The following is a 57671-nucleotide window of genomic DNA, read 5'->3' on the forward strand; positions in this document are numbered from 1 at the left end:
CAGTAGCGCGCTCGACCTTCAGGTCATCGCCGAAGGCGTGGAGACCGAGTACCAGGCGGCGGTGCTCACCGAACTCGGTTTCGCGCTCGCGCAGGGCTACCACTACAGCGATTCGCATCCGGTATCGGAGCTGATCAACGACCTGAACGACGGCCAGGGCCGGATCGGTGCCGGGTTGTCCGACCGGGAGCTCGGCGACGACTCCATGCCCGCGGCCAACGGCTGGCTGCCGCTCGGTTGAGTCGTCCGCGGGTGCGGAAAATCGCTTGACGAGGCACCAGCCGTGCGTCGAAGCTGAAGGACATGCGCTTGATCATCAACGGCTATTGAGCTTCCCGCGTACCCTCCACGCGATGGGGTCGTGATCACGGCGTCCGCGGTCTCACCGTGCGCGCGGTGCTGTTTCGGGGCTCGCGCGATCTCATCCCGCTCTACGCGCTGTACGCGCTGCTGTTCGCCGAACACGGCCTGAACACCGCGCAGATCTCCTCGCTGCTCGCCCTGTGGTCGGTGACCGCGTTCGTGCTCGAGGTGCCGTCGGGCGCCTGGGCCGACACGGTGTCACGGCGCGGCCTGCTGGTCCTCAGCGGCTCGCTGGTGCTCGCGGCCTTCACGCTGTGGACCGTCGCGCCGTCCTATCTCGGATTCGCGATCGGCTTCGTGCTGTGGGGCGTGTCGAGCGCCTTGGAATCGGGCACCTTCGAGGCGCTGGTCTACGACGATCTGGTCGCCAAGGGCGAACCTGTCGCCTACCCGCGGATCATGGGCTACGCCCGCGCGGCCGCGGAGGGCGCCGTCGTCGTGGCGATTCTCGCCGCGACACCGCTGTACGGCTGGGGCGGGTACGACTTGGTCGGCTGGTCCAGCGTGGCGATCGCGGCGGTACATGTGTTCATCGCGGTGTCGTTACCGAGCGCGCCGAAGGCGGCGTCGGTCGACGACCTGACCGACGACGCGCCCGACGCCGTCGCGACGGTGCCGGGCCATCCGGTCGTGCCCGGCGACGCACGCGCTCCGGCCGCCGATCGGTCCGGCGTGCTCACCCGCTATCTGACGATGTTGCGCACCGGCGTCGGCGAGGCGATCCGGGTGCGCCGGGTCCGTAACGGCGTGTTGCTCGGCGCGCTGCTGTTCGGCATCACCGCGTACGACGAGTACTTCGCGCTGCTCGCACAGTCCGCGGGCGCGCCGACCGTGGTGGTGCCGCTGCTCGTCGGTCTCACCGTCGTCGGCTCGCTCACCGGTTCGCTGCTCGCGGGGCGCACGGCGCGGCTGTCCGCCCGTGTCATCGCGGCAGCCGTCGCCGTGGGCGGCGTGCTGTTCATCGGCGGCGCGCTGATCTCGGGTCTGGCCACCGATCGCCCGGACGCGGTGTATCTGCTCACCGGCGTCGGCTTCACGGCGATCGGCATCGGCTACGGCGTCGTGCTCAATGCCGAGGTGGTCGCCGAATCCCGGTTGCAGGACGCGATCGAGGGCCCGGCCCGCGCGACGGTCACGTCGGTGTCCGGTCTGCTGTCGGAGGTGGTGTCGCTGGTGATCTTCGGATTCGTCGCGCTGGCCACGGTCTGGCTCTCGATGGCCGCGACCTTGGCGCTGCTCGGTCTGGTCATGCTCGCCATCGCCGCGCTCACCCCGGCTTGGCTGCCGCGGCGCGTGGTGCGGGCGGAGGTCGCCGGACAGGCGTGAGCGGCGGTGCCGGCCGACCCGCGGGTACGGTGCGGAAATGGCCGGGCGGACGAGGCTGGGGTTGCTGTGCGGGTTCTGCATCGGCGTGGGTGTGGCGGTGCAGGCCTGGGTGAACGGTGCGCTCGGTGTCCGGTTGCAGGATGGCATCGCCGCCGCCACGGTGAGTTTCGGGACCGGACTGCTCCTGCTCGTGATCGCCTTCGCGCTCAGCGGGCGACTGCGTGCGGGACTCGGCGCGGTGCGCCGGGCGCTGGGTGATCGGACGCTGCACCGGTGGCAACTGCTCGGTGGGTTGTTCGGCGCGTTCTTCGTCGCGTGTCAAGGTCTGACCGTCGCGGCGATCGGCGTCACCGCGTTCACCGTCGCCGTCGTCGCGGGCCAGCTGTCCAGCAGTCTGGTCGTCGATCGGCTGGGTTTGGCGCCGAGCGGCTCGACTCCGATCACCGCGCCGCGGGTGGGCGGCGCGGTGCTCGCCGTGGGCGCGGTGTTCCTCGCCGTCGCAAGCCGCTCCGGCGCCGCACCGGGCGCGCTCGCCCTTCCCGAATCGCTGCGCGCGGTCCCGTCCGCGCTGCTCATCGTGCTGCCCGCGCTGGCGGGCATCGGCCTGGCCTGGCAGCAGGCGGTGAACGGACGCGTCGGCGCGGTCGGCGGATCGTTCTCGGCCGCCCTGGTGAACTTCGCCGTCGGGCTCGTCGCCCTGGTGTCGATCGAAGCCGCCCTGCTGACTGGTACGGGCGGCCTCGGCGAATTCCCCACCGAACCCTGGCTCTACCTTGGCGGCGCGATCGGCGTCGCGTTCATCGCCCTCGCCGCGCTCACTGTCCGCTGGATCGGAGTCCTGCTGCTCGGCCTCACCTCCGTCGCGGGCCAGCTCGCCACCGCGATCGCGCTCGACCTGATCATCCCGACCGGCCCTGCGCTGTCACCGTGGTCCGTGCTGGGCTGCCTGCTGACATTGGCCGCCGTTGGTATGGCCGCGCGCCGGAGCGCGAGTCCAGCCGACCGGCTCGCACCGAACCGTTCGCAACACATCCAAGACTGTTCCGGCGATTCCGAATTCGAATAACCGCTGATGTGGCATGGTGCGCCCATGCTGATCGAATACGGGGTGTGGGTGACGCGGTTGGCGCTCGCCGTGGTGTTCGGATTGTCGGCCTGGGGGAAACTGTCCGATCGCGGGGGGACGCGGCAGGCGGTGGGGGACTTCGAGGTGCCGCTGCAGTGGGTGCCCGCGGTCGCGTGGGGGCTGCCGGTGATCGAGGCGGTGCTCGCGGTGGGTGTGCTGCTGCCGTGGATCGCGGCGGTCGCGGCGATCGGCGCGTTGCTGCTGCTGACGGTCTTCACCGCGGTGATGGTCCGGCTGATGCGGCGCGGGAAGCGTCCGGCGTGCTCGTGTTTCGGGGCGGCGAGCGCGACGCCGATCGGTGCGCGCAGCATCGTGCGCAACGGTGTGCTGATGCTGCTCGCGGCCGTGGTCCTGTGGGGCGCGTTCGCCCGTCCCTCGGTTCCCGCTGGATTGCCCGCCGACGCTGCCACCGGTCTCGCGCTCTTCGCTGTGCTGTGCGGCGCGCTGGTGTGGTTGACCGGTCAGGTCGGCGCGCTGCGTCGCAGGCTCGACGAGCAGGCACTGTCGACGCTGGGCGCCGAGGGTCTTCCGGTGGGCGCGGTCGCGCCGGAGTTCGAGCTACTCGACGTCGCCGACACACGCACGAGCCTGGCCGACCTGCTCGCGGCGGGCCGGGCCGTGCTGCTGGTGTTCGTGCATCCGGGTTGCGAGATGTGCGCGGCGCTGGCCAGGGAGCTGCCGCGATGGCGGGCGCGCACCGAGCTGACCATGGTGGTCGTCGGGAACGGAGACGCTGTGGAACAGGCCGCGTGGGGCGTGGAACAGGGGCTCGGCGAGGACATCCCTTCGCTGGTGCAGCAGGGCAACGAGGCGGCGCTGCGCTACCGTGTCCGCGGTACACCGTCGGCCGTGCTGATCGACGGCGACGGACGGGTCGCCGCGCCCGTCGCGCGGGGCGCTATCGCGATCCGCGAGCTGATTCTCGCCAGAAAATCCGTCCGGACTCAGCTTTCCTCTCGAAGCAACGGTCATCACGCCGCCGCGCATGGCGCGCGCTGACCGGTCGGCCCTGTTTACCCCGCGAGAAACCGACCTTTGGTTCAAATCGATTGGTGCGCAGAGTATTTCGCGAACACAGTAGCTATGAGATAGCTAGGATCGAAAAGCATCGATGCAGAAACCGCGCTCGACCCACCACCACTTCAGTAGGGGAGATGTCATGGCGGACTTCGCATTCACCGATTACTCCGGCAAGGAATTCATCATCCGGCTGACCAACGAGCAGCGCATCGAGGAGGCCCGCCGGATCCTGTCCGGTGCGGAGACGATGTCGGTCCACGTGATGGGCCGGATCAGGAAGCAGCCGGCCGACTACAACCCGGGCTGGAGTTTCCACCTCGATCCCGACACGATCACCTTCTTCACCGTGGCGATCGAGGTCTGCGACTCCAGCATCGTCTACCTCGAAGACCACCTCGACGAGGCGTGCGGCCCCTTCCTGCCCGGTTGTTTCTGGTGTCCCTGGTCGTCCAGGCTCACCAGGGAAATCCGCTGATCGGCGGGCACACCGCGTGAGACCCCGGCCGGGTGCGCCGGCCGGGGTCGATCGAACTCAGAGCTGGCGCGACCGCAGCTCGTGCCCCTTCGAGGTCTTGCACCGGCCCGACTCCAGATCCCACTGCCAGCCGTGCAGGTTGCAGGTGAGGGTGTTGCCTTCCACCACGCCGAACTTGGAGAGATCGGCCTTCAGGTGCGGGCACCTGCGCTGCACCTCCCAGCCGGCGATCTCGGTCGAGGCCGAATCGTCGTGCGCCTCGGAGAACCAGCCGTCGGCGTAGGCGATGCGCTCGTCGGTGAGGCACTTGAAGAACGTGTAGAGGAATTCGTTGTAGCCGCCGATGCGCCACGCCTCGAACCGGGTGGACAGGAAGATGGTGTTCACCCAGTCGGGCTCGTTGTCCCGCAGCACCGTCTGCACCAGCTCCGGCGCGATGCGGAACCCGTAGCGGTACTTGCCCTCGCCCTCGATGGGCGCGCGCACCGTCCGCTTCGGGAAGTCGAGCACCACCGTCTCCTCGCCGATCACCAGGCCGACGGGGTAGCCGATGCCGTCGCAGATCAGATCGCTCTGCGCCATGATCGGCTCGAACAGCTTGCGCAGCGGCTCGAGCAGCGGGCCGTCGCCCTTCGCCCATGAGGCTTTCTCGGCCTCGATCACCGGAGCGAGCCGCTCGGCCATTCGCTCGATGTACCCGGCTTTGTCGGCGTAGATCTCGGCCGGATCGAACGGGTGCGTCAGCGCCAATTCCTTGCCGTGCACGTCGGCGACCGAGCCGGGGATCATCAGGATCCCGCCTTCGTTGCCGTGGATTCGCATCTGCTCCAGGAACACCATCTGGTCCGGGAAGATGTTGCCCTCGTCGCCGCGGTCGTCGTTGAGGTAGCGCAGCTCGGGGTCGAGGAACACCGGCGGGCCCGCCGACGGCACCACCCAGGTCGCGCCGACCTGCTCGATGTAGCTGCGCGCCCGGTCCATCCCGCGCTGACGCTTCTGCTTGCCGAAGTTGGACTTGGTGCGGGCCGGGATGTCGTAGACCATCGGGTACCAGATGGCGCCGGAGTACTGGAGCAGGTGGATGTCCACGTGGCCGAACGCTTCGTGCAGCACGTCCATGTCCACCGGGCGGGCGTCGTTCATGTTGAAACAGACGGTCTCACCGTCGGAGACCACCAGGCCCGAGTCGCCGATAGGCCCGTCGGCGGGCGCGCGCAGGGCGATGATCATGATGTCCAGCTCGCCGCCGGGACCGGTCACGGTGTGCTTGACCGAGTCCTCGGTCTCGATGAACTTGTGGAAGCCGAGCTTCTCCAGCTCGCGGCGCAGATCCGGCACCGGGTAGTCCGGCAGCAGCACCGTCGCGTCCTTATCGACGTGCTTCGCCAAGTGCTCCGCGTCGAAGTGGTCGCGGTGCAGGTGTGAGACGTAGAGGAAATCGCAATTACCCAGCTCGTCCCAGTCCAGCTGGGTGTTGTCGGGGAACGGGACCCACGAAGCGAAGTACGCGGGGTTGACCCACGGATCGCAAAGGATCGATCCGGCCGCGGTTCGGATGTGGAAACCGGCGTGTCCGACGCTGGTGATCTGCACGAGCTGTTCCTCCTACGCGTACCTCCGCCTGCGCTCCGGCGGTGCGCTGAGCGATGGACGGACTTCGTCCGGCGGCACCATCGGGCGTACCTGCTGCTGCGCCGCGCCGGATGGGCGTTATCAGGCAACCAGGTTAGTAGCTGCGTTCACATGACGATGCTCACGGTGCCCGCTACGGCGAGACGTCGCCGATGCAGTACCCCTCGTCGCTCTCGGTCAGCGTGAACGTGCGGACCTGAGTGACGCCGGAGGAGTTGGTGACCGGCACCTCCACGGTGAGGTAGCCGTCGCCGATGAATTCGGAGCTGATCTCCTGACCTGCGAAGTCGGTCGCGCCGGTCAGCTTGCCGGGATTGTTCGCCAGCGGCGGCGGCGTCGGGCTTCCGGTGCCCGTCGGGTCCCACTCGGCCGGGCTGGCCTTGCAGATCAGCGGGTAGTTGCCTTCCTTGTCGGCGGGGTCGAGCGGTTCGCCGACGAAGCGGGCCAGGTAGCGGCGCACGGTGTGGCGGGCGTCGGCGTCGTTGTAGCCGACCTCCGTGCCCGCGGGGAACACGCGCGGACAGGCGTAACCGGTCGCGATCGCGTCGCGCTCCACGGTGACGGTCGCGCTGCGGCTCTTCCAGGTGACGGTGCTCGCGGTCGCGGCGCCGGGCTGGGCGATGGCGGCGAGGATGGTCTGCTTGTCCTCGTACATGTCGGCGACGTTGCCGGGAGCCATGGTCCAGCACTTGTCCTGTAGTTCGGCAATGGTGTCCGACTCCAGGTCGGCGGCCCAGCGTCGCAGCGCGGTCGCGGCCTCCGGTACGCCGGGCACCGCGCCGACCTCGGGCGCATCGGCGGGCGCCGCGGCGAGTGTGCTGGTGGTGGCGGTGGTCGGCGGCGCCGAGGGAATGGCGGCGGACGGCGTCGTCGCCTTGGCGGGCGCGGGATCGTCGCCGGGGATGCCCGAGACGGAATCGCAGCCTGCCAGCAGCAGCGCGCCGCCGAGCGCCATGCCGATCACCGCCCCGCGGTACCCCCGCCGCGCGGCGCGGCCGGGTGGCGCCGAGGAACCTTTGCTCGATGCTGCCGGGTCGCCTGCGTTGCTGATGGTCCGGTCGCTAGACGCCAGCGGTCGGGCGCGTTCCACTTCGACGATCCTCTTTCTGAGCCGATCGGGGCGGATCCCGATCCGGTGGGCGTTTCGCCACTGCCGGATGGGAAAGTCTGCGACTACGCTAGCGGAATTGTGGAACCCGTCTACCGGACGATCATCGGGCTGGCCCGGACCGTCTTCTTCGTGCAAGGTCTGAAGTTCACCGTCAAGGGCGCTGAACACATCCCCGCGACCGGTGGTGCCGTCATCGCGGTCAATCACACCGGCTACATGGACTTCACCTACGCCGGACTGCCAGTGCGTACGCCCAAGCGCTACATACGGTTCATGGCGAAGAAGGAAGTCTTCGACAACAACATCTCCGGCCCGATCATGCGGGCGCTCAAGCACATTCCGGTGGACCGTGCGGCGGGCGCCGACTCCTACAAGGCCGCGGTGGACTACCTGCGGCGCGGCGAACTGGTCGGCGTGTACCCGGAGGCCACCATCAGCCGCAGCTTCGAGATCAAGGAGTTCAAGTCCGGAGCCGCGCGGATGGCCATCGAGTCAGGCGTGCCGATCATCCCGATCGTCATCTGGGGCGCGCAGCGGGTGTGGACCAAGGGTTTCCCGAAGCGGTTGGGTCGCACCAACACTCCGATCTCCATTCTGGTCGGTGAGCCGATAAAGCCCTACGAACCCGCCGCCGACCTCACCGCCGAACTCCACGCCACCATGCAGCGGATGCTGCTCGAGGTGCAGGCCGGCTACCCGCACGAGCCCGGCGCCTACTGGGTCCCCGCCCGCCTCGGCGGCAGCGCCCCGACCCTCGAACAGGCCGACGCCATGGACGCCGCCGAAGCGGCCGAGAAGGCGGCACGCCGCGCGAGTCGCGCCGACTGATCCTCGACAAGTCATCGGGTTCCGCTGTGTCCGAGGGCTTTCGCGGTGCCCGAGGGCTTTCGCCGAGTCCGATGACTTTCGTGTGACCGGCTGAGGGCCCATGTGCAATTGTCAGGCCGTCACCTGGCACGGGGTGGCGGCCGGGAGGTGGCCGCGGAAGAACTTGCCCGGCGGCACGCCCATGAGGGTGCGGAAATCGGCGGTCAGGTGGGACTGGTCGTAGTAACCGTTGTCGGCCGCGACCCGCGACCACGGGGTGCCGCCCGCGTGGGCGAGGACCTGACGGACCCGGTCGATGCGGGCGAAATGCTTGGGCGACAGCCCGATTCCAGCGCTGAACAGGTTGCGCAACTGGCGCTCGCTGACCGCGAGGTCGGCGGCGAGCGCCGGGATCGGTCGTGCGGCCGGTTCGGCGAGTGCCACGGTGGCCTTGGTCAGCAGGCCGCGGTGTGCACGTTGCGTGGCGTCCTCGGAAAGGCGCTGCGGTAGTTCGTCTTCCAGGAAGGCGAGGACGTCGTCGTGGGGCAGGTCGGCGAGCGCGTCCGCGAGTTCGGCCGCGGGGCCGGGCAGGTCGGCGAGCCGCACCGCTCGATCGGTGAGTTCGCTCGCGGCGACGCCGAGCATCGGGTGGGTCGCGCCGGGAGCCAGGCGCAGCCGGACGCAGCTCGCAGGCTCTTTCGCCGCCGAATAGGTCGCTTTGGTGCGTGGGCCGAGCACCAGCGCCGCACGCCGACCCGCTTCCTCGGTGCGCAGCACGATGGTGGTCGCCGTGTGCGGAATGTGCGCGAACGGTTCGGACAGGTCCCGCACCAACGGAATCCGGCCGAGTTCGGTCAGCCACGGGCGCAGCGATTCTGGAACGTGCTCGGTGGACTCGAGGCGCTCTGCGGTTCGGACGGACGTTTGCACCGTATCGACTCTAGGCATTTTCGCGCCCGGCGGTTGTGCCGAAACTTCCTATGAAGCGATGGCCCTGGCACGGCACCGTCGTAGCCATGATTCTGATCACCGGTGCCACGGGCACCATCGGCAGTGAGATCGTCCGACAACTGGCCGCACGCGACATACCGGTCCGCGCGGTCACGCGCGACCCGGCACGGGTGCAGGCGCGCGGCGGCGTCGAGGTGGTGCGCGGCGACTACGGCGACGCCGAGTCGATGGCGGCGGCGATGAAGGACGCCGACTCCGTGTTCCTGGTCGGCGTACTCGGACCCGAGGACGCCGACACCGACCGCGCCCTCGTCGCCACGGCGCGCGCGGCCGGAGTGCGGCGAATCGTGAAGCTCTCGGCCATCGGCACCGGGGAACCGGCACTCGGCCGCGTCGGCACCTGGCACCTGCCCGGTGAGCAGGCCGTCAAGGAGAGCGGACTCGAATGGACCGTGCTGCGCCCGAGCAGTTTCGCCTCCAACACCCTGAGCTGGGCCGACCCGATCCGCGCCGGTCAGCCCGTGCCCAACCTCACCGGAGAAGGGACACAGGGCGTCATCGACCCGCGCGATGTCGCCGCCGTCGCGGTCGAGGCCCTGCTCTCCGCCGCCCACGCAGGCCGCACCTACACCCTCACCGGCCCGGAACTGCTCACCGCCGCCGACCAAGCCGCCGCGCTCGCAACGGTCCTCGGCCACCCGATCGATATCGCCGACATCCCCGAGGAACTGGCGCGGCAGCACATGCTGTCCGCGGGCATGTCCGCCGAGTACATCGACGGCGCTCTCGCGGGCCAGGCTTACGTGCGCGCGGGCCGCAACGCCGTCCGCACCGACGACGTGCACACCGTCCTCAACCGCCCGCCCCGCACCTACGCGGCCTGGGCCGGGGACCACGCCGACGCGTTCCGTCCGGTACCGGCCCGGTCCTAGCAGCCGGTCTCGACGCCTCGCACGGCTTTACAACCTTGCGACGCGTGGGGAGCCTGTGCGAAGTCTTCAGGCGAGCGTTCGCCGATAGGCGACCGACTCGCGGACCTCGAACCCGGCCCGGCCGTACAGCCCAACCTATGTGAGTCGCGGCCGATTTTGAATCATCCGCACCCGCCGACTAAAGTTGCCCATCGCACGGCAACGCGCCCTCGGGACGCCACGCGGTGCATGCGGATGTAGCGCAGCTGGTAGCGCATCACCTTGCCAAGGTGAGGGTCGCGGGTTCGAATCCCGTCATCCGCTCTTCGATTCCCTCGCGCCGTGTCGCGAAATCCTCCACCGATCCATCACACCCGAGCAGGCCGCGCTCCGCGCCCGAGTTCGGATACGATCACTGCTGCCTCGGTCCAGCAACCGGCCGCTGAGTATGTCGGCGTGCCTGGGCGGGTGACGCGAGTTCGTTGTGAACGGAGGCCGTGGTGTCTTTGCACACCCACGATGCTGATTCCGCCGTCGATTCGGGTCCGCTGGGCCGGGAATCGATGATGCTGCTGGTCGAGGACGATCCCGGCGACGCCTTGCTGGTCGAAGAACTCGTCGCCGACGTCGCACAGGGGCTGCGCCTGGAGTGGGTGCGGACGCTTGCCGAGGCGGGCGAGCGGCAGTTGCGTCTGCTGGAGCAGGTGCTGTTCGCCGAGCGCACCGATCGGCAGACCTTCGCGACCGCGACCAGCCTGACGCTCGACCCTCGGACGCGTCGCGTGCAGGTGTGGCGGGCCGGGTATCCCGGGATGCTGCGGCAGCGCGGCGACGAGTCGCGATCTCTTTCGTCAACTTACCCGATGGGGACGGTCGTAATCGCGGCGTCGAAACCACGAGGCGGACAACACAATCGATGGTCCGGTCGCGCCGAATTCCGCTTGCCCGGTGATCGAATGGGTATTGCCATGGGGAGTAGGCAATCGACATCGGCGTCGCTCCGACATCGTCTGCCGGGGAGACCACGCAGGGAGGCAATCGAGGTGACACCGTCGCGCTCGCTTCGGATCCGAACGCCACCGAGACCACTGGAGCTGGGCTTTCCGGCCACCGCCGATCGCTTGGCCGAGGTGAGGCACGCCGTTCGACAGTGGCTGGAACAGTGCGGTATCGGCTCCGACCGTGCCCATGACGTGTTGCTCGCGATCGGGGAGGCGTGCGCCAACGCGGTCGAGCACGGACATCGCGGCGATGGCGGCATCGTGCGCGTGCGCGCGTCGTACTGCGGCGGCGAACTGAGCATCACGGTCGCCGATCGCGGCAGCTGGAAGCCGCCCGATCCCGGAACGGCGTCCGTGCGGGGGCGGGGTCTTGCGATCATTCGCGCGGTGATTCCCGAGGTGAGCATCACCACCGGGGACAGCGGCACCACCGTGGCGATGCGAATTCCGCAGGCCACCTGAGGTCAGGCGAAGCCGCGGGCCTGGTGCAGGGTGAGCGGCGGGAGGTAGTCGTCGACGAGTTCGCGGCGCCAACAGGTGCGGTCGCGGCGGAGTTCGCGCGGGGAGGTGTAGTGGTACTCGTAGAGGCGGGCGCGGATGTAGCGGGGCGGGGTGTCGGGGAACGGGCAGCGGCGCAGCAGGCGGATGGTGGCCGGGTCGTTCTGGAGCAGCCGGACGACGAAGGGGAGCAGCCAGGACGCCGCGTAGCGCGGTGAGATGGCGGCGAACCACATCAGCCAGTCCAGTCGCAGGTGGTAGGGCGCGAACTGGCGGGGCCAGCGGTGCGGGTCACCGGGTTTGCCCTTGAATTCGTATTCACGCCAGACGGTTTCGTCGGAGATCCTTGCGTCGGCGGTGCCTTCGATCACCACCTCGTTGCGCACCCGGTCGATGCTTCCGAAGGCGCCGTAGGTGTTGACGAGGTGGTAGGGGTTGAACGAGGTGTTCATTCGCTGGTTTCTGGAGCACATGTTGCGCACCGGCCAATAGCTCATGGCGACGGTCGCCACGGTCAGGACGAGCACCGCGCCCACGAACCACAGCGGCGGCTCGGGCAGCGTCCGCGCCTCGGGAATGGGCAGCGGGCCGAAGACCCAAGCGTCCAGCGCCGTGACCGCGAGCAGGATCGTCACCCAGTTCAGCCAGGCGAAGTTCCCGGAGAGCACCAGCCACAGCTGGGTCACGATGATCAGAATCGCGGCGATGCTCGCCACCGGTTGCGGCGCGAACAACCCGAACGGCACCACGAGCTGCGCGACGTGATTGGCCGCCACCTCCACCCGGTGCAGTGGCCGCGGCAGGTGATGGAAGAACCAGCTGAGCGGTCCCGGCATCGGCTGGGTCTCGTGGTGGTAGTACAGGCAGGTCAGATCGCGCCAGCACGGGTCGCCGCGCATCTTGATCAGCCCGGCGCCGAACTCCACCCGGAACGCCAGCCACCGGGCGAGCAGCAGCACGAGCAGCGGCGGCGCCACGGTGTCGTTGCCCAGGAAGATCGCGAGGAAACCGGTCTCCAGCAGCAGCGATTCCCAGCCGAACGAGTACCACACCTGGCCGATGTTGACGATCGACAGATACAGCGCCCACAGCACCGTCCACGTCGCCATGGCCGCCCACAGCGGCACCAGATCCCCGAGCCCCGCGACCATCGCGGCCGAGAGTGCCACCCCCGCCCACGCGACACCCGCGAAGAACCGATCCGAATAGTGCAGGTGGAACAGGCTCGGCGAGCGCCGCGGCGAAACCCGTCGCAGGAACCGCGGCGCCGGCAGCATGCCGTGCTCACCGATCAGCGCGCGGAATTGCAGAGCCGCCCCGAGAAAGGCGAGCAGGTACACGACGGCCAACCCACGCTGAAACACCAGCCTGGCCTGCCAATATTCGGGCGCCGTGAACCACTCCATGCCCGCATCTCCTCGGACGGTGGAAGTCCATGGGTTGCTTCCGTACTACCCAACCGCCCAGCACGAAAACGCCCCGCGCCGGCGATGAGTTTCCCGGACCTGTCCCGTCTGCATGTGTGAGATGCTCCGGAAGCTCCGGACACAGCCACACAAGCGAGGTCACAAATGGGCAAGGTCGTCGTCTCCGAATTCGTTTCCGCCGATGGGATCATCGAGAACCCCGCCTGGACGTTCCCGTTCTGGAACGACAGCATCGCGAACTTCAAGAGCCGCGAGGTGTTCGACGCCGACGCGCTGCTGCTCGGCCGCACGACCTACGAGGGCTTCGCCGCGGCCTGGCCCGACCACCCGGAGGAGGGCGAGTACAAGGTCCGGATGAACAGCATGCCCAAGCATGTCGCCACCACCTCGCTCACCGAGCTGGAATGGAACGCCGACCGCATCGAGGGCGATGTCGCCGAGGGCGTGGCCAAGCTGCGCGCCGAGCAGAACCTTCTGGTCTTCGGCAGCGGCGCGCTGATCAACACGCTGCGCGCCAACCAGCTCGTCGACGAGTACCGGCTGGTGATCTACCCGGTGCTGCTCGGCAAGGGCCAGCGGCTGTTCGACGTTGTCGACGCCGAGGACACGCTGGAACTGACCAGCTCGGAGGTACTGGACAACGGCGTGATCCTGGCGACCTACAAGGTCACCGCCCACAGTGTGGTGCGTCCTTCTTTCGACTGACCCGGCGCGCACGACGAGGGCGGGACGGCCCCGTGGGGTGCCGTCCCGCCCGATCGGTTTCGCGCTACCAGCGCGATTGAGTTTCGCGCTACAGCGCGGTGGAGCGGAAGCCGCGCAGTCGCAGGCTGTTGCTGACGACGAACACCGAGGAGAACGCCATCGCCGCACCGGCGAGCATCGGGTTCAGCAGGCCCGCCATGGCCAGCGGGATCGCGGCCACGTTGTAGGCGAAGGCCCAGAACAGGTTGCCCTTGATGGTTCCGAGCGTCTTGCGGGACAACCGGATCGCGTCCGCGGCGGCGCGCAGGTCGCCGCGCACCAGGGTCAGGTCGCTGGCCTCGATGGCGACGTCGGTGCCGGTGCCCATGGCCAGACCGAGATCGGCCGTGGCCAGCGCCGCGGCGTCGTTGACGCCGTCGCCGACCATCGCGACCACCTTGCCCTCGGCCTGCAACCGCTCGACGGTCGCGACCTTGTCCTGCGGCAGCACCTCGGCGATCACTTCGTCGATGCCGACCTGATCGGCGATGGCCCGTGCCGCCGCCTTGTTGTCGCCGGTCAGCATGATCGGGGTCAGGCCGAGCACCTTCAGCTGTGAGATCGCCTCGGCGGAAGTCGATTTCACTGCGTCGGCCACCACGAGCACGCCGCGCGCCTTGCCGTCCCAGCCGACCGCGACCGCGGTCTTGCCCTCGGACTCGGCCGCGTGCATGGCCCGCTCCAGCTCGTCGTCCAGGCGCTGGGACCAGTCCGCCAGCAACCGGGCCCGGCCGACGATCACCGCGTGCCCGTCCACCACGCCCTGCACACCGAGGCCTTCGATATTGGCGAACCCCTCGACGGGTGCGAGCTCGCCGACCTTCTCGCGGGCGCCCTTGGCGATCGCCTGCGCGATCGGGTGCTCCGACGAATCCTCCAGCGCCCCGGCCAAAGCCAGCACCTCGCCCACGTCCTCGCCGTCGGTGGCGATCACGTCGAGCAGGGTCATCTTGCCGGTGGTGACGGTGCCGGTCTTGTCCAGCACGACGGTGTCCACCCGGCGGGTCGACTCCAGCACTTCGGGGCCCTTGATAAGGATGCCGAGCTGTGCGCCGCGTCCGGTGCCGACCATCAGCGCGGTCGGGGTCGCCAGGCCGAGGGCGCAGGGGCAGGCGATGATCAGCACCGCGACCGCCGCGGTGAACGCCGCCGCAACGGAACCACCTGTGCCGAGCCAGAATCCGAGGGTCGCGACCGCGAGCGCGATCACCACCGGCACGAAGATCCCGGAGATCCTGTCGGCAAGCCGTTGCGCCTGAGCCTTGCCGGTCTGCGCGTCCTCGACGAGCTTCGCCATCTGCGCCAGCTGGGTGTCGGCCCCGATCCTGGTGGCGCGCACCACGAGCCGGCCGCCGACGTTGACCGTCGCGCCGACCACGGCGTCGTCCTTGCCCACCTCGACCGGCACCGATTCGCCGGTCAGCATCGAGGCGTCGACCGCGGAGGAACCCTCCACGATCACGCCGTCGGTGGCGATCTTCTCGCCGGGGCGGACCACGAATTCGTCACCGACACCGAGCTGTTCGATCGGAATCCGCCGCTCGACGAGGTCTCCATTGCGGCGCTCCCGGGGCTCTCCGTGGTTACGCTCGCTGCCTCCTCCGAGCCCGTCGCTCGCGCCGCGGCGAAGCACCGATACTTCTTTGGCGCCGAGCTCCAGCAGGGCGCGCAGCGCAGCGCCCGCCCGCCGCTTGGACCTGGCCTCGAAGAAGCGCCCGGCCAGGATGAACGTGGTGACACCCGCCGCGGCCTCCAGGTAGATGTTGCCGGTGCCGTCCATCCGCGAAATCGTGAACTCGAACGGGTGGGTCATGCCCGGCGTGCCCGCGGTGCCCCAGAACAGCGCGTACAGCGACCAGCCGAGCGCGGCGAGGGTGCCCATCGACACCAGGGTGTCCATGGTGGCGGTGCCGTGCCGCAGATTGGTCCACGCCGCGCGGTGGAACGGCAGCGCGCCCCAGACCACGACCGGGGCGGCCAGTGTCAGCGAGAGCCACTGCCAGTTGGTGAACTGCAAGGCGGGGATCATCGCCATGGCGATCACCGGAACGGTCAGCACCAGCGAGACGAGCAGCCGGGTCCGCAGGGCGGCGGTCGGATCCGCTTCGGCGGCAGCGTCTTCCGTCGTGTCCGCGGCCGGAGTCTGCGGCGCGGGCAGCGCGGCGGTGTAGCCGGCCTGCTCGACGGTGGCGATCAGGTCCTCCGGGGAGATGTCACCGGTGAAGTCCACCCGCGCCTTCTCGGTCGCGTAGTTGACGGTGGCGGTGACGCCGTCCAGCTTGTTGAGCTTCTTCTCGATGCGGTTGGCGCAGGACGCGCAGGTCATGCCGCCGATCACCAATTCGACCTGGCCGGTGGCCGGTGATTGCGTCGCGGTCGTCATCGGAATTCCTTTCTGTGCGGCACAGGGGTGATCAGTGGCCGTGGGGGGTGTCCGCGCCGTGCCCGGTCGGCTCGGCGGTCTGCGCGTTGCCCGACGGTACCGAGACCGTGAACTCGGCGGTGCGCACCACCCCTTCGTGCTGGAAATCGAGGAACAGGCGGTAGTCGCCCGCGCTCGGAGCCGTCACGGAGAAGGTGATGCCGGGACCCGCGGGTGTGACGCCGTCGCCGGGGTGGCCCTCCGGGTGAACGTGCAGGTAGGCGAGGTCGGCGGCGCGCAGCGCGACCAGGTGACCGTAGGCGCCGAGGTAGGGCTGCAAATCGGTGACGGGCTTGCCATCCTTGCTCACCGACAGCGTCACCTGCGTGGACCGGCCCGGCGTGATCGCGCCGTCCAGGGTGACGGTGTAGCCGTTCACCGCGGCGGTGCTCGCCGCGACCGGCAGCGGCCGCGGGTCGTAGGCGCCCGCGACGCGCAGGTCGGCGCCGAGGGTCAGGTTCTCGCCGCCGTCGGGGGTGAAGTCGGCGAACACGCGGTAGTCGCCCGCGCGGGTGAGGTCGAGGGGGACGCTCCAGGTGCCGTTGCCGTCGAGCACCGGGTGCACGTGCTGGAAGGCGGACATGTCGCGGCGGACCACGATCAGGTGCAGGTCCTTGTCGTGGCTGCGGACGTAGCGGGTGACAGGTGCGCCCTGCTGATCGAGGATGCGGAACCGCAGCGGTGTGTTGGGGGCCGCGGTGGTCTGCGGGGTGTCCAGGCTCAGGGTGTAGCCGCCGGAGGTGACCAGCAGCCCGCCGGGCAGTTCCCCCGCGCCGGACCCGGTGGCGGGTCCGGTCGCGGGGCTGTCGTGCGCGGGGGTGTCGGTGGGCTCCGGGCCGAGCGCCGCTCCGGTCGCGAGCGCGATCCCGAAGACCGCCGCGAGTCCGAGGGTGAAGCCGGCGAACTTGGTTGTCGCGTTCATCGGGGGCTCCGTTTCCGGGTTGTCGTTGTCAGTCGGTGAGCTGGAAGCCCGCGCGGTCGATCGCGTCGGCGATGGCGGCGCGATCCGCCTGGGCCGGTCCGGAGACCGTCACTGTCGCGCCGTCCAGATCGACGCCGACCTCGGTGACGCCGGGAATCGCGCCGACCTTGTCGCGGACCTTGTTGACGCAGCAGCCGCAGGTCATACCGGTGACCGAGTAGGTGGTTGTGGCGGTTGCCGTGCTGCTCATGTCTGTCTCCTTGTCTGCCGCGACGGCTCCCCGCCGCCGCTGTCGTGTCTACCATACCCCCCTAGGGTATTTTGTCAAACGGTTTCGGATACGGGTTCCGCGACGGGGTTTCGCATGGTCACCGCCGCGATGCCCGCTCCCGCGAGCGCGATCACCGCGGCGCCCGCGAAGGCGGCCGAGAATCCGCTGGTCAGCTCGTTGATGTTGGTTACATGGTCGGCGCCGAACGCCGCGGCGACGGCCGTCATCGCGGCCAGGCCGACGGCCGAGCCCACCTGATAGCTGACGTTGACGATGCCCGAGGCGAGGCCGCCCTCCTCCGGGCGAGCCGCCGAGATGGCGGTACCCAACGAGGGTATGAAGGCCAGTGACATGCCGCCCGCGGCCACCAGCGAGGCGGGCAGCACGTCGACCCAGAAGTTTCCGGTGGGCCGCACCAGCGACATGAGGCCGAGGCCGAGGCCGAGCACGAGCAGGCCGGTGACGATCATCGGCTTGGCTCCGAAGCGCTGCATGGCGCGCGGGGCGAACACGATCATGCCGAGCATGATCAGAGTGGTCATCGGGAGCAGCGCCGCGCCCGACGGGAACGCGCTGTAGCCGAGCACCTGCTGCAGGTAGAGGTTCAGGAAGAACCACATCGGCACCCACGCCGCGCCGAGCAGCAGCTGAGCGATATTGGCGGCGGCCAGATTCGGCACGCGGAAGATGCCGAGGCGCATCAGCGGCTCGCGGCGGCGGGACTGGATGACGACGAAGCCGGCGAGGAGCGCGGCCGCGATCGCGAGCACACCCCAGGTCTGGCCCGAGGCCCACCCGGCTTCGGGCGCCCGGACGATGCCGTAGACGGCGGCGGCGAGACCCGCGGTCACCGTGGCGGCGCCGAGCAGGTCGACCGAACCCGACCGAGCTGGGGCGCTCGGCATCAGCGCGGGCACGGCGACGAGTGCGAGCAGCGCGATCGGGATGTTGATGTAGAAAACCCAAGGCCAGCTGACATATTCGGTGATGACGCCGCCGAGGAAGACGCCCGCCGTACCGCCCGCGGGCGCCGCGGCTCCGTAGACGGCCAGCGCCTTGGTCAGCTCCTGCGGCGAGGAGCCGAAGAGCATCATCAGCAGGGTCAGCGCCGAGGGTGCGATGAGCGCGGCGCCGCCGCCTTGGACGGCCCGACCGATCAGCTCGGTGGCGACATTGCCCGCCGCCCCGGCGATCACGGAGCCGACGAGCAGCGTCAGCCAGCCCGCCGCGAACACCCGGCGCGCGCCGAGCAGGTCCGACAGCCGCCCGCCGAGCAGCAGAAGGCCGCCGAACGCGACCACGTACGCGTTGAACACCCAGGTCAGATTCTCTTGGGAGAAGCCGAGTTCGGCCTGCATCTTCGGCAGCGCGATGCCGATGATCGAGGTGTCCATGATGACCATGAATTGCGCGGCGGCGATCACCGCCAGCGCCCACCACCTGCGGGTGGTGGGCGCGGTCTGCGTAGTCATGACATTTCCATCCTTTCCGGAGCGAGGTTGTCGCTGCGGTCAGTACCATACCCCCCTAAGGTATAAGAATGTCAAGGTGGAAGTGTCGCGAAATCACGGCTGGTGGAGGAGGTCTCGGCGATCGGATGGCGGGCGCGGTGTGCGGAGATGGGTTGATTTGTGGCGCCGCGTGCGGCGCCCGCCATTGGTCCCTGGGTGTGATCGCGCTCGACTCGCCGCCGTCGCGCGCGGTCCCCGTCGTTCGGACCGGGGTGGGATCAGCTCACTCTCGATCGCGGTACGAGACCCGGGCGACCGCGGGGGCGGAGACCACCTGCACGTCGGCTTCGGGTGCCGTGCGAACGTGCAGGAAGCCGCCCTCGATGCGGATCTGTACGTCCTCGATCTGCCGCACCGGTTGGCCGGTTCGGTCCAGAAGCGCGTAGCCCTCGACGAGTTCGACGCTGGTCGCGGTCCGCCAGGTGGTGGTCATGCTGGTTCCTCCCGATGCGGTGGGGGCGGCGGCCGGGAAGTCCAGCTCCGGCTTCGCCACGTGGTTGAAGTAGTTGGACAGCACGTTCAGCGCGATGTGGCCGACGGTCTCGGCCAGTTCGGCGTCGGTCACGCCGTGCGCGCGGACCTCGGCAAGCAGGGTGTCGTCGACGCGGCCGCGCGAACGCAGGACGGCGCGCGCGAAACGCAGCACCGCGTCCGCGTGCGAGTCTGTCGCGCGGCCCGCGCGGGTCGCCGCGATCTCCTGCGCGCTCAGACCCATTCGCCCGGCGCGCATGGTGTGCGCGGCGACGCAGTAGTCGCAGCCGTTCTCGGCGGCGACCAGCAGCGCCAGCTGTTCGCGGGTGCGAACGCCCAGCTTGCCGCCGGTCAGTGCGTCGCGCAAGGAGAGGTAGCCGCGCAGCGTCGCGGGGCTGTTCGCAAGGGCGGCATAGAGATTCGGCACCCGGCCGAGCTGGCGCTGCACCTCGCCGAGAAGTTCGGCCTGCACGGCATCGGCGCTGTCGGGGGTGAGGGTCGGGAGTCGGGACATCGGATCTCCAGTGCTCGAACCGTAACGGCACCAATCGGTACCGAATTGAGACGGTACTGATTAGTGCCGTTTTGGTCAAGCAGTTCGGTACTGATTGGTTCCGTTCTGCTACGGTGGACGTATGGCAACCCAGGCCAGGCAGCGCCTCCTCACTACCGCCGAGGACCTCTTCTACGCCGAGGGCGTCCGCGCCGTCGGCGTCGACCGCCTGCTCCAGGAATCCGGCGTCGGCCGCGCCTCCTTCTACCGCCACTTCGCCAGCAAGGACGACCTGGTCGTCGCCGTGCTGGAAGACCGCGACCGCCGGTGGCTGGACTGGCTGCGTGAGTCCGTCGAAGCACGCGCCACCGCACCAGGAGAAGCCCCGCTCGCCGTCTTCGACGCCCTCGCGGAACGCTTCGCCCGCAAAGACTTCCGCGGCTGTGCGTTCATCAACACGATGATCGAGGTGGCCGACCGTGACTCCGCCGCGCACCGGGTGGCGGATCGGCACAAGCGACGGGTCATCGAGTACCTCGGCGAATTGCTGACAGCGGCAGGGCGTGCCGATGCGGAGGAGTTGGCCGGCGAGTTCGCACTGCTGGTGGATGGTGCGATCGTCACCGCTGTTCGGGAGGGGACGCCCGATGCGGCTCGACGTGCGGGGACGATCGCGGGTCGGTTGTTGAACTGAACCGGTGGGTACCGCGCCAACTTGGTGATGGTGCTCGGTCGTGCAACCACCATTTGTCTCCCGTCGATAGAGAAATGGTGGTTGAGCTGGATCGACGGTAGTCAAATGGTGGCTAGTTGATCTTCGTTTGCCACCATATGACTACCGTCGATTGCTAGCCCCCTCGACACGGCACCGACAGCTCCCCACCTGGCCCGAACAAACGCAACCACAGCCGGTCGACCACGCTGGAAGTCGAACCCAGCGCACTCAACTGCGGGAGGTAGGCCGGGTACGGCACCCCACGCGCCCAGCACTGTTCGGCGAAAACGATGAATAGGTGCGTATGGCTAGCGGGCTCGCCTACGGAACAACGTCTGCCAACGCAACAACCACCGACGGGCCGAGACGCACCCCGTCAACCCACTGGGAACGCAACCACAACCGGTCGACCACGCCGGAACGAGACACCGAGCACCCGACAGCGGGAGGTAAGCCGGGTACGGCACCCGGCGTGCCCAGCACCGTTCGGGGAGAACCTGAGTAGGTGCGCGTGGTCAGTAGGTTCACCTGCGAAACAACGTCTCCCAACGCGCACACCTGATCGGCTGGCCGACATCACACTTGCCGACCAAAGGAAACCCGGGGCCAGCCGACCATAAAAGGCCGCCTCGCCCCGGAGCCCTGATCACCCGACCTGCGCCCCATGCAAATTCCGAGCCGTAGGCGAAGTGGCCACCTCAGCCGGATCCGGATACGTACCAAAAATCCGATCCGCGGTCCCCGAACTGGTCACGGTGAACCAGAAGTGTTCGTTCTTGTAATGGTGATGCCGGTGGTTACGCCAAACCGCCTTGTACAACGCCCTTTTCGGCTTGTAGTCGGTATGGATCAGGTAGTGCGTCCACTCGTAGCCCAAGCCCAGCACCGTGATGGTGACCAGGAACGTCAGGCCCAGGCCGAGTCGCGGAAACGCCAGGGCGGTGATCGCGAGCAGGGCGATGATGACCACCACCAGCGAACGGGTCGGGATGAAGATCAGCGGGATGTTGCGCGGATCGACATGGTGCTGGCGGTGTTTGCGGGCCAGTTCGCTGTCCAGGGAGATCGGGCCAAGGCGCTTGGGCCGCCAGTGCAGCACCATGACGTGCACGACCCACTCGAACGCGGGGAACACCGCGAGCATCGCCAGCGGCAGCACCGCGTCGCTGATCTGCCAGTCGCCCACCAGGATTCGCGCGATCAGCGCCAGCGCCAGCGCGGTGCCGATCATCCACGGCGAGGGATGGCGAACGAATTCGCGGAAGGCGTCGCCGAGCGTCAGGCCTCGGCGCAGTTGGGTTTTGGACATCGTTGTCACCTCGGGTGTTGCGTGATCAGTGCCCGCCGAGGGCCTCGATCAGGGTGGTGGTCGCCGGTTCGAGCAGGGCCCGAGCCTTGTCGGCGGCCTTCTTCGACCGTCCCGCCACGATGGCGGCGGCCAGTTCGCGGTAGCCATCGGCATTGCCCACCTCGGCGGACATGACCGGGGCGAGCGCCGCGAGCGCGGGTTCGTAGGCGGCGCGCAGCATGTTGAACATCAGGCGGAACACGATCGAGTCGGCCGCGTCGACCACGTGATCCCAGAACTCCAGCGCGTGCCGTTGCAGCGCGATCGGATCGGTTTCGGCGGTCAGTGCCGCCACGCTGCGCTCCAGATCGGCGCGGACCTGGTCTCGGTCGCCCGCCGTGCCCGCCTTCGTCGCGCCCATCCGCGCGGCCGCCAATTCGGCCACCTTCGGCCCGTTGTGCATGCGGACCTCGAGAATGCTGCGCGCGACGGCGGGTTCGAGCATGCCCTCCTTGACCAGCAATCGGGGCAGTACCTCGAGCCCGGCACCGCGCCGATAGTCGAGCACCGTGGTGGCGTCGCCCTGGCGCACCGCGACCAGTCCCGCCGCGGCGAGGCGTTGCAGCGCCTCGCGCACCGCGGGCCGCGAGACCCCGAGCGCCTCGGCCAGCTGACGTTCGCTCGGCAGCGTCGAGCCGGGCGCGAGTTCACCGCTGAGCACGTCCGCGGCGATCTGCTCGAACACGTCCGCCGACACCGACCTTTTGACAACAGGTTGCAACGCCATGCGTCTACTGTGCGCCCCAATGGTCAGCTGGTCAAGTGGTCAGACCAATTTGAATGGACGACAACTTCTCGGCGCGCGCCTGACCGCGACCACGGCGCTCCCGTGGCAGACTGGAATCCGGGAGGGAGAGACCATGGCCGAACAGCGAAGGCGGGCTTACGCACTACTGATCCGTGCGGGCAGAGTGCTACTGCTGCACCGAGTTTCGAACACCACCGAGCCCGATATCTGGGAAATCCCCGGCGGCGCGGTCGCCCCCGACGAGACCTCGGCGCAGACCGTCCGCCGCGAGGTCTCCGCGGAAACCGGCCTCGACGTCCTCGTCGCCGACGAACTGACCCATTTCGTCGACGACGACGTCCACACCATCACGTTCGGCTGCTTCGAGAACGAGATCCGCCCCGAGCTCGAACTCCAGGCGCGCGGCGATTTCGAATGGATGACCTACGCCGAGGCCACCCGGGTCCCGCTACCCTGGCACGTCCGCCAGACCTTGACGCACGCCGACGCCCTCGGCCTGCTCACCTGAAGTTCGCTGGCACGGACCCCACGCCCTACAGAGGCGGTGACTCCGTCGGGCGTCCGGACCACATGCCCCACACCGGCGGCGACTCCGTACGGCGTCCGAACCATCTGTGGAGTTAACTCGGGTCGGAGCCGCGGATGGCGGCGAGCCAGGTGGTGGTGGCGGCGGCGACGGTGAGCGCGCCGGTGAAGGTGAGGAGGGCGCCGCCGTCGATGTAGATCCAGAGCAGTGCGGCGAAGGGCGCCGCGACAGCGGACTGGGCGTCGAACAGCAGGCGGCGGGTCACGCGGGTGGCGGTCGAGGCCACCAGGGGTGCGTCGGGGTCCGGCCGGGTCGGGTTGTCGACGAGACGGCCGGGCGGCTCGGTGTCGCGCGCGCGGCCCGACGGGTACAGGCGCAGATCCGCGGTGCGGATGACGCGCCCGCTCCGAGCCTCGGTCTCCGTCATGGTCAGCAGCGCGGTGTCGAAATAGACCGGTAACCACCGCGGCGTAGCACCGGGCCCGGTCACCTCCAGCCAGGACCTGCTCACGAGCCGGTGCTGTTGCCGAATCCGAGCGACCCGCACCGCCCGCGAATCCGGTAACCCGTTCGGCAGTCTGCCGAAGCCCATGGCCAGCCGAATCCCGGTGTAGCCCAGGATCGCCAGTGCCACCGTCGCCAGCGCCGCCAACTGATCGACGGTGGCGAACGGCGCCCACGCGGCGCAGACCGCGAGGGCGCCGAGCGTCACGCCGATCGGATAGGCCAGCGGGTGGCCTCCGAAACTCACTTCAGGAAGCCGACTTTGGTGTAGTCCGGCGTCGCGAGGCCGAACGCGCCGTAGTTGGCGAGGTTGTCGCGCACCGCGTAGGTGCCCGAAGCCTGGTTCAGCGGAATCGAATAGCCCTCGGCGAAGATCATCTGATCGCACTGGTTGGCCAGTTCGATCGCCTTGTCGGGGTCCAGCTCCGCGATGGTCTTGTCGATCATGGCGTTCAGCTCGGGCGACCCGATGCGGGCCTTGTTGCCCATCAGGTTGTTCGGGTCGTAGTAGTAGATCTGCTGCAACGCGCCGAGCGGCAGCGCGCTGCCTTGCCAGCTGAACTGGGCGATGTCGAAGTTGCCCGGATCGATCACGTCCTTGAACAGGCCGGTGCCCGGCACGGTCTGGATGGTCAGCTTCACGCCGACGGCGGCCAGGTTCTGCTGCACGATCTGTGCGGTCTGCACCCAGGCGTCCTGCTGGTACATGACGTCGCGGATCTCCAGCCTGCGGCCGTCCTTCTCGCGCACGTCGCCGTTGAGCTTCCAGCCGAGCTGGTCCAGCATCCTGGCCGCCTCGGCCGGGTCATAGGAGATCGGCGCGGCGTTGTCCTGGTAGCCCTTCTGGCCCGCCATGAAGATGTGGTTGTCCAGCGGTTTCGGGTTGTCCACCACGCCGTTCTGCGACGCGGTCACGATGCCCTGCCGGTCGATGGCCTTCGAGATGGCGATTCGCAGCTGCGGGTCCTCCAGCAGCGAGCCGGGCGCGCCGTTGAAAGTCAGGTGCGACCAGGCCGGCTCCGGCGCGCGCCGGATGACCACGTTCGCCGCGTTGCGCGCCGCCGTCACATTCTCGATGCCCGACATGTAGGCGATGTCGAGCTCGTTGTTCTGGATCGCGGGCAGCCAGGCGCTGTGGTCGAGCACGCTGAAGGTGATGGTGTCCAGCTTCGGGGTCTCGCCCCACCACTTCGGGTTGCGGCTCAGGGTGATGCGCTGCTGCGCGCGGTCGATGTTGCTGATCACGAACGGGCCCGCGCTCAGCGTCAGACCGTCCCGGTTGGCGGTGTTGAACGCTTCGGGAGACCCGGTGACCGACTTCGGATAGAGCGGGCTGAACTGGCCGCGCCATTCACCGTATGGCTGGGCGAACGTGACGATCGCCTGCCGGTCGTCGGCGCCGCGCTCGACCTTCTCCACCCGATCGAAGCCGCTGAGCCCCGCGATCAGGTACGCGTCGTCCTTACCGCTGAGCGCGTTGGCCTGGGAGCGCAGATCCTCCCAGGTGATCGAACTGCCGTCGGACCACACGGCTTTCGGGTTGATCGTGTAGGTGACCTGCTGCGGGCTGGTGTTGGTGAGCTGCACGTCGGTGAAGAAGTTGTGGTCCACCGAGAGCTCGCCCGCCGCATTGCTGACGAACGACACGGGCATGGTCGGGCCCGTCACCAGTCCTGTGCTCTCGGTATTGCCGTCCACGTGGAGCATGTTGAAGTTCTCCGGGAACGAGCTCAGCACCAGCCGCAGATTCCCGCCCTCGCGCAACTGGCTCGGGTCCACCGGATTGATGTCGTTGGTGGTGCCGATCGTGCTGGTGCCCGGCGTGATGCTCCCGCTGTCGGAACAACCGGTCAGGATCAGGCCGAGCGCGGCGAGCGGCGCCGCCAATCGGATGGTCAAGGATCGTGTCCGCATACAGCTGGTCCTTCCACATCTGTCGACGCCTGATCGGTGATACCGCGTCATGTCGCGGCGGTATCACGTCACTTCACGAAGCCGACTTTAGTTGCGTCGAAGGAGGCCAGCCCGAACGCGCCGTAATTGGCCAGATTCTCGCGCACCGCAACGGTGCCCGCCGACTGCACGATCGGCACCGAGTGGCCGATGTCGAAGATCATCTTGTCGGCGCGGTTGGCCAGCTCGATGGCCTTGTTCGGGTCGAGCTCGGAGATCGTCTCGTCGATCAGCGCGTTCAGTTCGGGGCTGCCGATACGGCCCTTGTTGCTCAGCCGGTTGTTCGGGTCGTAGGCGTAGATCTGCGGCAGCGCGCCGAGCGGGAAGATGCCGCCGGACCAGGTGAACTGGCAGATCTCGAAGTTGCCCGGATCGATCACGTCGGTGAAAAGGCCGTTGCCAGGGAAGGTTTGGATGATCATCTGCACGCCGACGGCGGCCAGGTTCTGCTGGGCGATCTGCGCGATCTGAAGCCAGGTGTCCTGCTGGTACATCACATTGCGCAGCTCCAGCCTGCGGCCGTCCTTCTCGCGCACGTCGCCGTTGAGCTTCCAGCCCAGTTCGTCGAGCATCCGCGCGGCGCCCTCGGGGTCGTAGGCGATGGAGGCGGCGTTGTCCTGGTAGCCCTTCTGGCCGTTGAGGTAGACGTGGTTGTTCAGCGGCTTGGGGTTGTCGACGATGCCGTTCTGCGTCGCGGTGGCGATGCCCTGCCGGTCGATGGCCTTGGAGATGGCGATCCGCAGCTGCGGGTCCGCCAGCAGCGAGCCAGGGGCGCCGTTGAAGGTGAAGTGCGAGAAGCGCGGCGCGGCGGCGCGGCGCACCTGGATGCCAGGCGAGTTGGTCGCGGTCTTCACCTCGTCGATGCCGGACACGGTCGCGTAGTCGAGCTCGTTGTTCTGCAGGGCCGAGATGCGGGCGGAGTAGTCGAGCACGCTGAAGGTGACTGTGTCGAGCTTCGGGGTGTCGCCCCACCACTTCGGGTTGCGCTTCAGCACGATGCGCTGCTGGGCACGGTCGATCGAGTCGAGGAGGAACGGACCCGCCGAGATCGGCAGGCTGTTGCGCGCCCAGTTCTCGAAGGACTCGGGCGATTCGGTGGACGCCTTCGGGTAGAGCGGGTTGAACAGCCCCTGCCATTCGGCGTAGTGCTGTCCGAAGGTGACGATCGCCTGCCGGTCGTCGACGCCGCGCTCGACCTTCTCGACCCGGCTGTAGCCCTGAGTCGCGCGCACCTGGTACGCCGTGTTCCGCCCGCTCAGCGCGTTCGCCTGGGAGCGCAGGTCTTCCCAGGTGATCGGGCTGCCGTCGGACCAGACGGCCTTCGGGTTGATGGTGTAAGTGATCTGCTGTGGATCGGTGCTGGTCAGCTCGATGTCGGTGAAGTAGTTGGCGTCGGTCGTGAGTTCACCCGCCGCGTCGGAATTCACCGTGCCAGGCAGCGTCCAGCCGACGACCTCCCCGACATCGCCCGAGGCGTCCACGTGCGAGGAGTTGAACGTCTCGGGGAAGCCGGTCAGCGCGAGACGCAGATTGCCGCCGTCGCGCAACTCGCCGGGATCGCGGGGATTGATGTCGTTGCTGGTGCCGATCGAACTCGAGCCGGACTGCACGTCGGCGTCCGCGCCGCAGCCCGCCAGCAGCAGCGCGACGACCAGCGCCGGCGCGGCGACCCCGAGGCCGAGCCGACGACGAGAAGAGAGTGCTGCGGTCATTTCACGAATCCGATCTCGGTGTAGTCGTAGGACGCCAGGCCGGGAGAACCGAAGTTGGCCACCTCGGCGCGTACGCCCCAGCTGCCGTCCGACTGGGTGAGCGGCAGCGAGTGCCCCTCTTCGAACACTTTGCGGTCCACCTCGTTGGCCAGCTCGATGGCCTTCGCGGGATCCAGCTCGCGCAGGGTGCGCTCGATGAGCGCGTTCAGTTCCGGCGAGCCGATGCGGCCGAAGTTGCCCTGCAGGTCGTTGGGATCGTAGTAGTAGATCTGCCGAATGCTGCTGAGCGGGAACGCGTCACCCTGGAAAACGAACTGGGCGGCGTCGAAATCGCCCGGCTGGATCACGTCGGTGAAGTAGCCCGCGCCCGGTTTGGTGTCGATGACGAGGCCGACGCCGATCTGCGCCAGATTCTGCTGGATGATCTGCGCGATCTGCACCCACAGCGCGTCGTTGTACATCACGTCGCGGATGATCAGCTTGCGCCCGTCCTTCTCGCGGACGTCGCCGTTGAGCTTCCAGCCGAGCGCGTCCAGTTCGCGGGCCGCCGCGGCGGGATCGTAGGGCAGGCTGTTGTCCTGATAGCCGCGCTGACCCTGCAGGTAGACGTGGTTGTTCAGCGGCTTCGGGTTCTCCACCAGACCGTTCTGGATGGCGGTGGCGATGCCCTGGCGATCGATCGCCTTCGAAATGGCAACGCGCACCGCGGAATCGGCGAGGATCGAGCCGGGCGCGCCGTTGAAGGTGATGTGCCGCCACCGATTGCCCGGTGCCCTGCGGACCTGGAGGCCGCCGGTGCCGCGCACGTTCTTCACGTCATCGATCGAACTGAGCAGGACCGCGTCGATCTCGTTGTTCTGCAGCGCGGCGACCCAGGCGCTGCGATCGAGCACCGAGTAGGTGATGGTGTCCAGCTTGGGGCGCTCGCCCCACCAGTTCGGATTGCGGCCCAGCACGATCCGGCCCTGACCGCGGTCGGTGGACTGCACCTGGAACGGCCCGGCCGACGGGCCCATCGCGTCGGCCAGGCTGTGGTTGAACGCATCCGGGTCCTGCGTCACCGATTTCGGGAACAGCGCGGAGTTGCCCGCGAACTGGCCGCGCCATTCCGCGTAGGGGTGGTGGAACGTGAGGACGGCCTGGCGGTCGTCGACGCCGCGCTCGACCTTCTCCACGAACTCGAAGCCGCTGGTGATGGCGATCAGGTAGCGCTTGTCCCTGCCGCTCAGCGCGTTCGCCTGGGAACGGAAGTCCTCCCAGGTAATCGGTGTGCCGTCGGACCAGACGGCCTTCGGGTTGATGGTGTAGGTGACCTGCTGCGGATCGGTGCCGGTCAGCGCGACATCGGTGAAATAGTCGTGATTGATCGACAATTCGCCGGCGGCGTCGGTGTCGAACGCGCGCGGCATCATCGGGCGCTCGATGTCGGCGATCTCGGCCTCGTTCCCGTCGTTGGACAGGGTGTTCCAGTTCGCCGGGTACGAGGTGGTCGCCAGCCGGAGGTTGCCGCCTTCGCGGACCTCTTCGCGGGGTTTGGGATTGATGTCGCTGGTGGTGCCCAGCGCGTCGGACAGGCCAGCGGCCGAACCGTCGTCGGCCGTGCCGCACCCGGCGGCGATCAGCCCGACCGCCACCGCGCCCGCGACCCAGCGCATTCCCTTCGAACGGATCCGCATGCTGCCCTCCTGACTATCGGCCGACCACAGGCATGGGCACCGCGTCGATCAGCCTGCGGGTGTACTCGTGCGCGGGGCTGGCGAAAATCTGCTCGGCCGGACCGGATTCGACGATCTTGCCGCGGTACATCACCGCGATGTGATGGGCCAGGTTGCGCACCACCGACAGATCGTGCGAGACGAACAGATACGACAAGCCGCGCTCGGTCTGCAGATCACGCAGCAAGTTCAGCACGCCGGCCTGGATGGAGACGTCCAGCGAGGACACCGGCTCGTCGAGCACGAGCAGCTCGGGGTCGAGCGCGAGGGCGCGCGCGATGCTGATGCGCTGTTTCTGTCCGCCGGAGAAATCGGCGGGGTAGCGGTCGGCGTGCTCGGGACGCAGACCGACCTGCTCGAGCAGTTCCGGCACCCGGCGGGCGATCTCGGCGCGCGAGCGGCCGTCGATGCGCAGCGGTTGGGCCAGCGCGTCGAAGATCGGCAGGCGCGGGTCGAGCGATGCGGTCGGATCCTGGAAGACGATCTGCATCGTGCGCCGGATCTCGCGTCGCTCGGCCTTGGTCATGGTGGACACGTCGCGGCCCATGATCTCGATGGTGCCCGACTGCGGCTGCGCCAGGTCGAGAATCTGGGTGAGCGTGGTGGATTTTCCCGACCCCGACTCGCCGACCAGCGCCAGCGTTCGTCCGGCGAGTACCTCGAAGCTGATGCCGTCGACCGCGCGCACCTCGCCCTTGCGGCGCTGGAACACCACGCCCGAGGTGATCGGGAAGGTCTTGACCAGGTCGGTGACCCGAAGCACCACGCCCTTGTCGGTCTCGGACTCGGTCTCCGGCTCCTCGATCTCGGAGCGGTACGCCTCGAACAGCCCGTCCGTGCCGACCTCCGCGGTGCGGATGCAGGCGGCGGCGTGGCCGGGTTCGGTCAGCTCCAGCGGTGGTTCGGCGGCGCGGCATTCGTCGATCGAGATCGGGCAGCGTGGCGCGAACGAGCAGCCGGGCGGCAGCGCGTGCATGGCGGGCGGTGCGCCGACGATCGGGATGAGCGGCCTGCGCGCCGGCCCGTCCATGCGCGGGATCGAGCCGAGCAACCCGACCGTGTACGGCATCCGCGGCGCGTTGAACAGCTCGCTCGCCGTGGCGGTTTCGACGATGCGACCCGCGTACATCACCGCGACCCGGTCGGCCAGCGTCGCGGCGATGCCCATGTCGTGGGTGATCATGATGACGCCGGCGCCGGTGATGTCGCGCGCCTTGCGCAGCAGATTCAGGATCTGCTTCTGCACGGTGACGTCCAGCGCGGTGGTCGGCTCGTCGCAGATGATCAGCGCCGGATCGTTGGCGATCGCCATCGCGATCACCACGCGCTGGCGCATGCCGCCGGAGAACTCGTGCGGGAAGGCCTTGGCGCGCGTCCTCGCGTCGTCGATGCCGACCAGTTCCAGCAGCTCGACCGCCTTCTCGGCGGCTTCTTTCCTGCTGTGCGCACCGTGCGCGAGCAGCGCCTCGGCGATCTGATCGCCCACCTGGTACACCGGGGTGAGCGCGGAGAGCGGGTCCTGGAACACCATGCTGATCGAGCTTCCGCGCAACCGCGACATCTCCCGATCGGCCAGGCCGAGCAGTTCGCGCCCGCGCAGCCGGATGGACCCGTTGACCCGCGCCTGCTCGGGCAGCAGACCCATCACCGCCAGCGACGACACCGACTTGCCCGAACCCGATTCGCCGACGATGGCGAGCACCTCGCCGTCGGCGACGCTGTAGGTCACCCCGCGCACCGCGTCGATGCGACCCTCCTCGCTGGGGAAGGAGACCCGCAGATCGGAGACCTCCAAGAGGGGCGCGGTGGAATTGGCGGTCATGCCTCAGCCTTCTTTGCCTTCTTGCGCGACCGAGCCCGCTTGGCGCTCGGGTCGAACGCGTCGCGCAAGCCGTCGCCGACCAGGTTCGCGCACAGCACGGTGACGATCAGCAGGCCGCCGGAGAACAGGAACAGCCACGGATAGGTCAGCGCGGATTTGGTGCCCGCCGCGATCAGCGAGCCGAGCGAGACGTCCGGCGGCTGCACGCCGAAACCGAGGAAGCTCAGGCCGGTTTCGGCCATGATCGCCGCGCCGACGGTGAGCGTGGTGTCGATGATCAGGATCGACGCGATGTTGGGCACGATGTGGCTGACGATGACGGTGTGCGTCGGCGCGCCCATGTACCGTGCCGCCCTGACGAATTCGCGATCACGCAGGCTCAGCGTCAAACCGCGCACGATGCGCGCGCTGATCATCCAGCCGAATACCGCGAGCAGCACGATGAGCAGCGCGATCGAACCGCTGCCTTTCGTGCGCGGCGCGAAGAGCGCGATGATGATGAAGCTGGGCACCACGAGCAGCAGGTCGACGAACCACATGATGGCCCGGTCGGTCCAGCCGCCGAGCAGTCCGGCGAGCGCGCCCGTGGTTGCCGCGATGGTGGTCGAGATCAGCGCCACGCACAGGCCGATGACCAGCGATTTCTGCAATCCGCGCAGGGTCTGCGCGAGCACGTCCTGGCCGATCTGGGTGGTGCCGAAGGGATGTTCGGCGCTCGGCGGTTTCAGCAGCGCGGTGTAGTCCATCTCCTGGTAGTCGTAGGGCAGGAAGGGCGGCAGCGCGAAACTCGCGACGAACAGCAGCACCAGCACCACGGCCCCGACGACCGCGGGCTTGTTGCGCAGGAAACGCCGCAGCACCAGTTTGCGCCGCCCGGCCGCGGCGACCTCGGGCGCGCCTTGGACGATGATCTCGGCTTCGGTCATGCCGTTCTCCCCCTGATGAGAACCCCGTGGTCACGCAGGCTCATCCCACACGCACCCTAGGGTCGAGAATCGCGTAGACGATGTCGGAGAGCAGGCCCGACACCAGCACGACCAGACCGGCGAACGCCGTCACCGTCACCACCACGTACAGGTCCTGGGCGTTGATCGAATCGACCAGCCACTCGCCGACGCCGTGCCAGCCGAAGATCTTCTCGGTGAAGGTTGCGCCGGTGATCAGGCCGCCGAGGCTGTAGGCGAACAGCGTGGCCATCGGGATCAGCGCGGTGCGCAGTCCGTGCTTGTAGAGGGCCTTGTTCCTGGTCAGGCCCTTGGCGCGGGCGGTGCGGATGAAATCGCTCTGCAGCACGTCGAGCATCGCGTTGCGCTGGTAGCGGCTGTAGCCCGCCATGCCGCCGAGCGCCAGCGCCGCGGTGGGCAGCACCAGGTGCTGGAGCCGGTCGACCAGCTGCGGCCAGAAGCCCTCGATCGCGCTTGCCGACGTCTCGCCGGTGTAGAGGAATATCTGCGATCCGGTCGCCGAATTGATCTCCAGCGCCCCGTATTTCAGCAGCGTGGCCAGCAGGAATATCGGGGTGCTGAGAATCAACAGCGAGACGACGGTCGTGAAGTAATCGCTGAATTTGTATTGCCGAATCGCGCCTGCCGCGCCGATCAGCACACCGAGCACCGTGCCGACGATCGAACCGACGATCAACAGCCGCAGGCTCACCGCGACCCGGCGCGGCAATTCCTCGCTCACCGGCTGCCCCGCGAGGGTGGTGCCGAAATCGCCGCTGGGGATGCCCTTCAGCCAGGTGATATAGCGCTCCGGAATCGGATCGTCGAGATGTAATTCCTCGGCCTTGGCGTCGATCACCGACTGCGGCGGGCGGGGGTTGCGCTGTTCGAGACTGTCCAGCGGCCGAAATGTCAGCGACGCGAGGCTGAACGTCAGGAACGAAGCCAGCAGCAACAGCACGACATAATTGAGCGCGCGTCGTAGCAGGAAGCCGGTCATCAGTCCTCTGGTTCTCCGGCCGGCCGGGCCGGCGTTCGAGTGTTAGGCCCTGATCATAAGGACGACGCCGCAGACGCGCGTGCCGCAGATCAATTCGGCATGTCCGGCCAACCACTCGGTCGCGACCGCCCCGAGACGGTTTTCCGGCAGGATGGAAGAGGTGACACGCCTGCACCTGCCCAAACCGAAGATGGTGGCCACCGATGTGGACGGCACCCTGATCGATCACGACGAACGAGTGACCGCCCGCACCAAGGCCGCGGTCGCCGCGCTGATCGCCGACGGGGTGCCGTTCGTGCTGGCCACCGGCAGGCCGCCGCGCTGGATCGAACCCGTGGTCGACGGCCTCGGCTTCGCGCCGCTGTGCGTCTGCGGCAACGGGGCGGTGATCTACGACAGCGCCGCGGACAAGGTGCTCGCGAGCCGGACGCTCGACGTGGAGACGCTGAGCTGGATCGCCGATCTGGCCGAACGCGCGCTGCCCGGCTGCGGTCTGGCCGCCGAACGTGTCGGCGCCAGCGCCCACGACGCCGTGACGCCGCAGTTCGTCAGCTCGCCCGAGTACGAGCACGCCTGGCTGAACCCGGACGACACCGCCGTCGCCAGGCACGAGGTGATCGATGCGCCCGCGATCAAGATGCTCATCCGGCTGCCCGGTGTGCTCAGCGGCGACATGCGCGCGGTGCTCGCGCCGCTCATCGGCGATCGCGCCGACATCACCTACTCCACCGACCACGGCCTGATCGAACTGTCGGCGCCCGGTGTCACCAAGGCGTCCGGCCTGGCCACCGTCGCGCAGCGGCTCGGGGTGCAGCACTCGGCGATCATCGCCTTCGGCGACATGCCCAACGACGTCCCGATGCTCGAGATGGCCGGACACGGCGTCGCCATGGCCAACGCGCACCCGGAGGCGTTGGCCGCGGCCGACGAGGTGACCGCGACCAACGTCCAGGACGGTGTCGCTCAGGTGCTCGAACGCTGGTGGGACTGAACGACTTTCAGCTGACCGGCGCGGGATCCGGAGCGACGTCGTCCGCCGGTGTCCCCTCCGGAGCCACCGGCTCGGTGGGAACGGCCGGGGCCGCCGCCGGTACGGGATCCGGAGCGGGCGGTACCGGCGCGGCGACCTGGTTGCGGCGCATCTCCTGCTGGTAGGTCTCGTTGTAGGTCTTCCAGACCGTCGTGACGATCCCGGTGAGCTGGTTGAGGATCAGCGAGCCGTACTGGAAGTCCGACCTGAGGCCGTCCGGCACCGGGTAGGCGTCGGTGAGCGGCAGGCCGAGAATGCCCATGTCGGCGCCGAGCTGGAGGAAGCGCTCCAGGATCACGCCTATCACCTCGATGACACGGCCGTCGGGCGCGGTGTAGACGTAGCCGTTGGCGAACTTGGCGTACTGCTGACCCTGCGCGGCGGGCATCGGCTCGGACATCGCCTGACCCAGCGGGCCGTCCGGACCGCCCTTGGCCGAATAGTGCTTGGCGATGATGTTCTGGTCCACCAGGCTCATCAGCCGTGCCGTCAGCGCGGCGAGCGTCGCCAGATCGGACTCGGTGCGCTCCGGCAGCAGCGGGCGTTGCGGATTCTGCTGCGGCGCAGAGCCGCCCGGCGCGCCGGCGGCGATCTCGCGAATCCGGTCCATCAGCTCGTAGGCGGCGTCGCCGGGGCAGGTGGTGTGGCCGACGTCGCGGTGCGCGAACACGATCGGCAGGTCAACGGCCTCGCCCTGGGCGTACGGGGTGTATTCGGTGCCCTCGGAGTACATCGTGGTGCGGCCCTTGGGATCCAGGCCCGCGAGCCTGGTCCGCCAGCCGACGAACTTGCCGACGGCGTTCACCGCCTGGTCCGATGGCGCCTCGGACTCGTGATTGCCCATGAGGGCCACGCCCGCGGTGTTCTCGTTGAACCCGCCCGCGTGCGCGCCCTGCACCGGGCGGTCCAGCCCGCCGTAGCGCCCCTCGAAGATCTGGCCGTACTTGTCGACGAGGGCGTGGTAGCCGATGTCGCACCAGCCGAGGGTTTGGGCGTGATAGGTGTAGATCGCGCGGACGATGCCCGCCGATTCGGCCTTGCTGTAGTCGTTACGGCCAGCGGTGTGGTGCACGGTGACGCCGCCGAGGCTGTCGTCGTAGGTGGGTTCGTCGCAGCGGATGGATTCGTCCGCGCCCCACTGCGATCGGGTGATCACGTTAGGTCCGCCGCCGGGCAGCGCGCCTGCGACGTCGTTGAGCGCGCCGTCGATCGCGGCGCGGCCGGGATCGATCAGGACCGCGGTGAGCGACGGTGGCGTGAACTGAGCCGGATCGCCGCTGTGCGGTGCGGCGGCGGGCACGGGGTGCAGCGGACCGGATGCGGTACCGGGAGTTTGCGGTTCCGTAGCAGCGGATTTGCGGGTGACCAGAATCTGAACCGAGTTGGTGTTCCCGACGTAGATCGGCTCGGTGCCGGCGGTGCCCTCGGCCGGTGTGTGGTCGTCACGCCGAGTGTCGAGGGGTTCCGACTCGTACCAAGGGCCCCAGGTGCCGTTGGGCTGCCGGGCCCGCACCATGGCGCGCGTGTCCGCGAGATCGCGCGCGGTGAGGGCGACGACGCTGAAAGGCGTCTCCCGCGACAGCTCCTTGACCTGCGCGCCTACCTGGTCGAGCAGCTCGGACGGGAGTGCGCCGGGGGCCAGTGCGGGCGTGTCGGGAGTGGTTCCCTCCGGCAGGGCGGCCGGGTCGGAGATGAAGCGAGCCGCAGGCTTGGGCACCGGGCTCGGTGTGGCGGGGGCGGGTACGGGCTGGCCGGGTTTCGGAGGTGCCTGGACGGTCTGTGCTGGTAGGGGCTGTGCCGGGGGTGCGGCGGCCGGGCCGGGAACGGATTGACCGGGGATGGCCTGCGCGGATTGGCCGGGCATCGCGGGGTTGGTGGTCGCTGCCGCGGAGCCGGGAGTGGTGGGCGCGGATCGGCCGGGCATCTCGCGGTTGGTGGTCGGCGCCGTGAAGCCGGGTGCGGTCTGGCCGGGGGCGAACCGGGGGAGCGGAATCTCCTTCGGCAGCTGTACGCCCGGCGGCAGTGGCAGACCATCGGGTATCGGGATGGAAGACGGGATCGGCAGCATCCGTAAGTCGGATAGTCGCAGGTCGGGAAGGTCGAGACCGGTCAGTTCCCGCAGTGGGAGGGTGATCTCGGGTGCCTGCGTGAGCATCACTTCGGCCAGGCGCGCGGGCACCGCGGCCAGCTCGGACTCGTTGGCCGGGCGGTAGTCGGTCGAATCGCTCTGTGTGAGTGTCGCGAGCGGAGCCGCTACCGCAAGCGTGGTCACCATCGGGAGCACGTAAGAACGTTTCGGTTTGCGGTACGGCACGAGCATCTCCAATCGAATCGAACTGGTGATCAGGTGCGGAGATCAGGGTTGCTTCCTGATACATCAACGATCACACTAGTTCACATCTGTCACAGGTCTAAACCTTTTGTTGAGGATTAGAATCAGTGATTGCTCGAATGTAGCTCTCGGAATGCGACCGGACGGAACGACATGCCGACAGGTATTCGACTGATCCGGTCCTGGAAACCGTGGGAGATACGAATGCGACGCAGGCAGCAGCACGGTCCGAGCCGACGGGATATCGAAAAAGTGCAACACAGAAGGCATTCCAGGGTGCGGAACAGAATTCGGCCCGCCTCGATACCGGTCCGGCAGGCGCTCGTCACCGGATGCGCAGCCGTCCTCGCGGGCACGGCCGTCGCGCTCTGGAGCTGGTCGGGTGACGTGCCCATCAGGCCGCTCGCCGATCCCGGCCACGGCCGGGGGATGAGTCAGGTCGGCGCCTTCGACAGCGCCCAACAGGGCTGGCGCGCCGAACGCATACTCGAGCACTACTACCCGGGCGCGACACTCGCGACCATCCCGCCGACCAACCTGGCCGTCCGGCTCGTGGAACAGGACGGCTCCACCCTCGACGCATACGCGCAGGCCGGATTCCGGGTGGCGGGCCGGGAAGTGGCGCCGGGCCACGTCGCCCACCTCACGCCGCTGCCGGACGGCGGCGCGAACGTCGTCGTCACCGTCGGATGCGACGGCGAAGTCCTTTGGCAGACGGCCACTTCCGATCCGTGGATCTATCCCCTCGACCCCAACCCGAACCGGCCGGTGGCCGAACATCTCACCCTGTGCGGCGGAACCGCCTACCGCGGCTCGCTCGGCCTCGCCACCGAGAACGGTGAGCCGCGCACGATCAACCGGGTGGACGTGGAGGACTACCTGCTCGGCGTCGTCCCGGCCGAAGTCCAGGCGAACTGGGTCGACAAGGGCGCGAGCGAGGCACTGCGCGCGCAGGCGATCGCGGCCCGGTCCTATGCGCTCGCCGATCGCAGGTATCCGTACGCGCAGACCTGCGACACCACCGACTGTCAGATGTATCCCGGTACGGCGAAGGAAGATCCGCACACCGCCGCGGTCATCGCGTCCACCGCGGGCACCGTGCTGCTGCGCGACGGCCGCATTCTGCGCTCGGAGTACTCCGCCGGGCCGGACGGCGGCGAACCCGCCGGCATCTACGCCTTCGAGGTGGGCCCCACGCCTGCCGAACTCGCCGTGGGTCGTCCGCCGACGGACCCGCGGCCGGATCCGCGCACCCGGGCCGCGACGACGCACTCGCCGATCGAGCTCGAATATCAGCGCCTCGGCGGCGAGGCGAGCTCGCTGGGCGCCCCGCTCGGACCCGAGATGCTGCTGCCGCAGCGGGCGGGCAGCTACCGGTTGTTCAGCAACGGCGTCATCATCGTGACACCGACCCTCGGTGCGCAGGTGGTCGACTTCACGACGCTGTTGCAGCTCGTGCCCGAGCCGGTCATCGAGGGGGGTGTGCCGATGGGTTCCGCGGCGAAGCCCGGTGGGGCGGCCACGCCGGACACCGCGTCTACGCCGACGTCAGGGGCTGCGGTGCCCTCGAGTGGGCTGCCCGGTGCCGACCCCTCGGCGGCCGGGAATGTGCCGTCCGGTGCGCAGGCGCTGCCCGGTGGCCGTGCGGCGCCCGGCGCGGAGGCGTCGGCGAGTGACGGCGTGCGGCCCGGTGCCGCGCCGTCGGTGGGCACCGCGCCCGGAAGTGGTGGCGTGGCCGGCGCACCTGCGCAGCCGGGCGTACCGAATGGGCAGGCGCCGACCCCGGAGCTCGCCGTACCGTCGCTCGAGGAGGTGTTCGGGCACCGCTGATCGGCGAAGCGCAGCAAGGTGTTTCGGCCTCCACCGGGCTGCCGGATGAGACATTCTCCCGAGCGTCGAGCGTCGAGCGTCGAGCGTCGAGCGTCGAGCGTCGAGCGTCGAGCGTCGAGCGTCGAGCGTCGAGCGTCGAGCGTCGAGCGTCGAGGATCGAGGATCGAGGGTCGGGCGTCGGACGCCTGGGCAGGTTCCGACGGCAGGCCACGGCGGCGTGCGCGCCCGGCGGCCGGTTTGCGCTGGGTCGGCCCAGTGCGGGCGTACTCCGGTGTGGCGCGGTGGGTTCCGGCTAGGGGGTCAGTCCAGTTCGGTATCGCCCAGCGACTCGGCCAGCCGACGAAGCAAGGCGGTCAGTTCTTCGCGGTCCTGAGCGCCGAGGGCTTCGAGCAGGCGCTGTTCGTTGGCGATGTGCAGCGGCAGTAGCTCGTCGACGAGTTTTCTGCCCTCGGCGGTGAGGCGGACGCGGATGGAGCGTCGGTCCTCGGCGGACGGCACCCGTTCGACCAGGCCTTTGGCGGCCAATCGGTCGATGCGGTTGGTAATGGCGCCGGAGGTGACCATCGCGGCCCGGTTCAGCGCGCCCGCGGTGAGTCCTTCCGCGCCGCCGGAGCGGCGCAGGGTCGCGAGCACGTCGAACTCCCAGAACTCCAGGCCGTGTCCGGCGAAGAAGCGCTTGAGATCCTGCTCGAGTAACCGGGACAAACGGGTGATCCTGCCGATGATGTGCATCGGCGAGACGTCGACGTCGGGGCGCTCGCGGCCCCAGTGCTCCGTGATCAGGTCGACGGCGTCTCCCATCGCAACTCCTCTCTGTTCTAAGAATCTCAACATTCATCTACTTGACGATGAGGCATCGCCCGGAGTAGATATTTCAACGTTGAGATTATCAATGAGGAGCGACCGACATGTCCATCACCACCGCGGCACGGAACCCCTACGCGGGCACCCTCGCGCTCACCGCCCTCACGCCGATCGTCTGGGGGTCCACCTACGCCGTCACCACCGAGTTCCTGCCGCCGGACCGGCCGCTGTTCACCGCGCTGATGCGCGCGCTGCCCGCCGGGCTCGTGCTGCTCGCGCTCACCCGCACGCTGCCGAAGGGTCTGTGGGTCGGCCGCGCCGCGGCGCTCGGTGTGCTCAACATCGGCGCGTTCTTCCCGCTGCTGTTCCTCGCCGCCTACCGGCTGCCCGGCGGCGTCGCGGGCGTGCTCGGCGCGGTCGCGCCGATGTTCGCGCTGCTCTTCGCCGCCGGAGTGCTGAACGAAAGGCCCACCGGCCGTAAGGTTCTCGCCGGAGTGATCGGTGTGTTCGGCGTTTCGCTCGTGGTGCTGCGGGCCACCGCTCAGCTCGACACCGTCGGTGTGTTCGCCGGACTGGCGGGTGCGGGATCGATGGCGCTCGGCACGGTGCTGACCAAGAAATGGGGCCGACCCGACGGCGTCGGCCCGCTGGCCATGACGGGCTGGCAGCTCACCGCGGGCGGCCTGCTCATCCTCCCGCTCGCCGCGCTGATCGAAGGCGCACCGCCCGCGCTGGACGCCCAGGCCGTCGGCGGCTACCTCTACCTCGGCGTGATCGGCACCGCGCTGGCCTACTGGCTGTGGTTCCGCGGCATCGCGAAGGTGCCCGCCACCTCGGTCGCGTTCCTCGGACTGCTCAGCCCGGTCTCGGCGGCGGTCATCGGCTGGGTCGCGTTGGGCCAGGCCCTGACTCCGTTGCAGGTGCTCGGCATGGGGATCGCGCTCGGCGGCACGTTGCTGGGGCAGACCACCGTGCGGCCGAAGGTCGGCGGGGCCGTCGCGGTCGGCGGGGCCGAGCGGGTTGGTGGGGTCGAGAAGGTCGACGCGGCCGAAGCGGGCGAGGAGGCTGTGGTGGTCGGCGGGGCCGAGCGGGTTGGTGGGGCCGAGAAGGTCGGCGAGGTTGCCGCGCTCGAAAATGGCGGGCGTACGGCGGGCGCGGCGCGCATGCTGGTGGAGACGAGGGCGAAGAACTAGCGCAAAAGTGGGTTGACCTTAACGTAACGTCAACTTGCAGACTGGTTTCACCGACGAGAGAAGGAAGGAGCGCCCGGTCGTGACCGCGGGCACCCGGACCGGCGAGTGGTCCATCCAGGATCTGGCGAAGGCGGCCGGTACCACCAGCCGCACGCTGCGCCACTACGGGCAGCTCGGGCTGTTGCCGCCCAGCCGGATCGGCGCCAACGGGTACCGCTACTACGACCAGGACTCCCTCGTGCGGCTGCAACGCATCCTGCTGCTTCGTGAACTCGGCCTCGGCCTCCCGGTCATCGCCGAAGTGCTCGCGGGCGAACAGGACGCCGCCGCCGCACTGCGTACGCACCTGGATCTGCTTCGGCAGGAACAGGATCGGATCCGACGCCAGATCGAATCGGTGCACACCACGCTGCAGAAGACGGAAAGAGGTGAAAAACTCGTGGCAGCAGAGGTTTTCGACGGGTTCGACCACACGCAGTACAAGGACGAGGTCATCGAGCGCTGGGGCAAGGAGGCCTACGAAAGCGGTGATCGCTGGTGGCGGTCGCTCACCGACCAGCAGAAGAAGGATTTCCAGCAGACCCAGCTGGACATCGCCGCCGATTTCGCTCGCGCGCATGCCGCCGGGCTCCCGGCGGACAGCGATGAGGTCCAGGCCATCACAGCCCGGCACCGCGCCTGGTTGGGCGACAGCTGGGGCGGCAAGCCGGTGACGGCCGACGCCTTCATCGGACTCGGCGAGATGTATGTCGCCGACCCGCGATTCACCGCCAACTACGACGCGCATGGCGCGGGTACCGCCGCGTTCGTGCGCGACGCGATGAAGGTCTACGCCGAGGCCAACCTGCGGTAGGCGTACCTTCGGCTCCCCTCCCTGCCGGGCGCGAGCTCACCGACGAGCTCTGTCCGGCGGCGTTCACCGACCAGGTGAAAATCCAGCGCCCGCACGCGGATTCGCGTGCGGGCGCCTTTGCGTGCATGATCATGGGTTCGCTCGAAGCGGGAGGGATGACGCGTGCACGAGCAGGAAGCCGGTCGAAAAGAACCAGTTGCCGACGAATTGGAGTCGGCCCCGGCGGATTTCGGCCCCGCGCCACAGCCGAGCGGAGCGACCGCGAAAACTGCGGCGGTGCTGGCGATGCTGGTGGGCGGCATCGGAGGCTTCGCGGCAATCCCGTGGCTGGTCCCCGGCGAACGCACCGATGCCGTTGGTTCGGCCGGGTATGTGCTCGGCGCGGTGATCGCGTCCATCGGACTGCTCTATTTCACCGGTGGAGTGCTGTTGTTCCGGCGGAAGACGGCCGGGCGGGTCATCGTGATCGGGGTGGCGGCAGTACTCGCGCTTGCCGGTTTCACGGCCGCGGGTTTCGGTCCGGCGGTCGGTCAGCGTGACGCGCTGATTGGCGGGTTCTTCCAGGTCGGGATCCTGACGCTGGCTTCTCTCGGTGCGACGGGGGAGTGGATCGCGGCGGGCCGGGCGCCGCGCTGACCGATCGCCGCGCGCGGGGCAATCCGTGCGCATACTTTATGTGTTCGACCGACCGAATCGGAGGGGCAAGACGCATGCTCTACAGCCAGGAGAGTTCGGGCACTCGGCAGGCCGAGCCCGGGACGCTCGCGACCGCCGTCGCGCTGTTCGCGGCCATCGGCGCGGCGGCGAACCTGGTCGGGCTGCTCGTCCTCGGCTTCGGTTTCTTCGGCGACACGGGACACTACGACAACTCGCTCGCAGTCTCGACCGCGCTCGGCACCCTGCTGCTGGTGTGTGCGCTCGGCTACGGCTCCGCCCTGACCCTCCGCGGCGACGAGGACGGGCGCTTCACGGTGCTCGTCGCCGCTGGCGTATGGACGGCTGTCGGGATCGCCGGACTGCTCGCCGGGCTGTTCGGCTACGACTCCGAGTACGGCATCCACTGGGCCGAGCAAGGCGGTGTCGGGGTGGACATCGCCACGTCGACCGCGGGCCTGGTCGGCACCGTGACGGCGATGGTGCACGGCGACTGGCTGCCGAACCTCACGGGACTGGCACTGCCCGTGGTCATTTCGGGCCTCGCCGCGCTGTCGGCGCGTCGCTCGCAGTGAGCGTGCCGCCCCGCGGTCCTTGCGCGGCGGCCCGCCACCGATAAGGTCCCCGATGGGCTACCTGTACCAGCAGCCGGGGTATCGCCTGTGCAGCCGCCGATGCCGCTATCGCCCGGGCCCGCGACGACGACCCTCCGCAGCGGCAGTCACTTCCGAAGTGCTTGCATCAGTTGGGCTTCGGTGATCGGAGGGACGGGGAGGGGATGGGCGGCGGGGGCGCGGAGGCCGTCGAGGGTGAGGGCGAGGTTGCGGCGCCAGGCATCGGGGGCGATGTGGGCGGTGGCTTCCAGGACGCGGGTGTGCGACCAAGTGATGAACGCGATGTCCTCGAGCACCCAGTCGGTGCGCAGAACGCCTGCTTGCTGTGCGCGGGTGATGATTTCACGCATCACTTCGTGGCCGTACTCCTGGGCGCGTGCGACGGCGGGGCTTGGCGCGGCGCGCAGGGCGAGGTCGCTGAGCAGCCGGTCGGAAGCCTGGAGTTCGCAGACCTTTTCGACCAGGTAGGCGAATGAGTCCCAGGGGTCGTCGATCTCGCGCGCCTGTTCGGCGATGCGGCTCCCCGCTTCGAGGCGGTCTTCTACGGCGGCCGCGATGAGGTCGTCGCGGGTGGGGAAGCGGTTGTAGAGGGTTCCGATGGCGACGCCTGCCCGTGCGGCGACCTCCTTGAGCGGGGCGTCGAGCCCGCGCTCGGTGAACACCTGCCGTGCCGCCGTCACCAACGCGTCCCGGTTGCGGCGGGCGTCGCTGCGTAACGGCTTGTCCTCGGGCACCGGCCGATCCTACAAATCTCCGATCGGGAATATCTCGAGCATAGGTTCAAGTTAATGCTGGCGCCGGTTTAACTTGAACAGGCACTCAACTTAGCTAGGACGGGTGAAATGACCAGAACCATCGCGATATTCGGCTACGGGCCTGGCCTCGGCGTCGGCACCGCGAGGCGCTTCGGCAAGGAGGGCTTCCGCGTCGCGATCGTCGGCCGCGACGCGGAACGCGCGAGCCGCAACGCCGACCATCTCACTGCGGAAGGCATCGAGGCGGCCGCCTTCGCCGCGGACGTCACCGACGCGGGTCAACTCCAGAAAGCCATCGACGACATCACCGCGACACTCGGCCCAATCGATGTCGCGGTGCACGGTGCGGCGGCCGACCCCTCCGCCCGCACCCCGTCCACCCTCGAGGTGGACGTGGCGGCCCTGTCCATCCCGATCACGCTGAAGCTGCACTCGCCGATCCTGCTGACCCGCGCGCTGGCCCCCGCGATGATCGAGCGCGGCGACGGCGCGCTGCTGTTCTCCTCGGGCTCGTCCGAGCGTCACCTGCTGCCCTACCTGGCCAACTTCGGCGTCGCCCTGGCCGCGCAGCGCGCCTACGTTCGTCAGCTGCACGCCGAACTGCGCGGCACCGGCGTCTACGCGGGCCTGCTCAACATCGGCGCGCTGATCGGCAACAGCAAGGCCGAACGCCTGGTCGACGAACACCCCGAACTGGTACCGCCCGGCATCGAACTCCCACGCATCACCAACGCCGAACTGGGCGACCACTATTGGCGCATGTACACCGACCGCACCCACGACGAACTCGACGTCGGCTTCCCCGCCTGACGCGGCCCACCGCACACCGACTTCACAGACCTTTCGTACGCTTCGCACCCCCTGCAACCTCTGCGAAGCGTACGAACCCTCTGTGAAGGCGAACCTCAGGCCGCGCACATGGACTGCATGACGCCTTTGAGGATCGGTGCGCCGTAGGCGGCGGGGGAGAAGGCCAGCGTTTGGACGATCGAGAGCGGTGTCGTCACGCTGGAGGCCACGCCGGTGAAGCCGAGGGCCATGTTGCCCGCGGTGAGCAAGAGGCTGGTGATGTCGAGGGTGAGGGTGGCCAGGTCGAACGCGTGCTCGACGCGCACCTCGGCGAGCGGCACGGTGTTCAGCGCGCGGCCCTCATAGAGGCTGAAGCCGAGGTTGGTGAGGAAGGTCAGCGGTCCGTAGTCGATGGCGTGCACCAGCGGGCCGAGCTCCTCGGTGCGGCGCAGCAGCGCCAGTTCGGCGACCCGGTTCTCGCTCAGGAACGCCTGCACCGAGTCGGCGGCGGCGTGCATCGCGGGACGGTCCAGCGGCAGGTCGGCGGCGTCGAGATAAGTCCTGGTGCGTTCGACGAGGGCGGCGGTGGTGAGCTCGGCCAGCGGGGTGCAGGTGCCGTCGGCGCGCACAAGGGCGTTGGCCAGGTCGATCAGCGGTGCGGGCAGTTCGACACGCTCGATCGGGTATTCGTCCAGCTCGAGCCGCGGGTAGGCGTTCGGCGCGGCGCAGTTGGCCGCGATGAACTCCTGCACCTTGCGCGTCACCGCTTTCACACCGTTGAACATCGCGCCGACGATCGGTTTGAGGAAGAAGCCCGCGGTGGGCACCAGGCTGGCGGCCAGCTGGGCCGGGATCTTCACGATCCTGGTCGCCAGCACGAACACCTCGATGGCGTCGTTCACGGTGAGCTGGGAGACCGACATGGTCTCGTGAATGCGCCCGGTGCGCACCGCGTCCAGGCCGTTGACCAGGTAGGTGACGATCGGATCGTCGAGGAATTCCGGCCGCTCGCCCACCTCGGCCGGCTGTTTGGGCAGACCGTCGCGGTGCACCCGTACGGCGGCGATGGTGGCGCGGAAGTCGGCGACCTGGCGGTCGTATCCCGCGACCTGCTCTGCCGGGACGAGCGTGCGCACGGCGCTCGCGGCCGCGGTGACCACGTCATCGAAGGTGGGCGCGCCGGTGACGCAGAGCGCGGCGCCGTCGGTGACGGGCGTCGCGGCGAGGGAATCGTCGTCGGCGCGGGCGGTGGCGGGGATCAGGACGCTGGTGCCCAGGACTGCGCACAAGGCGAGTGCGCCAGTCAGCGGGGCGAGGAGGCGCGGGATACGCATGGCGAGCCACTCCGGTCGGTCGATCGTTGGTGCGGTGATGGACCAACGCGGGAAAACTGGACGGTTGTTTAGTTCGGCTGCATATGTAATAGCGCCTTCATGGCCGCCACGTAGCCGTTTCGGCGAACAACGCGGGAAATTCCGGTTGCCACGGTCCCCAGCCGCCTTCCCCCCGGACCGCGCACGGACTTCCGATACTCTGGGCTCCCGTGACCGTCGCATCGTCCCCCGGTAACTCCGCCGCCCCCTCCACCCAGTTCGATCTGATCGTCGTCGGCTCCGGATTCTTCGGGCTGACCATTGCCGAACGCGCCGCCAATGTCCTCGGCAAACGCGTGCTGGTGCTAGATCGCCGCTATCACCTCGGCGGCAACGCCTACTCGGAGCCGGAACCGGAAACCGGGATCGAGATCCACAAATACGGTGCGCACCTGTTCCACACCTCGAACAAGAAGGTATGGGACTACGTCACGCAGTTCACCGAGTTCACCGGCTACCAGCACCGGGTGTTCGCGATGCACAAGGGGCAGGCCTACCAGTTCCCGATGGGTCTCGGCCTGATCTCGCAGTTCTTCGGCCGTTACTTCACGCCCGCCGAGGCGCGCGCGCTGATCGCCGAGCAGGCCGCCGAGGTCGAGACCAAGGACGCGCAGAACCTCGAGGAGAAGGCCATCTCGCTGATCGGCCGCCCGCTCTACGAGGCGTTCGTCCGCGACTACACCGCCAAGCAGTGGCAGACCGACCCCAAGGAACTGCCCGCGGGCAACATCACCCGTCTTCCGGTGCGCTACAACTTCGACAACCGCTACTTCAACGACACCTTCGAGGGCCTGCCGGCCCAGGGATACACGAAGTGGCTGGAGAACATGGCCGCCTCCGAACTCATCGAGGTCCGGCTGGACACCGACTGGTTCGAGGTGCGCGACGAGCTGCGCGCCCAGAACCCCGACGCTCCCGTGGTCTACACCGGCGCGCTGGACCGCTACTTCGACTACAGCGAGGGCGAACTCGGTTGGCGCACCATCGACTTCGAGACCGAAGTGCTCGAAACCGGTGACTACCAGGGCACCTCGGTGATGAACTACAACGACGCGGATGTGCCGTACACCCGCATCATCGAGCCGCGCCACTTCCACCCCGAGCGCGAGTACCCCACCGACAAGACGGTGATCATGCGCGAGTACTCCCGTTTCGCGCAGACCGGCGACGAGCCGTACTACCCGATCAACACGCCTGAGGACCGCGCCAAGCTGCTCGCCTACCGCGAGCGCGCCAAGCAGGAAACCGCCTCGGCGAAGGTGCTTTTCGGTGGCCGCCTCGGCACCTACCAGTACCTGGACATGCACATGGCCATCGGCTCCGCGCTGAGCATGTTCGACAATGTGCTCCGGCCGCATCTGGAGTCGGGCGCGCCTCTCGTGGATCAGGAGGCGTAGTCGAGAATGACCTCTTCACCGATGCTGGAAGACATGACGACCGAGACCCGCGCGAAATCGCTGCTGCAGCGCATCATCCTGCCCCGGCCGGGTGAGCCCCTCGACGTGCGCACCCTCTACCTGGAGGAATCGGCGACCAACGCCAAGCGGGCACACGCGACCACCCGCACCTCGCTGTCCATCGGCGCGGAGTCCGAGGTCTCGTTCTGCACCTACTTCAACGCGCTGCCTGCCAGCTACTGGCGCCGCTGGAGCGTGCTGACCTCGGTGGTGCTGCGGCTGGAGCTGGCCGGGCACGGCCGGGTCGACATGTATCGCTCCAAGGCCGACGGCTCGCGAATTCACGTACAGGGCAGCGAGTTCGCCGTCGCATCGGGCGCCGACTCGACCACCGTGGAGTTCGAAACCGACCTGGCACCGTTCGAGGACGGCGGCTGGATCTGGTTCGACATCACCACCGACACGGCGGTCACGCTGCTCTCCGGCGGCTGGTACGCGCCGATCGAGGCGCCGGGCGACGGCAGCATCGCGGTCGGCATGCCCACCTTCAACCGGCCCACCGACGCGGTGAAGACCCTCGGCGCCCTCGGCTCCGACCCGCTGGTGCTGGAGAAGATCAAGGCCGTCATCATCCCGGACCAGGGCACCAAGAAGGTCGTCGACGAGCCCGGTTTCGCGGAGGCGGCCGCGGTGCTCGGCGACCGGCTCGCCATCCACGACCAGCCCAACCTGGGCGGCTCCGGCGGTTACAGCCGGGTCATGTACGAGGCGCTGAAGACCACCGACGCCCAGTACATCGTCTACATGGACGACGACATCGAGATCGAGCCCGACTCGATCCTGCGCGCGCTGGCCTTCTCCCGGTTCAGCAAGTCGCCGGTGCTGGTCGGCGGGCAGATGCTCAACCTCCAGGAGCGCTCGCACCTGCACGTCATGGGCGAGGTGGTCGACCGGAGCATCTTCATGTGGACGGCGGCGCCCAACGTCGAATACGACCACGATTTCTCCAAGTACCCGCTGCGCGACCGCGACAACTCCAAGCTGCTGCACCGGCGCATCGACGTCGACTTCAACGGCTGGTGGACCTGCGTGATCCCACGCCAGGTCGCCGAGGAGCTGGGCCAGCCGCTGCCGCTGTTCCTGAAGTGGGACGACGCCGAATACGGCCTGCGCGCCCGCGACGCCGGCTACCCGACCGTCACGCTGCCCGGCGCCGCGGTCTGGCACATGGCGTGGAGCGACAAGGACGACGCCATCGACTGGCAGGCGTACTTCCACCTGCGCAACCGCCTGGTGGTCGCCTCGCTGCACATGCCGGGCGACGGGCGCGGCATGATCGTCAACACCGTCAAGGCCACGCTCAAGCACCTACTCTGCCTGGAGTACTCGACGGTGGCGGTCCAGAACCTCGCCATCCGCGACTTCCTCGCGGGCCCGGAGCGGCTGTTCCAGCTGCTGCCGAGCGCGCTCGGCGCGGTCCACGCACTGCGCAAGCAGTACCCGGACGCGGTGATCCTGCCCTCCTCCACCGACCTGCCGCTGGCCAGCCATATCGGCGTCGGCGCGGTGGGCGAGCCGCCGAACCCGATCGCGAAGGTCGTCCGGCTGGCCAAGGGCGTGGTGCACAACCTGCGCCCGGCGCACACCGAACACCACGAGACCCCGCAGCTGAACGTGCCGACGCTGGACGCGCGCTGGTTCCTGCTCTCGCAGGTCGACGGCGTCACCGTCACGACGGCCGACGGCCGCGGCGTCGTCTACCGCAAGCGCGACCCGCGCCAAGCCTTGGCCCTGTTCAAGGAGGCCATGCGGCTGCGCAAGGAACTCGCGGCCCGCTTCCCCGAGATGCAGCAGCGCTACCGCGCCGCGCACCCGCGGCTCACCAGCACCGCGGCCTGGGAGAAGGCATTCGGCATCGACCAGAACGGAAACAAGTAGTGAGTGCGGTCAACCCGAGCCTCCAGGATTCGGCCACCCGGCCGCCGGAGGTCGCGATCATCAACGCCGTGCAGTCGAGCATCGGCACCAATCCGACGGTCGTCTCGGCCGCGCGCGGCATGTCGCACTTCGGTGAGCACGCGCTCGGTTGGGTCGGCATCGCGGCGGCCGGATGGTTGCTCGACAAGCCGCGGCGGCGGCAGTGGGCGGGGGTCGCGGTGGGCGCGGTCGGCGCGCACGCGGCCTCCATCGTGATCAAGCGCGTGGTCAGGCGCCCGCGCCCCAACGATCCGTCGGTGCAGGTCAACGTGGGGACGCCGAGCAAGCTGAGCTTCCCCTCCTCGCATGCCACCTCCACGACGGCGGCTGCGGTGTTGCTCGGCAGACTCACCGGGCTACCCTTGCCTGCGGTGCTCGTCCCACCGATGTTGCTCTCCCGAGTCGTACTCGGGGTGCACTATCCCTCCGACGTGCTCGCCGGATCCGCGCTCGGTGCCGCGTCCGCCGCTGCCCTGCTAGCCGCCGAAAAGAGACTCGACCCGCGGCGCGAGCGACGGGCCCGGAGGAGGTAGCTTGCGTAACCATGCAGGGCACCGGGAGCGCCGCAAATCAAACACAGTTCGCACAAGAAAAGGCCTTGGTTGACATGAGTGAAGAGCCGACCGGCGCCGATCTGGCCGAGGCCGTTGTCAAGGGTCCGCCGAAGACGCTGGCGGGCGGTCTGATCAAGGCTGTCCGGCCGCGTCAGTGGGTCAAGAACGTCCTCGTGCTCGCTGCCCCGCTCGCCGCGGGCTCGGTGACCGAGATCGACGTGCTCGCCCACGTCGGCGTCGCCTTCGTGGTGTTCTGCATGGCGGCCTCGGGCATCTACCTGGTCAACGACGCGCTGGACGTGGAGGCCGACCGGGCCCACCCGACCAAGCGGTTCCGCCCCATCGCGGCGGGCATCGTCCCGATAAACCTGGCCTTCGGCCTGTCCGCGGTGCTGCTGATCGGCTCGATCATCGGCTCGTTCCTCGCGGCCTGGCAGCTGGCGGTGGTGATGGCGGTCTACATCGTCATCCAGCTGGCCTACTGCTTCGGGCTCAAGCACCAAGCGGTGCTGGACATCTGCATCGTGTCCAGCGGCTTCCTGCTGCGCGCCGTCGCGGGTGGCGCGGCCGCGGCCATCCCGCTCTCGCAGTGGTTCCTGCTGATCATGGCGTTCGGTTCGCTGTTCATGGCGGCGGGCAAGCGCTACGCCGAACTGCAGATCGCGTTGGGTACCGGCGCCAAGATCCGCAAGTCGCTGGAGTACTACACGCCCACCTACCTGCGCTTCATCTGGACGCTCGCGGCCACCGCCGTCGTGGTGTTCTACGGGCTGTGGGCCTTCGAGCAGGATCGAGCAAACGACACCACCTGGTTCGCCGTCTCGATGATCCCGTTTACCATCGCAATCCTGCGTTACGCGGTCGACGTCGACGGTGGCGAGGCCGGAGAGCCCGAAGAGATCGCGCTGGGGGATCGCGTCCTCCAGTTCCTCGCAATCGCCTGGATCGGAGCGGTAGGTGTCGCTGTCTATCTCACCTGACGAGATGTTGGTAGAGGGAGCGGAGCGAACTGAAGACGAGGCGGAACGTACTGCCAACGCGCAGGCGCGGTCCGCCTCGTCTTTCCAGCGCCTATCCCGAGCCACGTTCGTCGGTGGGATCGCGCTCACCGCGGCGCTCTTCGCGGTCGGCGGCTGGCAGCGGCGCTGGATCGCCGACGACGGCCTGATCGTGCTGCGCACCGTGCGCAACCTGTTGGCAGGCTACGGCCCGGTGTTCAACATGGACGAGCGGGTCGAGACCAACACCAGCACGGCGTGGACCTACATCGTCTGGTTCTTCAGCTGGCTGACCCAGGCGCGCCTGGAGTATGTGGTGCTCGGCATCGCGCTGACGCTCTCGGTGGCCGCGATGGTGTTCGCCATGCTCGGCACGGCCCGGCTGTGGGGCGGTACGAAGTCGGCGCTGCTGCTGCCCGCGGGCGCGCTCGTCTACATCGCGGTGCCGCCCGCCCGCGACTACGCCACCTCCGGTCTGGAGAGCGGCCTGGTCATCTGCTGGCTCGGCGCGCTGTGGTGGCTGATGCTGCGCTGGGCGCAGGCCGAGCGGGTGCGCTTCGCCGGGCTGTTCGGCCTGGTGTTCTTCGCCGGACTCGCTCCGCTGATCCGGCCGGAGATGACGCTGGTCGGCGCGCTGGCGTTGCTGATGATCTTCTTCGCTCCGCTGCCGGAGACCCGGTTCCGCCCAATCGTCCTGCGCGTGGGCATCGTCGCCGCGGCGGGCCTGGTGCCGCTGAGCTACCAGATATGGCGGATGGGCTACTACGGCCTGCCCTACCCGAACACCGCTGTCGCCAAGGACGCGGGCGGGGCCAAGTGGAGCCAGGGCTTCACCTACCTGTGGGACCTGGTCGGCCCGTACTTCCTGTGGATTCCGCTGCTCGTGCTGTTGATCGGCGGCGTCGTCGCGGCGCGCGCGACGGATGCGCCCGCGACGAGCGACAAGTCCGCCGCGGCGGAGGGACGGTTGCGCCGGTTCAGCGCGTGGCTGCGCTCGCCCGCCGCTGTGGTTGCCCTGGTGCTGGTCAGCGGGTTCCTGCTGACCGTCTACGCGCTGCGGGTCGGCGGCGACTTCATGCACGGGCGCATGCTGCTTCCGCAGCTGTTCCTGCTGCTGCTTCCGGTCGCGGTGATTCCGCTGCGGCTGCCCGCGGGCGGGCTGCGGGCGGCGAACTGGTCGTTCGCGGTGATCCTGATCGCCTGGCTCGGCACGCTCGGCTGGGCGCTGTTCGCCTCGGGCACCACGGCCATCAAGACGGGCACCAAGATCAGCTCGTCCGGCATCGTCGACGAGCGCGTCTACTACGTGCTCAACACCGGCCACGACCACCCGATCCGGGCGTCGGACTATCTCGACTACCCGCGAATCCGGGCCATGGTGAACAACATCCAGGAGACGCCCAACGGTGGCCTGCTGCTGAACTCGCCGTCCTTCATGTTCTGGTACATCGCGCCGCCGCCGCAGCCCATCCCCGACGGCGGGGCCGGGCACACGGTCTACTTCCTGAATCTCGGCATGACCAGCATGAACGTCCCGCTCGACGTGCGCGTCATCGACCAGATGGGCCTGGCCTATCCGCTGGCCGCGCACACCGAGCGCCTGGTCGACGGCCGCATCGGCCACGACAAGAACCTGTACCCGGACTGGGTCGTGGTGGATGCGGGCATGGTCGACAGAAAGCCGTGGATGCCCTGGTACCTCGACGAGAAGTGGGTCACCCAGGCCCGCACGGCGATGTCCTGCCCGGACACGCAGGCGCTGCTGGTCTCGTCGCGCGATCCGCTGACCTTCGAGCGATTCCGGCACAACCTGCGCAACGCGCTGTCGTTCGCCAAGTACCGGATCGATCGGGTGCCGAAGTACGAGATCGAGCGCTGCGGTCTGGTCGACCCCTTCCCGCAGCCGCCGAACTGACGAGTCACGCCGACCCCTCGAGTCACACGGGGCCCACGGATCACCGTGGGCCCCGTGCTTTCTGGTGAAGTTCTCATAAACGTGGTGTGCACCGCTTTATCTCTTTTTGATAACGCCCTGGCATCGATGGCGGGTTAGGCTCATCCGGTACGCCCGCCGGGGTGTCCACTCGTCGTGGACGGAGACCGGCGGTCTCCGTCGAGTCGCGGCCCTCTCCGGTCGCCTATACAGGGAAAGGCCGAAACGAAGATGCGAGGCGTGATCGGGCGCAACGCGCGGGCTGGTCGCCTGCGTGCTCGAAGAGCCGGTGGATGGCTCAAGAAGTCGGTGTTGGTGTCGATGGCAGTCGTGCTACCGCTCGGGGCGTCGGTGGCAGGTGAGGGCGCCACCGCGTCCGCGGCGTTCAACCCGGAGGGATTCGACTTCTGGGTCGACTCCAGCATGGGACCCATCAAGTCGCGCGTCTTCCGCGCGGCCGACGGCAACACCAACCGCGTGGTGTACGCGCTGGACGGCATGCGCGCCCGCGGTGACCTGAGCGGCTGGGAGATCGACACCGAGGTCGCCCGCGAGCTCAGCAAGTGGAACATCAACGTGGTCATGCCAGTTGGCGGTCCGTCGAGCTTCTACGCGGACTGGAACGCGCCGAGCACGTTCCTCGGCATTCCGACCGGCTCGGGCCCCACCGGCTCGTCCTCGGGTTCCTCGATGACCGGTTCGTCCGGCTGGAACGAGACCCTCGGCAAGGTCAACACCTACAAGTGGGAGACCTTCCTGACCGAGAACCTGCGCTGGGCCCTGCGCGACCGGCTCGGTTTCAACCCGAACCGCAACGGCGTCTTCGGTTTGTCGATGGGCGGCAGCGCCGCGCTGACGCTGGCGGCATACCACCCGAATCAGTTCAGCTTCGCCGGTTCCTACTCCGGCTACCTGAACGTCTCCGCGCCCGGCATGCGCGAGGCGCTGCGCGCGGCGATGCTGAGCGCCGGTGGCTACAACATCGACGCGATGGCGCCGCCGTGGGGCCCGCAGTGGCTGCGTATGGACCCGTTCGTGTTCGCGCCGCAGCTCAAGGCCAACAACACCCGCCTGTGGATCGCCGCGGGCAGCGGCCTGCCCGCCGCGGGTGACGTGCACACGCCGCTGGACGTCGTCCAGGGTGTGCCGCTGGAAGCGCTGGCGCTGGTCAACACCAGGGCGTTCCAGGTGCGGATGATGACGCTCGGCGCAGGCAACGTCACCTACAGCTTCCCGCCCGTCGGCATCCACAACTGGCGGAACTGGGAGTCCGAGGTCTACCGGATGATTCCGGACCTCTCGGCCAACATCGGCTGAGTCGACGTTCGATCCGAAGCCGCCCGGCGCCACCGCGCCGGGCGGCTTTTTCGTGCGCCGAGCGGGTCATCCGCAAGCGGGCTCGACAACGAATCAGCGGTGGGAAATCGCGAATCCTTGTGGCTTGGATCACTTTCCAGCAACATAGAAGCATTCGTTCCCGATTGATACGCAGAGAGCATGGGCGGGTGAACGTTTCCATGTCGTGGTTCTCTGGAGGAGTGCCTGCCACGGGAAGGGGCGGTCTGCTTGTGTGCCTTCTACGCACATGAGCACCTGCCGCACATGCCGATGAAGTGGCCGGTGGAGTTGCTTGCTGTTTGCCCTCCTCTGGTCGTCGAGGAAAGGTCGAATCGAATGCGTACTGCCCGCTGGAAACCCCGTTCCCGTAAGCGTTCCGCCGCCTTTGCGTCCGACGGGCGGCGCCCGGCAGCGGCGCAGTCCGGATCGTGGATGCGCAAGTGGGCGCTCGGAGTCGCGGTCGCGATGTTGGCGCCACTCGGGGTTTCCGTAGCGGGCACCGGAGCGACGGCCTCGGCGGCCTTCGATCCGGCGGCCTTCGACTTCTGGGTCGATTCGGGCATGGGCCCGATCAAGTCCCGCATTGTGCGCGCGGCCGACGGCAACACCAACCGCGTGGTCTACGTCCTCGACGGCATGCGGGCTCCCGAGACCCTCAACGGCTGGGAGATCGAGACTGGCATCCCCGCACTCCTGGCCAGCTGGAACATCAACGTCGTGATGCCGGTCGGCGGCATGTCCAGCTTCTACGCGGACTGGAACGCGCCGAGTGAGTTACTCGGTATCCCCGCGGGTTCCGGCTCCAGCACCGGCTCCGGCGCGTTGAACGTGCTCGCGGGCGGCCCCGGTAAGAGCTACCGGTACCAGTGGGAGACCTTTCTGACCCAGAACCTGCGCTCGGCGCTGCGCGACCGGCTCGGTTTCAACCCGAACCGCAACGGCGTCTTCGGTTTGTCGATGGGCGGCAGCGCCGCGCTGACCCTGGCTGCGTACCACCCGGATCAGTTCAGCTTCGCCGGTTCCTACTCCGGCTACCTGAACAACTCCGCCCCTGGCATGCGCGAGGCGATCCGCGTGGCCATGCTCGACGCGGGCGGCTACAACGTGGACTCGATGGCGCCGCCGTGGGGTCCGCAGTGGCTGCGGATGGACCCGTTCGTGTTCGCTCCCAACCTGATTCGCAACGGCACCCGCCTGTGGGTGGCCGCGGCCAGCGGCCTGCCCGCCGCGACCGATTCGCCGAGCTTCAACACACTCAACGGCATGGGGCTCGAGGCGCTCGCGCTGGTCAACACCCGGGCCTTCCAGGCTCGCATGGCGACGCTTGGCGGCGGCAACGCCGTCTACTCCTTCCCCGCGTACGGCATTCACGCCTGGAACAACTGGGCCGAAGAGGCGAACCGCATGCTTCCCGACCTGTCCGCGAACATCGGCTGAGCTACCCCGGAGGGCCGCTCGGAGCCACCCGGCTCCGGGCGGTCCTTTTCTTTTTCTGGCGTTGGCTGAACGGTCGCTGGCGGGCGAACGGCTATCGGACCCGCATCGGCAGGCGTCCCCGCGGGGCCGGAACCGGCCGATGTCCGGTTTTGATCACGATCCGATATCGCAGCGCGTTTCGAGTGCTTCCGCTTCGAATACCCGCATATAGAGGAGCAGTACCGCCGGAACCTGGCTCCTTCGGTTCTCGGCGCCGAGTGTCGATCCTCGTGCACGACGATCGCGGTCAACGGTGACCGCGCGGGCGAAAGGTCTGGTCGATGCGAGTTGCACGCATGAGCGGTGCGGTTGCCGGGGGACGTTTTCCGCGGCGGTGGTTACGGCGTTCGGTCGCCGGTCTGGCACTCGCGCTCGCGGTGCCTTTCGGTGCGGCCAGCGCGGGGCTGAGCGCCCCGGCGGCAGCGAGTTTCGATCCGGCCGGCTTCGATTTCTGGGTCGACTCCAGCATGGGCCCGATCAAGAACCGGATCTTCCGCGCCGCCGACGGCAACACCCAGCGCGTCGTCTACGCGCTTGACGGGTTGCGCGCACGCAACGACCTGAGCGGCTGGGAGATCGACACCGACATCTCCCGCGTCCTCACGCAGTGGAACATCAACGTGGTGATGCCGGTCGGCGGCATGTCCAGCTTCTATTCGGACTGGATCGCACCGAGCAACACCAACGGCCAGTCGGTCACCTACGCCTGGGAAACGTTCCTCACCGAGAATCTGCGCTGGGCGCTGCGCGACCGGCTCGGTTTCAATCCGAACGGCAACGGCGTCTTCGGATTGTCCATGGGCGGCAGCGCGGCGCTCGCCTTGGCCGCTTATCACCCCGACCAATTCCGTTACGCGGGTTCGTATTCCGGATATCTGAACATTTCGGCGCCCGGCATGCGCGAGGCATTGCGGCTCGCGCTGCTCGACGCGGGCGGTTTCAACATCGACGCCATGTGGGGGCCGCCGTGGGATCCGCGCTGGCTGCGCCACGATCCGTTCATGTTCGCGCAACTGTTGCGTCAGAACGGAACTCGGCTCTGGATTTCGGCGGGAAGCGGCCAGAGCGGTCCGCGCGACGTGATCAATGCTCCGATCGACCTGTATCACCTCAGCAACGCCAGGGTGCTGGAGACGCTCGCGCTGGCCAACACGCGCGCTTTCCAGAGCAAGATGGACAGCCTCGGCGGCGCGAACGTGATCTACGACTACCCGGCGATCGGCGTGCACAACTGGCATTACTGGCAGGACCAGGCGCTCGCGATGTTGCCCGATATGAGCGCGCACATTGGATGACGTAACAACTTCGACCTACGGATGGGCCGGATCGAGGTCCAGCTCGGTGGGCTCGCGACATCCTTCGTGGGCGGAGGATATGGATCACTTCTGGAGTCCGTAACAAAATCGGCGGTCGGGGACGACATCACTACTGGAACGCGGTAGGGTCACCGCACAATCACAGATTGTGCGCGGGCGGATTTCGGCCACCCGGCCGACCGCAGTCTTGCTAAGGATTCGGACGTCGAATATCCTCCTGCGAGCGCAAGTGTGACCAGATCGTTGTAGCGCCGTCGCTCGATGCCGGAATGTCGGGAACCGGCATGGATGTGACGCGCGTCTCGTTGGCAGCACGGGTGTCGCCCAGCCGGCTCGGCATGGCGGCACCGCAACAGCAGAAAGTGAGCAGGATTCATGCGTTTCGGCAGGGCCGCCGCGCCGAAGAGTGTCAAGTCGGGTCGGCAGGGCGCACCTCGTGGTTGGCGTCATCGAATTCTGGGTGTCGGTGCGGCTGCACTGGCGCTTCCGATCGCCGCAGGACTGGCTTCCCCGACCGTCGCCACCGCGGCTCCCGCGCACGCACCCGTGCTGCGCGCGCCCGCGGGTGGCTACGAGGAGTTGATGGTCCCGTCGCAGATGGGCCCGATCAAGGTCCAGGTTCAGTGGGCATCGCGCGGCGGCAACGCGGCGCTGTACATGCTCGACGGCCTGCGCGCTCGTGACGACCGCAACGCGTGGTCGTTCGAGACCAACGCGATGGACCAGTTCAAGAACGACAACATCACCCTGGTGATGCCGGTCGGCGGTCAGTCGAGCTTCTACGCCGACTGGTACGCGCCCAGCAACACCAACGGTCAGAAGACCACCTACAAGTGGGAATCCTTCCTGACCAACGAGCTGCCGAACTTCCTCGCGGGCTACGGCGTCTCCAAGAACAACAACGCGGTCATCGGCCTGTCCATGGGCGGTAGCGCGGCGCTGGCACTGGCTGCCTACCACCGCGACCAGTTCAAGTTCGCCGGTTCCTACTCCGGCTACCTGAACATCTCCGCGCCGGGCATGCGCGAGGCGATCCGCATCGCGATGCTGGACGCGGGCCGCTACAACGTCGACTCGATGGCCGCGCCGTGGAGCCCGCAGTGGCTGCGGATGGACCCGTTCGTGTTCGCGCCGCAGCTGAAGGGCCTGCCGATGTACATCTCGGCGGCGTCGGGTCTGCCCGGTCAGTTCGACCGGCCGAACTCGCCGGTCGGCCTGTTCAACACCGGTAACGCGATGGCGCTCGAGGCCCTGTCGCTGGTCAACACCCGTGCGTTCCAGGTTCGCTTGGGCTCGCTCGGCATCCCGGCCTTCTTCGACTTCCCGGCCGCGGGCACCCACTCCTGGAAGTACTGGGAGGGCCAGCTGTGGAACTCCCGCAAGGGAATCCTGGACGCCACCGGCGCCTGGTGATCTCCGCGCACTGAAAACGACACGGCGCCGCCGCTTCCTCGCAGAAGCGGCGGCGCCGTCGTTTTTTCGCCGGGCCGCCGACACGCCGTGGGGTAGCTGGAAAATTCAGACACCCCGGTTTGCTGCGGGCGCGTCTACCGAGAACGGGAGGTGGGCGGGGGTACAAAGCTCTGATGGCTGAAGTTGCGTGTGGTAAACGGGGAAAGGTACGTCGCCGCGGCGGACGCGCGACGCGCGGTCGGTTCGCCCTGCTCGCCACCGCCTTGGTGCTACCCCTCGCCGCCGGAATCACCCCGCTGACCACGCCCGTCGCGGCTCAGCCGGCGACCGTGCCCGTCCCGGCCTCGGTGCAGAACGTGATCTGGCTCGGTGACCTCCGGGTGTCGCTGTGGGTTAACTCACCGTCCATGGGCGCGCCGGTGCAGGTGCAGCTGCTGCTGGCAAGGGAATGGAACGCCCGGCCGGAGGCCAGGTTCCCCGTGCTTTTCATGCTCGACGGACTGCGCGCCACCGAGGACGAGAGCGGATGGACCAAGGACGCGGGCGCCGTCGACTTCTACGCTGACAAGAACG

The 57671-nt window shown here is 68.3% G+C and carries 50 protein-coding genes and 1 tRNA gene (2 of these 51 only partly in view); 29 read left to right on the forward strand and 22 right to left on the reverse strand.

The genetic code is table 11. The features are described from left to right. The 5 genes from AB0H50_RS09210 to AB0H50_RS09230 form a co-directional block, all read left to right on the forward strand. Positions 1–241 carry the final stretch of a bifunctional diguanylate cyclase/phosphodiesterase gene (locus tag AB0H50_RS09210; protein ID WP_357448835.1) on the forward strand. It extends 1571 nt beyond the left edge of the window, so only the last 241 of its 1812 coding nucleotides appear in the window; its start codon lies off the left edge, out of view; its stop codon occupies positions 239–241. 155 nt (positions 242–396) lie between these two features. Continuing rightward, positions 397–1689: an MFS transporter gene (locus tag AB0H50_RS09215; RefSeq protein ID WP_357448837.1), complete on the forward strand. Its 1293-nt coding sequence runs from the start codon at positions 397–399 to the stop codon at positions 1687–1689. Positions 1690–1726: 37 nt separating this feature from the next. Beyond that, positions 1727–2755, forward strand: coding sequence for a DMT family transporter (locus AB0H50_RS09220; protein ID WP_357448839.1), 1029 nt, complete (start codon positions 1727–1729; stop codon positions 2753–2755). A 24-nt stretch (positions 2756–2779) separates the two neighbouring features. After that, positions 2780–3814: a MauE/DoxX family redox-associated membrane protein gene (locus AB0H50_RS09225; RefSeq protein WP_357448840.1), complete on the forward strand. Its 1035-nt coding sequence runs from the start codon at positions 2780–2782 to the stop codon at positions 3812–3814. Positions 3815–3974: 160 nt separating this feature from the next. Beyond that, positions 3975–4310, forward strand: coding sequence for a calmodulin (locus AB0H50_RS09230; protein WP_357448842.1), 336 nt, complete (start codon positions 3975–3977; stop codon positions 4308–4310). A gap of 57 nt (positions 4311–4367) precedes the next feature. Here the strand turns inward: AB0H50_RS09230 and AB0H50_RS09235 are convergent, their stop codons facing one another. Together AB0H50_RS09235 and AB0H50_RS09240 are read right to left on the reverse strand one after the other, a co-directional pair. Beyond that, positions 4368–5903: a Rieske 2Fe-2S domain-containing protein gene (locus AB0H50_RS09235; protein WP_357448844.1), complete on the reverse strand. Its 1536-nt coding sequence runs from the start codon at positions 5901–5903 to the stop codon at positions 4368–4370. Between the two features lie 172 nt (positions 5904–6075). After that, a complete protein-coding gene (locus AB0H50_RS09240; RefSeq protein WP_357448846.1) occupies positions 6076–7032 on the reverse strand; it encodes a hypothetical protein in 957 nt (318 codons plus the stop codon). A gap of 99 nt (positions 7033–7131) precedes the next feature. On the opposite strand from AB0H50_RS09240, the gene AB0H50_RS09245 reads away from it, so the two are divergent. Continuing rightward, positions 7132–7881 carry a lysophospholipid acyltransferase family protein gene (locus tag AB0H50_RS09245; protein WP_357448848.1) on the forward strand — a complete coding sequence of 250 codons (750 nt, stop codon included), beginning with the start codon at positions 7132–7134 and terminating at the stop codon, positions 7879–7881. A 111-nt stretch (positions 7882–7992) separates the two neighbouring features. Here AB0H50_RS09245 and AB0H50_RS09250 read toward each other — a convergent pair whose 3' ends face one another. Next, entirely contained in the window at positions 7993–8790 is a 798-nt protein-coding gene (locus AB0H50_RS09250) for a helix-turn-helix domain-containing protein (RefSeq protein WP_357448850.1), read from the reverse strand. Between the two features lie 86 nt (positions 8791–8876). Between AB0H50_RS09250 and AB0H50_RS09255 the strand changes: the two genes are divergently transcribed. The 3 genes from AB0H50_RS09255 (at position 8877) to AB0H50_RS09265 (ending at position 11185) form a co-directional block, all read left to right on the forward strand. Next, entirely contained in the window at positions 8877–9743 is an 867-nt protein-coding gene (locus AB0H50_RS09255) for an NAD(P)H-binding protein (protein WP_357448852.1), read from the forward strand. A 230-nt stretch (positions 9744–9973) separates the two neighbouring features. Continuing rightward, positions 9974–10046 (forward strand) — tRNA-Gly (locus tag AB0H50_RS09260). A gap of 176 nt (positions 10047–10222) precedes the next feature. Next, a complete protein-coding gene (locus AB0H50_RS09265) occupies positions 10223–11185 on the forward strand; it encodes an ATP-binding protein (RefSeq protein WP_357448854.1) in 963 nt (320 codons plus the stop codon). Between the two features lie 2 nt (positions 11186–11187). Here AB0H50_RS09265 and AB0H50_RS09270 read toward each other — a convergent pair whose 3' ends face one another. Continuing rightward, the gene (locus AB0H50_RS09270; RefSeq protein ID WP_357448855.1) at positions 11188–12627 is read right to left on the reverse strand and encodes a lipase maturation factor family protein; all 1440 of its coding nucleotides are present in this window, start codon (positions 12625–12627) and stop codon (positions 11188–11190) included. Between the two features lie 165 nt (positions 12628–12792). Between AB0H50_RS09270 and AB0H50_RS09275 the strand changes: the two genes are divergently transcribed. Further along, positions 12793–13353 (forward strand): dihydrofolate reductase family protein, encoded by a 561-nt coding sequence (locus AB0H50_RS09275; RefSeq protein WP_357448857.1) that lies wholly within the window; start codon positions 12793–12795, stop codon positions 13351–13353. A gap of 88 nt (positions 13354–13441) precedes the next feature. Here AB0H50_RS09275 and AB0H50_RS09280 read toward each other — a convergent pair whose 3' ends face one another. The 5 genes from AB0H50_RS09280 to AB0H50_RS09300 all read right to left on the reverse strand — a co-directional run bounded on the left by AB0H50_RS09280 (position 13442) and on the right by AB0H50_RS09300 (position 19503). Further along, positions 13442–15775 (reverse strand): heavy metal translocating P-type ATPase, encoded by a 2334-nt coding sequence (locus AB0H50_RS09280; RefSeq protein WP_357448859.1) that lies wholly within the window; start codon positions 15773–15775, stop codon positions 13442–13444. 31 nt (positions 15776–15806) lie between these two features. Beyond that, a complete protein-coding gene (locus AB0H50_RS09285) occupies positions 15807–16736 on the reverse strand; it encodes a hypothetical protein (RefSeq protein WP_357448861.1) in 930 nt (309 codons plus the stop codon). Positions 16737–16764: 28 nt separating this feature from the next. Further along, positions 16765–16986 carry a heavy metal-associated domain-containing protein gene (locus tag AB0H50_RS09290; RefSeq protein WP_357448863.1) on the reverse strand — a complete coding sequence of 74 codons (222 nt, stop codon included), beginning with the start codon at positions 16984–16986 and terminating at the stop codon, positions 16765–16767. 74 nt (positions 16987–17060) lie between these two features. Beyond that, positions 17061–18479: an MFS transporter gene (locus AB0H50_RS09295; protein WP_357448865.1), complete on the reverse strand. Its 1419-nt coding sequence runs from the start codon at positions 18477–18479 to the stop codon at positions 17061–17063. Positions 18480–18741: 262 nt separating this feature from the next. Further along, positions 18742–19503: a carboxymuconolactone decarboxylase family protein gene (locus tag AB0H50_RS09300; RefSeq protein ID WP_357448867.1), complete on the reverse strand. Its 762-nt coding sequence runs from the start codon at positions 19501–19503 to the stop codon at positions 18742–18744. Positions 19504–19624: 121 nt separating this feature from the next. Here AB0H50_RS09300 and AB0H50_RS09305 point away from each other — a divergent pair, with 121 nt between their 5' ends. Further along, entirely contained in the window at positions 19625–20176 is a 552-nt protein-coding gene (locus AB0H50_RS09305) for a TetR/AcrR family transcriptional regulator (protein ID WP_357448869.1), read from the forward strand. A 667-nt stretch (positions 20177–20843) separates the two neighbouring features. On the opposite strand, the gene AB0H50_RS09310 is transcribed toward AB0H50_RS09305, so the two are convergent. Next, entirely contained in the window at positions 20844–21506 is a 663-nt protein-coding gene (locus AB0H50_RS09310) for a sterol desaturase family protein (RefSeq protein ID WP_357448871.1), read from the reverse strand. A gap of 25 nt (positions 21507–21531) precedes the next feature. Beyond that, positions 21532–22272 carry a GntR family transcriptional regulator gene (locus AB0H50_RS09315; RefSeq protein ID WP_357448873.1) on the reverse strand — a complete coding sequence of 247 codons (741 nt, stop codon included), beginning with the start codon at positions 22270–22272 and terminating at the stop codon, positions 21532–21534. A gap of 133 nt (positions 22273–22405) precedes the next feature. Between AB0H50_RS09315 and AB0H50_RS09320 the strand changes: the two genes are divergently transcribed. Further along, positions 22406–22801 (forward strand): NUDIX hydrolase, encoded by a 396-nt coding sequence (locus AB0H50_RS09320; RefSeq protein WP_357448875.1) that lies wholly within the window; start codon positions 22406–22408, stop codon positions 22799–22801. Positions 22802–22913: 112 nt separating this feature from the next. Here AB0H50_RS09320 and AB0H50_RS09325 read toward each other — a convergent pair whose 3' ends face one another. From AB0H50_RS09325 to AB0H50_RS09355, 7 genes are all read right to left on the reverse strand, one after another. Then, entirely contained in the window at positions 22914–23570 is a 657-nt protein-coding gene (locus AB0H50_RS09325; protein ID WP_357448877.1) for a hypothetical protein, read from the reverse strand. Next, positions 23567–25237, reverse strand: coding sequence for an ABC transporter family substrate-binding protein (locus AB0H50_RS09330; protein WP_357448879.1), 1671 nt, complete (start codon positions 25235–25237; stop codon positions 23567–23569). Before AB0H50_RS09330 ends, AB0H50_RS09325 begins: the two co-directional genes overlap by 4 nt. Positions 25238–25305: 68 nt before the next feature. Then, entirely contained in the window at positions 25306–26988 is a 1683-nt protein-coding gene (locus AB0H50_RS09335) for an ABC transporter family substrate-binding protein (RefSeq protein WP_357448881.1), read from the reverse strand. After that, positions 26985–28664 (reverse strand): ABC transporter family substrate-binding protein, encoded by a 1680-nt coding sequence (locus AB0H50_RS09340; protein ID WP_357448883.1) that lies wholly within the window; start codon positions 28662–28664, stop codon positions 26985–26987. The genes AB0H50_RS09335 and AB0H50_RS09340 overlap by 4 nt, the downstream gene beginning before the upstream one ends. Before the next feature lie 13 nt (positions 28665–28677). Beyond that, positions 28678–30525: an ABC transporter ATP-binding protein gene (locus AB0H50_RS09345; protein WP_357448885.1), complete on the reverse strand. Its 1848-nt coding sequence runs from the start codon at positions 30523–30525 to the stop codon at positions 28678–28680. Continuing rightward, positions 30522–31451, reverse strand: coding sequence for an ABC transporter permease (locus tag AB0H50_RS09350; RefSeq protein WP_357448887.1), 930 nt, complete (start codon positions 31449–31451; stop codon positions 30522–30524). The genes AB0H50_RS09345 and AB0H50_RS09350 overlap by 4 nt, the downstream gene beginning before the upstream one ends. 40 nt (positions 31452–31491) lie before the next feature. Beyond that, a complete protein-coding gene (locus AB0H50_RS09355) occupies positions 31492–32469 on the reverse strand; it encodes an ABC transporter permease (RefSeq protein WP_357448889.1) in 978 nt (325 codons plus the stop codon). A gap of 151 nt (positions 32470–32620) precedes the next feature. Here AB0H50_RS09355 and AB0H50_RS09360 point away from each other — a divergent pair, with 151 nt between their 5' ends. Then, a complete protein-coding gene (locus AB0H50_RS09360) occupies positions 32621–33460 on the forward strand; it encodes an HAD family hydrolase (RefSeq protein WP_357448891.1) in 840 nt (279 codons plus the stop codon). A gap of 7 nt (positions 33461–33467) precedes the next feature. Here the strand turns inward: AB0H50_RS09360 and AB0H50_RS09365 are convergent, their stop codons facing one another. Continuing rightward, a complete protein-coding gene (locus AB0H50_RS09365; protein WP_357448893.1) occupies positions 33468–35774 on the reverse strand; it encodes an N-acetylmuramoyl-L-alanine amidase in 2307 nt (768 codons plus the stop codon). A 333-nt stretch (positions 35775–36107) separates the two neighbouring features. Here AB0H50_RS09365 and AB0H50_RS09370 point away from each other — a divergent pair, with 333 nt between their 5' ends. Next, positions 36108–37661, forward strand: coding sequence for a SpoIID/LytB domain-containing protein (locus AB0H50_RS09370; RefSeq protein ID WP_357448895.1), 1554 nt, complete (start codon positions 36108–36110; stop codon positions 37659–37661). A gap of 300 nt (positions 37662–37961) precedes the next feature. Here AB0H50_RS09370 and AB0H50_RS09375 read toward each other — a convergent pair whose 3' ends face one another. Beyond that, positions 37962–38462 carry a MarR family transcriptional regulator gene (locus tag AB0H50_RS09375; protein ID WP_357448897.1) on the reverse strand — a complete coding sequence of 167 codons (501 nt, stop codon included), beginning with the start codon at positions 38460–38462 and terminating at the stop codon, positions 37962–37964. 107 nt (positions 38463–38569) lie between these two features. Between AB0H50_RS09375 and AB0H50_RS09380 the strand changes: the two genes are divergently transcribed. The 4 genes from AB0H50_RS09380 (at position 38570) to AB0H50_RS09395 (ending at position 41740) form a co-directional block, all read left to right on the forward strand. Next, on the forward strand, positions 38570–39658 hold the full coding sequence (locus AB0H50_RS09380) for an EamA family transporter (protein WP_357448899.1): 1089 nt from the start codon (positions 38570–38572) through the stop codon (positions 39656–39658). A 79-nt stretch (positions 39659–39737) separates the two neighbouring features. Next, positions 39738–40511 (forward strand): MerR family transcriptional regulator, encoded by a 774-nt coding sequence (locus AB0H50_RS09385; RefSeq protein WP_357448901.1) that lies wholly within the window; start codon positions 39738–39740, stop codon positions 40509–40511. Between the two features lie 162 nt (positions 40512–40673). Further along, positions 40674–41147, forward strand: coding sequence for a hypothetical protein (locus AB0H50_RS09390; protein ID WP_357448903.1), 474 nt, complete (start codon positions 40674–40676; stop codon positions 41145–41147). A 74-nt stretch (positions 41148–41221) separates the two neighbouring features. After that, entirely contained in the window at positions 41222–41740 is a 519-nt protein-coding gene (locus tag AB0H50_RS09395; protein ID WP_357448904.1) for a hypothetical protein, read from the forward strand. Between the two features lie 146 nt (positions 41741–41886). On the opposite strand, the gene AB0H50_RS09400 is transcribed toward AB0H50_RS09395, so the two are convergent. Beyond that, positions 41887–42513, reverse strand: coding sequence for a helix-turn-helix domain-containing protein (locus AB0H50_RS09400; RefSeq protein WP_357448906.1), 627 nt, complete (start codon positions 42511–42513; stop codon positions 41887–41889). 108 nt (positions 42514–42621) lie between these two features. Here AB0H50_RS09400 and AB0H50_RS09405 point away from each other — a divergent pair, with 108 nt between their 5' ends. Continuing rightward, a complete protein-coding gene (locus AB0H50_RS09405; protein ID WP_357448908.1) occupies positions 42622–43344 on the forward strand; it encodes an SDR family oxidoreductase in 723 nt (240 codons plus the stop codon). A 95-nt stretch (positions 43345–43439) separates the two neighbouring features. On the opposite strand, the gene AB0H50_RS09410 is transcribed toward AB0H50_RS09405, so the two are convergent. Next, positions 43440–44657, reverse strand: coding sequence for a hypothetical protein (locus tag AB0H50_RS09410; protein WP_357448910.1), 1218 nt, complete (start codon positions 44655–44657; stop codon positions 43440–43442). Positions 44658–44866: 209 nt separating this feature from the next. Here AB0H50_RS09410 and glf point away from each other — a divergent pair, with 209 nt between their 5' ends. The 10 genes from glf to AB0H50_RS09460 form a co-directional block, all read left to right on the forward strand. Next, the gene (glf, locus tag AB0H50_RS09415) at positions 44867–46093 is read left to right on the forward strand and encodes a UDP-galactopyranose mutase (protein WP_357448912.1); all 1227 of its coding nucleotides are present in this window, start codon (positions 44867–44869) and stop codon (positions 46091–46093) included. Positions 46094–46099: 6 nt separating this feature from the next. Beyond that, positions 46100–48031: a glycosyltransferase gene (locus tag AB0H50_RS09420; RefSeq protein ID WP_357448914.1), complete on the forward strand. Its 1932-nt coding sequence runs from the start codon at positions 46100–46102 to the stop codon at positions 48029–48031. Next, positions 48031–48603, forward strand: a complete 573-nt coding sequence (locus AB0H50_RS09425; RefSeq protein WP_357448916.1) for a phosphatase PAP2 family protein — start codon at positions 48031–48033, stop codon at positions 48601–48603. Before AB0H50_RS09420 ends, AB0H50_RS09425 begins: the two co-directional genes overlap by 1 nt. 74 nt (positions 48604–48677) lie before the next feature. Continuing rightward, the gene (locus AB0H50_RS09430) at positions 48678–49604 is read left to right on the forward strand and encodes a decaprenyl-phosphate phosphoribosyltransferase (protein ID WP_357448918.1); all 927 of its coding nucleotides are present in this window, start codon (positions 48678–48680) and stop codon (positions 49602–49604) included. Between the two features lie 4 nt (positions 49605–49608). Then, a complete protein-coding gene (gene zomB / locus AB0H50_RS09435; RefSeq protein ID WP_357448920.1) occupies positions 49609–51537 on the forward strand; it encodes a flagellar motor control protein ZomB in 1929 nt (642 codons plus the stop codon). 339 nt (positions 51538–51876) lie between these two features. Then, positions 51877–52872 carry an alpha/beta hydrolase family protein gene (locus AB0H50_RS09440; protein WP_357448922.1) on the forward strand — a complete coding sequence of 332 codons (996 nt, stop codon included), beginning with the start codon at positions 51877–51879 and terminating at the stop codon, positions 52870–52872. A 453-nt stretch (positions 52873–53325) separates the two neighbouring features. Next, positions 53326–54330: an alpha/beta hydrolase family protein gene (locus AB0H50_RS09445; RefSeq protein WP_357448924.1), complete on the forward strand. Its 1005-nt coding sequence runs from the start codon at positions 53326–53328 to the stop codon at positions 54328–54330. Between the two features lie 320 nt (positions 54331–54650). After that, positions 54651–55664 carry an alpha/beta hydrolase family protein gene (locus AB0H50_RS09450; protein ID WP_357448926.1) on the forward strand — a complete coding sequence of 338 codons (1014 nt, stop codon included), beginning with the start codon at positions 54651–54653 and terminating at the stop codon, positions 55662–55664. A gap of 396 nt (positions 55665–56060) precedes the next feature. Beyond that, positions 56061–57098, forward strand: a complete 1038-nt coding sequence (locus tag AB0H50_RS09455) for an alpha/beta hydrolase family protein (protein WP_357448928.1) — start codon at positions 56061–56063, stop codon at positions 57096–57098. A gap of 173 nt (positions 57099–57271) precedes the next feature. Continuing rightward, a protein-coding gene (locus tag AB0H50_RS09460; protein WP_357448930.1) for an alpha/beta hydrolase-fold protein crosses the window boundary here: on the forward strand, positions 57272–57671 show its 5' end (the start). It continues 1475 nt past the right edge of the window; 400 of the gene's 1875 nt are visible here — the first part of the coding sequence; its start codon is at positions 57272–57274; its stop codon lies beyond the right edge, outside the window.

Source organism: Nocardia sp. NPDC050793, from assembly GCF_040654065.1.
Lineage (GTDB): Bacteria > Actinomycetota > Actinomycetes > Mycobacteriales > Mycobacteriaceae > Nocardia.

Coding starts and splice junctions, on each gene's coding strand:
- AB0H50_RS09220 (WP_357448839.1), top strand. CDS start 1,727: ATGGCCGGGCGGACGAGGCTGGGGTTGCTGTGCGGGTTCTGCATCGGC.
- AB0H50_RS09225 (WP_357448840.1), top strand. CDS start 2,780: ATGCTGATCGAATACGGGGTGTGGGTGACGCGGTTGGCGCTCGCCGTG.
- AB0H50_RS09230 (WP_357448842.1), top strand. CDS start 3,975: ATGGCGGACTTCGCATTCACCGATTACTCCGGCAAGGAATTCATCATC.
- AB0H50_RS09255 (WP_357448852.1), top strand. CDS start 8,877: ATGATTCTGATCACCGGTGCCACGGGCACCATCGGCAGTGAGATCGTC.
- AB0H50_RS09270 (WP_357448855.1), bottom strand. CDS start 12,627: ATGGAGTGGTTCACGGCGCCCGAATATTGGCAGGCCAGGCTGGTGTTT.
- AB0H50_RS09275 (WP_357448857.1), top strand. CDS start 12,793: ATGGGCAAGGTCGTCGTCTCCGAATTCGTTTCCGCCGATGGGATCATC.
- AB0H50_RS09280 (WP_357448859.1), bottom strand. CDS start 15,775: ATGACGACCGCGACGCAATCACCGGCCACCGGCCAGGTCGAATTGGTG.
- AB0H50_RS09285 (WP_357448861.1), bottom strand. CDS start 16,736: ATGAACGCGACAACCAAGTTCGCCGGCTTCACCCTCGGACTCGCGGCG.
- AB0H50_RS09290 (WP_357448863.1), bottom strand. CDS start 16,986: ATGAGCAGCACGGCAACCGCCACAACCACCTACTCGGTCACCGGTATG.
- AB0H50_RS09295 (WP_357448865.1), bottom strand. CDS start 18,479: ATGACTACGCAGACCGCGCCCACCACCCGCAGGTGGTGGGCGCTGGCG.
- AB0H50_RS09300 (WP_357448867.1), bottom strand. CDS start 19,503: ATGTCCCGACTCCCGACCCTCACCCCCGACAGCGCCGATGCCGTGCAG.
- AB0H50_RS09305 (WP_357448869.1), top strand. CDS start 19,625: ATGGCAACCCAGGCCAGGCAGCGCCTCCTCACTACCGCCGAGGACCTC.
- AB0H50_RS09310 (WP_357448871.1), bottom strand. CDS start 21,506: ATGTCCAAAACCCAACTGCGCCGAGGCCTGACGCTCGGCGACGCCTTC.
- AB0H50_RS09315 (WP_357448873.1), bottom strand. CDS start 22,272: ATGGCGTTGCAACCTGTTGTCAAAAGGTCGGTGTCGGCGGACGTGTTC.
- AB0H50_RS09320 (WP_357448875.1), top strand. CDS start 22,406: ATGGCCGAACAGCGAAGGCGGGCTTACGCACTACTGATCCGTGCGGGC.
- AB0H50_RS09330 (WP_357448879.1), bottom strand. CDS start 25,237: ATGCGGACACGATCCTTGACCATCCGATTGGCGGCGCCGCTCGCCGCG.
- AB0H50_RS09335 (WP_357448881.1), bottom strand. CDS start 26,988: ATGACCGCAGCACTCTCTTCTCGTCGTCGGCTCGGCCTCGGGGTCGCC.
- AB0H50_RS09340 (WP_357448883.1), bottom strand. CDS start 28,664: ATGCGGATCCGTTCGAAGGGAATGCGCTGGGTCGCGGGCGCGGTGGCG.
- AB0H50_RS09345 (WP_357448885.1), bottom strand. CDS start 30,525: ATGACCGCCAATTCCACCGCGCCCCTCTTGGAGGTCTCCGATCTGCGG.
- AB0H50_RS09350 (WP_357448887.1), bottom strand. CDS start 31,451: ATGACCGAAGCCGAGATCATCGTCCAAGGCGCGCCCGAGGTCGCCGCG.
- AB0H50_RS09355 (WP_357448889.1), bottom strand. CDS start 32,469: ATGACCGGCTTCCTGCTACGACGCGCGCTCAATTATGTCGTGCTGTTG.
- AB0H50_RS09360 (WP_357448891.1), top strand. CDS start 32,621: ATGGAAGAGGTGACACGCCTGCACCTGCCCAAACCGAAGATGGTGGCC.
- AB0H50_RS09365 (WP_357448893.1), bottom strand. CDS start 35,774: ATGGTGACCACGCTTGCGGTAGCGGCTCCGCTCGCGACACTCACACAG.
- AB0H50_RS09375 (WP_357448897.1), bottom strand. CDS start 38,462: ATGGGAGACGCCGTCGACCTGATCACGGAGCACTGGGGCCGCGAGCGC.
- AB0H50_RS09380 (WP_357448899.1), top strand. CDS start 38,570: ATGTCCATCACCACCGCGGCACGGAACCCCTACGCGGGCACCCTCGCG.
- AB0H50_RS09395 (WP_357448904.1), top strand. CDS start 41,222: ATGCTCTACAGCCAGGAGAGTTCGGGCACTCGGCAGGCCGAGCCCGGG.
- AB0H50_RS09405 (WP_357448908.1), top strand. CDS start 42,622: ATGACCAGAACCATCGCGATATTCGGCTACGGGCCTGGCCTCGGCGTC.
- AB0H50_RS09410 (WP_357448910.1), bottom strand. CDS start 44,657: ATGCGTATCCCGCGCCTCCTCGCCCCGCTGACTGGCGCACTCGCCTTG.
- AB0H50_RS09420 (WP_357448914.1), top strand. CDS start 46,100: ATGACCTCTTCACCGATGCTGGAAGACATGACGACCGAGACCCGCGCG.
- AB0H50_RS09430 (WP_357448918.1), top strand. CDS start 48,678: ATGAGTGAAGAGCCGACCGGCGCCGATCTGGCCGAGGCCGTTGTCAAG.
- zomB (WP_357448920.1), top strand. CDS start 49,609: ATGTTGGTAGAGGGAGCGGAGCGAACTGAAGACGAGGCGGAACGTACT.
- AB0H50_RS09440 (WP_357448922.1), top strand. CDS start 51,877: ATGGCAGTCGTGCTACCGCTCGGGGCGTCGGTGGCAGGTGAGGGCGCC.
- AB0H50_RS09445 (WP_357448924.1), top strand. CDS start 53,326: ATGCGCAAGTGGGCGCTCGGAGTCGCGGTCGCGATGTTGGCGCCACTC.
- AB0H50_RS09450 (WP_357448926.1), top strand. CDS start 54,651: ATGCGAGTTGCACGCATGAGCGGTGCGGTTGCCGGGGGACGTTTTCCG.
- AB0H50_RS09455 (WP_357448928.1), top strand. CDS start 56,061: ATGCGTTTCGGCAGGGCCGCCGCGCCGAAGAGTGTCAAGTCGGGTCGG.